Below are 56,910 nucleotides of genomic sequence, written 5' to 3' on the forward strand. Positions count from 1 at the left end.
TCGCCGAGGGTGTCCAGCAGCGCGACCCGCTGCCGCTCCGGGCCGGAATACCAGACCCGCAGGGTGTGCGTGCCGGTCAACATGGTGGTCAGGTCGTTGCCGGGGAGCAGCCCGGCGAGTGGCGGCAGGCCGAGGTCGGCACGCTGCACGACGGTCCCGGAGACCCCCTCCAGTCGGGACGTCTGCAGGTCGACCAGGAGCTGGGCGGCGGTACGCGGTGGCAGGCTCGGCTCGGCCTCGGCGGCGAACGTGCCGATCGCCGCTCCACCGCCGATGACGGCGACGGCTGCGGTGGCCGGGACCAGCCAACGAAGGACGGGACGGCTTCTCAGGACGGACATGGTGGCACCTCCTGCTCCCATCCTGCCCCCTCGGCCCTGAGAACGTGCTGAGGACGCCGAGCCGCCGCCTGTTGACCCGGGTGGCACCCTTGACGTGTGCGGTTGCTTGTGGTGGAGGACGAGGCCCGGTTGGCGGCTGCCCTACAACGCGGCCTGCGGGCCGAGGGGTTCGCGGTGGACGTGGCGCCGACCGGCCCGGCCGGCCTGGACGCGGCCCGGCACGGCGGGTACGACGCGATGATCCTCGACGTGATGCTGCCCGGCCTCTCCGGCTACGAGGTGGTCAGGAAACTGCGAGCGGAGCAGCACTGGTTGCCGGTGCTGATGCTCTCCGCCAAGGACGGCGAGTACGACCAGGCCGACGGCCTCGACTGCGGCGCGGACGACTACCTGACCAAACCCTTCTCGTACGTGGTGTTGCTGGCCCGGCTGCGGGCGCTGCTGCGCCGGGGCACGCCGGAACGCCCGACGGTGCTGGCGGTCGGAGACCTGCGACTGGATCCGGCCCGTCGACGGGTGACCCGGGCCGACGCCGAGGTGACGCTCACCGCACGGGAGTTCGCGCTGCTGAACTATCTGATGCGCCGGCCCGGCCAGGTGATCTCCAAGATCGAGTTACTGGACCACGTCTGGAACGCGAGCCTGGAGACCGCGCCGAACATCGTCGAGGTGTACGTCGGCTACCTGCGCCGCAAGCTCGGCCGGGACCGACTGGAGACGGTCCGGGGTGCCGGTTACCGGCTGGCGACGTGACCACCGGCGGCCCGGTGCCGGCCGGTCGCGCGCGAACCGACTGGCTGCCGGTGCTGGGGCTGCGGGGGCGGCTCCTGGCGATCGGAGTGTTCGGCCTCACCATCGGGCTGGCCCTGGGTGGGGTGGTGCTGTTCGGCGCGCTCGGCTTCGTACTCCAGCGCACCGTCGACACCGAGGCCTTCCGGACCGCCGACGCGGTCGCCCTGCTCGCCGCCGAGGACGTGTTGCCCGATCCGCTGCCGGTGGCCGGCGGGCAGGTCCGCGTCCAGGTCGTCGACGGGCAGGGGCGGATCAGGGCCGCCTCGATCGACGCCGACCGGCTCGTCCCGATGGTCCGCCCGGAGCGGCTGCGCCGCGACCGGCGCCAGCAGCTGGACGTGCCGGCGGAGCGGGTCGGGCTCGCCGGCCCGGTCCTGGTGGTCGCCGTGCCCGCCGGCACGGCGAACGACCCGCTCACCGTGCTGGTCGCCCGGTCGATGGCCGACGTGCGGCAGAGCACCCACGTGGTCCGGACCATCCTGCTGGTGGCCTTCCCGCTGCTGGTGGCGGTGCTCGCCGCCGTGGCGTGGCGGGTGGTGGGCGCGACTCTGCGGCCGGTCGAGGCGTTACGTCGGGGCGCCGAGGAGATCACCGGGCGGGCCGGCACCGGCCGGCTGCCGGTGCCCGCCTCGGCCGACGAGATCCACCGGTTGGCGGTCACCCTCAACGACATGCTGGACCGGCTGGAGTCCGGACGGGTGCGTCAACGGGCGTTCGTCTCCGACGCCGCGCACGAGCTGCGCAGCCCGTTGACGAACATCCGCACCGAGCTGGAGGTGGCGCAGCGCCTCGCCGACCGGACGGACTGGACGGCGGTGACCACGAACCTGCTGGCCGACACCGACCGGCTGAGCCGGCTGGTCGACGATCTCCTGCTGCTGGCCCGCCTGGACGAGGCCGCGCCGGCCCGGGGGACCGGCCCGGTCGAACTGGGCGCGCTGCTGACCGAGGTCGCCGCCCGCTATCCGGCGTCGCCGGTGCGGGTGGTCCTGCCGCCGGGCCCGCTGTGGACGACAGGCAACGCCGACGAGCTGCGCCGCGTGCTGGCCAACCTGGTCGACAACGCGGTACGGCACGCCTGCGGCAGTGTGGTGCTCGCCGCCGAGGCGACGGCTGCGGCGCGACGGACGGACGGGCCTGGCGTCGGGGCGTACCACCTGGTGACGGTGACCGACGACGGCCCGGGGATCCCGGCGGCCGACCGGGAGCGGGTGTTCGACAGGTTCACCAGGCTGGACGACGGCCGGGCCCGCGACGACGGCGGCGCCGGCCTGGGCCTGGCCATCGTCCGGGAGTTGGTACGACGCGCCGGTGGCGGCATCACCCTCACCGACGCGCCGGAGCGGCACGGGCTCCGGGTGTGCCTGCTGCTGCCGGCCGAGGAGCCTCCGGAGCCAACGGTTGACGCGCCGTGATGGTGCGGGGTCAGCGGCGTCGGGTGCAGACCTGCGCGGAGTTGGCGACGGTGTCGGTGGACCAGACCACGGCAACCGTGAAGCAGTAGTCGTTCGTGCGGTTGAGCGCGTAGATGACGTAACTGGTGGTGCCGGCGGGCAGGGTCGCGAAGACGTTGCGCTCCTGCCCGGTACGACCACCCGCGATGACCACCGGCCCCTCGCTGCCGGCCGGATAGGTCCAGTTCAGCGCGATGCTGTCCCGGGTGTCGCGCAGGGTTACCGCGCCCGGCGGACTGCCCGGCGGCACCCCGGTGGCGGCCGGCGTGGGCGGGGCACTGCCCGAGGTGGGCGGGGTGGCGGCCGGCGGGGTGCCGGTGGGGGAGCCGCTGGCCGGGGGCGGGGTCGGCTCGTCGTCGCCGTCGACCCGGGCCACCCCGGCGATCACCGCGGCCGCGCCGAGCAGCACCACGACCACGCCGGCCACCAGCACGGGCACCAGCCGGTTGCGTTGCGCCGCCGGCGCCCGGTGCACGGGGACCGGCAGCAGGCGCGACGGCGTGTAGGGCTCGAGCGGCGCGTACGGGTCCGGCGGCCGGTGCGGGTCGGACGCGGCGTACGGGTCGGACGCCGTGTACGGGTCGGACGGCGTGTATGGGTCGGACTCCGCGTACGGGTCGGACGGCGCGGCGGGGCGGTGTAGCCGGTAGACGCCGGGCTGCTCCTCGGAGCCGCCGGCCAACCCGAACACCGACGGGGGCACCGGTGGGTCGGTGTGGTGGGACGAGGGTTCCGTCTCGGGTGGCCACCTGGTGCCCGTCGACCCGACCGGCTCGTCGGCAGGCGTTCGTGGGTTCGGCACCGTGCCGCCGGCCGCCGCCCCGCCCTGGTGGGGGTAGGGAGTCGGTGGCTGGTGCCCGGCGTCGGTCGGGTCGCCGCCATGCGGTGGCACCCGGGCGGCCGGCACCACAGGCGTGTCCCGGGCGGTGGGCGGGTCGTCGGCGCAGGCGTGGTCGGGATTGGCCGCCGCCCGGGCCAGGGCCGCCACCTGCGCGGCAAGCGGATCGTCGGCGGGCAGGTGCTGCCGGCACAGCTCGCGGGCCAGCGCCAGGTGGTCGTGTGCCTCGGTGAACTGCCCGCAGTCACGCTGCATCGCCCCGAGCCGCGCCAGCATCTTGATGCCGCTGGGGTGCCCGTCGCCGTAGATCTCCCGGTGCAGCTCCCAGGCGTCCTGGAGCCGGTCCCGGGCGACCGTGCACTGGCCGCGGGCGTACTCGACGGTGGCCAGGTCGGCGTGTGCGGCCAGCACCCGCAGCGACTCCGGGCCATCCTGCGCGGTCAGCTCGATGATGACTTCCTGGTAGAGCCGCGCGGCCCGGGAGTGGCTGCCGACCCGGTGCAACACGGCGGCCAGGGTCGCCGCGGCGGCCACCGTGCGCGGGTCGGAACGGCCGTGCAGCCGGGTGGTGGCCGCGTACGCGAAGGCGGCCCATCCTCGGGCCGAGTGCGGCTCACCGAGGGCGACCAGCACCCTCGCCTGGAGGCTTGCCGCCTCGGCCAGCTCTCCGGTGGCGTTGGCCGGGCGGGGGTCGGCATCGGTGAGCGCGTCGGCGAGCAGTTGCTGCGCGCCGGCCAGGTCGCCGGCCGACACGAGGTGGTGCGCCTGGTCAGTCAGTTCACCGAAGCCGGAAGACACGCCCCATCGTGCTCATCCGACGACGGTAAGTACAAGACCCGCGCCGGTGTTGATTGGTCAGGATCTCCTCAGGTGGTCGGCCAGAGTTTCGCTGATGCGGCGCAACTGGTCGACCTGGGCGGGGCTCAACGCGTCGAACAGGTGCCGGCGTACCCCCTCGACGTGGCCGGGTGCGGCGGCCGCGAGGGTCGCGAATCCCTCGTCGGTGAGCAGCGCGACCTGCCCGCGCCGGTCGGTGGGGCAGTCCTCGCGGCGCACCCATCCGGCCGCCTCCAGGCGGGCCACCGCGTGCGAGAGCCGGCTGCGGGATGACCCGGCGGCCTCGGCCAGGTCGCTCATCCGCAGGCGGCGACCGGGGGACTCGGAGAGCCGGACCAGGATCTCGTAGTACGCGTGTGGCATCGCCGCGTCGCGTTGCAGCTCGCGGTCGAGCGTGTCCATCAACGCCCGGGAGGCGGTGAGGTACGCGCGCCACGTGCGTTGTTCGTCGGAGTCCAGCCAGCGGGTCATGACCGCCATCATAACCCATTTAGTTGAACGTTCAACAAAACTGCGCTAGTCTCGGGTCATGGGTATCCACCGGCTCAACCACGCGGTCCTCTACGTCACTGACCTCGCCCGCAGCGTCGCGTTCTACCGGGACGTGCTGGGCTTCCGTGCGGTGGCGATGACCCCGGACGGCTTCCGGGGCGCCACCTTCCTCCAGGCCCCCGACTCCACGAACGACCACGACCTCGGCCTGTTCGAGATCGGCGCCGGCGCCGGGCGGTCGACCGCCGGGCGGGCCACCGTCGGCCTCTACCACCTCGCCTGGGAGGTGGACACCCTCGACGAGCTGGCCGTCACCGCCGAGCGGCTCGCCGCCGCCGGGGCTCTGGCCGGCACCTCCGACCACGGCACGACCAAGAGCCTCTATGGCCGGGACCCGGACGGTCTGGAGTTCGAGATCGTCTGGCTGGTCCCCGCCGACCTGCTCGACGACGCCGCGCTGACCGCCCGCAAGCAGATCGGTCGGCTCGACCTGGACGCCGAGCGGCAGCGCTACGGCGGGCAGACCCGGGGCGGAGTGGGGATCTCCGTGTCAGTCTGAGCAGGTCATACGGTAGAACGGACCGATGTCGACCGACCGGACCACCGATTTCCTCCGCGCGCTGCTGGTCCGCCAGCTGACCACCTGGCTGCCCACCGCCCTGCACCGCTCCCGGCGGGCCACCGTGGCGCTCGCCGGCGTCGACGCGGACGGCGCGGTGGCCGCGCTGCGACTTGTCGCCGGGCACGCCGACCAGTTGCGCGGCCGGCAGGTGACGGTGCTGGTGCTGGCCGACGGCGCACCCGACCTGCCGACCCGCCTCGGCCCGGTCGAGGCGGAGCTGCCCGCCGAGGTCACCGTGCACCTGCTGCCCGGCACCCCGGACCGGCTGCCGGTCGCCGCGAAGGCGGCCGGCGCGGCCGGGTCGCCGCTGTTCTCCTTCGTGGACGTGCCCGGCGCGGTGAGCCGGGAGCTGCTCAGCGCCGCCGCCAACGGCCGCACTGGGGAGGTGCTGCTGCACGCGGGCAGCAGTGCCCGGGACGCGCTCGTCGCGGTCGGCTTTCCCCTGGTCGCCGAGGTGGCGCCGGTCCTGCCGGATGACGAGGCCACCGGTGTGATCGCCTTCGGCAGTCGTTCGGACCGGAGTCTGGAGGCGGTCCGTGAGGCGCTCTGGTCGGTCGGCGCGGACCTCGGCGTGCGCTACCGCGACCCGACCGGCGCGACTGTCGACGTGGCCGCCGACCCCGACCTCGAACCGCTGGCCCGCGAGCTGCTGGCGGAGCTGCGTCGGGGCGGGCCACGGCCGGTCACCGAGCTGCGTCGGCACACCCTCACCGCGACCGTCTACCGTGCCGCCGACGCCAACCAAGCGCTCGCCGCCCTGCTCGACGCGGGCAAGGTGCACCGCGACCGCGAGGCCGGCAAGCTAGCCGGCGACGAAATCATCACCCCGAAGAGCTGACCAACCCCAACCCCAACCCCAACCCCAACCCCAACCCCGCCCCCAACCCCGCGCCGGCCTGCGCGATCTTGCACTTTCTGTCCCCGCGTAAGGGGTATTCCGCGCAGAACGGCAACAGAAAGTGCAAGATCGCGGGGGTTGGCCCGGGGGTGAGAGCCCGTAGACGCCGAGCGGGGTGCCGGTGAATCACCGGCACCCCGCTCGACTCCCGGGAGGCTACGACCGGGACTTGTCCTGCTTCCAGGACAGCGGACCCGGCAGGTCGACCCGGTGCGCCTTCGCCTTGGAGTTCCAGGACCAGCGTCCGATCTTGATGCTCCAGGAGGAGAAGCCGTTCTCGGTGAAGTTCAGGACGATCGGACCGTACTTCTTGCGCTTGCGAAACATGAGGCCCATCGGAGGACTCCCCTCGTCACCGTTCCCTGCCGTGTCGAGATCGAACATGCCCGAACCGACAACTTTTGAAACCCTCTCGGGGTCCGTCCTGGACAGTGCGCGCCACGCGCCGCGAATCTCTACTCACCAGATAGGTGTTGCGCCACGATAGACGCTGCTAGGGGCGCTTTGTCGCATCGTCAGACGTGCAATTCTCACCTTCTGGAAGAGCGTTGACCGGGGGATCCCGCCCCGGCAACATGAAGTCATGTCGCAGCGGGACGAGCTTCACCTCACCGCTCGTGTGCACGTCGACCTGGTCCGGCACGCGAGCGCGCTCTGTTGAGCTGACCGGTCCATCCGGCTCGGTTCCAGCCCCGCACTCACACCGCCGGTCCGCTCAACGCGGAGCAGCGTGCCTCCCCACCCCCCTCCGAGCGTCCGCGCTCCCTCCGCGGACAGATCAGGAGACCCCGCATGTCCCCATCCCGTTCCGCAAAAACCCCGATCACCTCCGGCCTGACCCGACCGGCCCACGCGTACCCGGCGCCGGTCCAGGTGTCGGCATGACCACCGTGGAGCGTCCACAGACGGACGCCGCCGAGCTGGGCCCGGTGAGCGCGGACCTGTTCCGTGCTCTGCTGCGACGACAGGCCACAAGCGTCACGGTGGTCACGGCGGTCGCCCGCGCCACCGACCCCGCCTGCCTGGGCGGGATCGGCGCGCCGATCCGGGCCGGTTTCACCGCGACCTCGTTCACGTCGGTGTCGCTGGACCCACCGCTCGTCTCGTTCTGCCTCGGGGTGGCGTCGTCGAGCTGGCCGGTGCTGGCCCGCGCCGAGCACGTCGCGGTGCACCTGCTGACCGCGGGGCAGCGGGACGCCGCGACGATCTTCGCCACCAGCGGCATCGACAGGTTCGCCGCGTACCCGGACTGGACGCCCGGACCATTCGGGGTGCCGCTGCTGACCGGCGTGCTGGCCCGCCTGTTCTGCCGGGTGGTGCACCGGGTGCCCGCCGGCGACCACACGCTTGTCATCGCCGAGCCCCTGGCGCTCGGTGACGGCGGCGACGGCGCGCCGCTGGTGCACCACCGGGGCGGCTACACCACCGCCGTCGCGCCGGTGCCCCGGTGAGCGCACCGACGACACCGGACCTGCTCGCGTTGGACCGGGCCGCCCAGGACCTGCTGTTCCGGGCGGCCCGCACGGCCAACACGTTCACCGACGAGCCGGTCACCGACGCCGAGGTCGCGGCGATCCACGACCTGATCCGGTACGGCCCCACCGCGTACAACGGCCAGCCGCTGCGTGTGCTGCTGCTGCGCAGCGCGGCCGCCCGGGCACGCCTGCTGCCGTACCTCTCGTCCAACAACCGGGCGAAGACCGCCAGCGCCCCGCTCGTGGCGGTGCTCGCCGCCGACGTGGACTTCCACGAGCGACTGCCCGAGCTGTACCCGCACCGCCCGCAGGCCCGCGACTGGCTCACCGATCGGGCGACGCGGGTCGAGCAGGCCCGGTTCAGTGCGACCCTGCAGATCGGCTACCTGCTGGTGGGCGTACGCGCGGCGGGGCTCGCCGCCGGCCCGATGGCCGGGTTCGACGCGGCGGGCGTGACCCGGGAGTTCTTTCCCGACGGGCGGCACGAGGCGCTGCTGGTCATGAACGTGGGTCGACCCGGCCCGGACTCCTGGCGGGAGCGGCTGCCCCGGCTGGACACCGAGGACGTGGTCCGGACGCTCTGACGCGCGAGGTGGATCAGCGCGGCTCCCACGCGTCGGGCAGCGCGGTGAGCTTGCGCACGTGGGCGGGCAGCCGACCGCTGACGATCTCGGCGAGGCTCACCTCGTCGACCACGCGCCGCACCGCCGCCCGCACCGCCACCCACAGGCCGGGCAGGTTCTCCGCGGCGCCCTCGTACGTGGTCTCCTCGGGGCGCAGGCCGCGTACCCCGGCCAACGGGCCGTCCACCGCCCGCAGCACCGCGCCGACGGTCACCTCGCGCGGCGGGCGGGCCAGTGTGTAGCCGCCCTCGGCGCCGCGTTGGGCGCGGACGATGCCGGCCCGGCGCAGATCCGCGAGGACCGCCTCCAGGAACTTGCGGGGCATGTCCTGCTCCCCGGCGATGGCCTGGGTGGACAGCAGCGAGGGGTACGCGGTGGCGAGGCTCAGCGCCGCCCGTACCGCGTAGTCGCCGCGCGCGGAGATCTGCACCCTGTCATCATGCCCGGCCGGTGCCGCGGGCCGGTCCGGTGGGCGACCCGGACGGCCCGGCGTGGCCGCTGTTGGCCGGTTCGCCGTGCGCGCCGGGGCGGAACCGGCCCCCGTTGGCGCCCGTGGGCTCGGCGGGCGGTCGAGGCCGGACCACCCGGCCGGCCACCGGTTGGTCGCGGGCTGCCCGGAACGCGCCGGGGCTGACCCCGACCTCCCGGGTGAAGAAGCGGCCGAAGTTCGTCGGCTCGGAGAAGCCGAGCTGCCGGCCGATCTGCGCGATCGGCTTGTCGGTCGCGGCGAGCAGCCGCCCGGCCTGCAACGCGACCCGCTCGTCGATGACCTGCTTGGCGCTGCGGCCGGTGACGGCCAGGCACGCCCGGGTGAGGGTACGCACCGAGCAGCGCAGCGTGTCGGCATAGTCCTCCACCCGTCGGGTGCGCGGGTAGCCGCGCTCCACCTCCTGGCAGAACCTGTGGAACGTCTCGTCCTCGGGCCGCGAGGTCGAGCGGTCGGGGCCGGCCAGGGTGAGCCGCAGCAGCAACACGGCCAGTTGGTGGCGGAGCAGCGCGCGGGCGGTACGACTGTCGGGGTGCCGCTGGCAGTCCACCGCCAACTGGCTCACCTCGCTGATCACCGCGTCCTCGTCCTCGCCGGCCAGTTGCCGCCAGGTGACGGGCGTGGCCGGGTCGACGTCGAAGCCGCGCAGCGCCTCGGGATCCCAGGCGACCACCGTGGCGTCGAACTGCGGGCCGGCGCAGCGCAGCGCCTGGCCGGCGCGCACCCGCAGCAGCGTGCCGGGCCGGCACGGCAGCAGGTGGAAGTCGAGTTCCGCGTCGCCGTGCCCGCGGGTGGTGAGGATCAGCAGCTCCTGCTCGACGATCACCGGCCGACGCCAGCCCGGGTCGCCGGCAAGGTCGGCCAGCGCGAACGTGGCGATCTCGTCGGGTACGGGTGAAGCCGAACCGATCGGTGGCGCGGGGGAGGGAACGGTGGAGACCATCGCCTGCGACGGTAGCCCGAACCGCAGGTCACCGCATCCCGATCGACATCGCTTGCGCAATCCGCGCCGCCCGCGGGGCTTGTCGCCGTCCCGGCGGCCGGGCTACGTTACCCGGCGGTAGCGCCGTCCGGTCCGCGGTCCGCCCGGCGCCTCGCCGGCCGACCAAACCGTCGGCGGCCCCGCCGACTCGCGATGGGATGGGCATGACGCAGCTGTTCTCGGTCGAAGGTAAGACGGTCCTGGTCACCGGCGGGTCGCGGGGGATCGGCCTGATGATCGCCCAGGGCTTCGTACGGGCCGGCGCACACGTGATCATCTCGTCCCGGAAGGCCGACGTCTGCGAGGCGGTCGCCAAGGAACTCTCCGCCGAGGGCCGGTGCGAGGCCGTCCCCGCGGACCTGAGCGACGACGCCGGCGCCGAGGCGCTGGCCGCCGCCGTACGCGAGCGCTTCGACCGGCTCGACGTGCTTGTCAACAACGCCGGCGCGACCTGGGGCGCACCGCTGGAAACCTACCCGGAGGCCGCGTTCGACAAGCTCTGGGCCGTCAACGTCAAGGCCGTCTTCCGGCTCACCACCGCGCTGCTGCCGGCGCTGCGCGCCGCCGCCAGCGCCGACGACCCGGCCCGGGTGATCAACATCGGGTCGATCGACGGCATCCGGGTGCCGTTCATGGAGGTGTACGCGTACTCGGCCACCAAGGCTGCCGTGCACATGCTCACCCGCAGCCTGGCCCACCAGCTCGCCGCCGAACAGATCACCGTCAACGCGATCGCGCCCGGCCCGTTCGAGAGCAAGATGATGGCCTTCGCCCTGGACGACCCCGCCAGCCGGGCCGCCATCGAGCAGCAGGTGCCGCTGGGCCGCATCGGACGCCCGGAGGACATGGCCGGCACGGCCATCTACCTCTCCTCGCGGGCGGGCGCCTACCTCACCGGGGCGGTCATCCCCGTCGACGGCGGCATCACCACGCACGGCTGAGCGCCGACCATCCCGGTCGGGCGGCGCCTCCGGGCGACCCGGTCGGGCTGCCCGCGTACTCCCGGGTGTGCCGGGGCCGCGCGGACTCGGCAGATCCGCGCGGCCCCGGTGTGGCCGGTGTTGCCCGTTCGGGCGGTGCTCAGCGACCGGCGAGCAGCCGGTTCACCGCCGTGTCGACGTCCAGGTGCTCGGCTTCGCGGCCGCGCGGGACGACGACGTACGTCCGTCGAAGGAAACGCACCAGAACGCTGCGCGGCACCTCGAAGAGGGCGTTGCCGTCCGGTGACGAGAGGGCCAGCGCGACGAAGTCGCCGCGCGGTGTGGCCCAGGGCCAGACCCGCACATCACCGATGCCGGCTGGCTCGTCCAGGCCGGTGACCAGCAGTTCGCGGGCGAAGGACCAGCTCACCGCCTCGCCGCCGGCAGATTCGGCATGGAACAGGACATGGACCGCATACGGGTCAGCAGGGTCGTAACGCAGACTGGCACGCACCGGCAAGGCGGTGGCGTCAGGTGCGACGAGCCTTAGCGACGTCTCGACCTCTACGGTCGTCGGTCGGATGACACTCATGGACGTTCTCCCCCCGGCACCGCTGCGGAACGCGCGTGTCCCGCTTTTCCCATACTCAGGTGCTACTCCTGGCTACGCTCCGCCATACGCTGACTTCACCCAGTGGTGGGAAGGGGGACGGAAAGGCCGCGTGAATGTGAGCATTCATGTAGGATTTCCGGTTCTGCCCAGTGTGTGATTCCGCCCGGCATCGGGTGGCTCAGTCGTCGACTTACTCCGGTAACGTCCAGTCGGCCGTTGCAGTGACGGGCCTGAGCGACACTGGGGGGTGAAATGGTGGCGAAGAAATCCTCAGTGGATCGGCCCGCGGCGCCCCGCCCGCCGAAGGTCGCGGTCCGAGCAGCCGAAAAGTGGGGGTACGGAACACCGATGGAGCAGCCCGAACGCGCCGATCGGCCAACGACCGACGCCGATCGTCCCGGTGGTGTCCTCGTCGTCGGAGAGCCACCGCGCCGCCCCCGCTGGCGGGAGCGGATCTCGCTGACACTCGATCTCATCCGGTCCAACCCCAGCGGCCGGATCGCCCTCAAGATCTTCATCGCGATCGCCGGAGCGATAGTGGTGACCGTCGGCATCGCACTCATCCCGCTGCCCGGTCCCGGCTGGCTGTTGGTGATCGCCGGGTTGGGCATCTGGGCGGTCGAATACCACTGGGCCCGCCAGCTGCTCGGCTTCACCCGCCGCCACGTCTACGGCTGGACGCAGTGGGTGACTCGACAGTCACTGGCGGTGCGAATCGTGCTCGGGTCCGTCGGCCTGGTCTTCGTGGCCACCGTGGTCTGGCTGTCGCTCAAGTTCAGCCTCGGCATCGACCTGGTCGCCAAGGTGATGCAGTACCTCGCGACGCACTGACCCCGGATTTCCGGTCGGGTTCCACGATCGGGTAGAGTCAGTGGCGCTGAGGGCGATTAGCTCAGTGGGAGAGCGCTTCGTTCACACCGAAGAGGTCGCTGGTTCGATACCAGCATCGCCCACTCTCAGATTGTGCAGGTCAGAAGCCCGTTGCCGGATCAATCGGTAACGGGCTTCGCCGTATGTGCTGCTTACATTGGGAGCAGATTGGGAGCAGCGCGGCTGGTTCTGTGTTCGGGCCGCCATGGACCTGTCCGGTTGAGTGTTCTGATGTGCGGTCCCGAGCGGGCCTGCTGGCTGGTTGAGGAGTTGGGCCGACCGCTGCCGGTGCCGCGCGGCGGGAGGGTGGTCCCGGTTATGGCTCATGGGTTGCCTGGCGGCCGTAGGTCCGATGGTTGGCCCATTCGCCGGTCCACAAGGCGAGGTCGTGTACCCAGAGCTCGGCGCTCTGCCGGGACTTGACGGCCCACTTTGTTGCGTTCTTCGCCGCGAAGTGGTCCAGGACCTGACGGTCGGTCGCCGTCCATGCGGGAAGCTGGGTCAGCCACTCTTCTGCCTGTTTCGCGCGGTGGCCGCTGCCGATCAGCCACTGGACGAGCAGCGCGAGTTCGACCCATGCGGCGGCCTTGGTTGCCCACGCCCAGTCGACGATCCGTAGGCCGAGTGGCGTCACGATCAAGTTGGTCGGGTTGAGGTCGGAGTGGATAAGTGTCTCGCCATTCATGGCCGGGTGCGCGAACCCGAGCCGGGCTGCCGGGGTGAACCACATCTCGCCAGGCGCAGGTGTCTCTTGAAGTGCTTTCAGCGCGGCGAGGAGCAGATCGAGGTCCCTACTGCCGGGTGACAGGTCCGGGTGGGGACCGGCAAGATGTTCGGTCCCCGCCACCAGCCAGCCATCGGATTCGAACTGCCATAGGACCGCCGGCGGGTGCCGGTCGATGGCTCGGGTGGCCGCGAGTTCGTAGCGCAGCGACCGAACGCTCAGCTCGCCGGTGGCGGCCTTGACGAAGATCCGCCCGGCGGGTCCGGTCAGCGTCGAGGCGATCTCGGCGTGGTTGCCACTGGAAGCCGAGGTGACGTCAAAGGTTCCGCCGGCCCGTCCGGCGATCCCTGCCGTGACACTCTCCGGCAGAGTGGTCCAGTCGCTACGCATCGGATCTTCCCTCTGCTACGTGCCCGGCTGAGGCGGATTCGGCGGACAGCAGGACTCGGCCTCGCCGCCCCAGAATTCCATGTCGACCCGGTAGCCGGCCGCGTGCAGCGCCGCGAGTGTGTAGGTCACGGCGCTGCCGTCCTGCATGGCCCCGGTCAGGATCGGCCGGTGGTGCACGTAGTGGCCCGCGATCTGTTTGCAGGCGACGGGGTGGGGCTCGCTGATCTGCACGGCGGTATGCCAGACAGCCGCACACAGCAGCGATGGTGACCGGGCCGCGGACTATCTCATCCAGGCGGACCGCAGCTGCCAAGGCGCGGCGATCGTGAGCGTGTTCCCCGATCGGCCGATGCGGCTGCGGGCTGGCAGCTCACGATGGGAGGTGGGGGAGCCGTCGTCCTTACTGTCGACGGTTGGCCTGCGGATCGCATGCTCAGGGAACTCGATGGAACGGCGCGGGTTCGTTGTCCTGTGGTGGGACTGGCTGTGGTCGGCCAGGCGTGTGATGGCGCGGGTTTCGGCGCATGGTGCTCAGGGTTGGGCCTTCGGGCAGGCTGATGGTCGGTTGTGGTGTGTAGCCGTGGCGGATGTGCATGTTCTGGGCGTCGGTGGTGGTGCTGGTCCAGGCCAGGAGGTTCACGTGGTCGAGTCGGCTGCGGTGGTGGTTGAGCAGGGCTGTGCCGCGTCCGGTGCGTCTGGCTGTGGGTTGTACGGCCAGGAACGCGAGGTGGTAGTGGGGTTCGGTGGGTCGTTCCTTGGCGAGCAGTCGGTCGAGGAGGTCGAAGCGGTCGGCGTGGGGGCCTGCGGCGTCGCTGAGGCGGGTGGGGTAGTTCGCGGGGGGTGGGATGGGCCGGTATCGGTGGAAGCCGACGGTGGCGGCGGTGGCGTCGTCGGTGAGGTAGATGTCGCCGTAGAACATGGCGTGTTCGATCCAGATGGCGAGGACGTCGGTGAGGATCCGGCGCCGTGGGCTTGGGTCGGGGATGAGCCATGTGGCGAGAGGGCTGGGATGGAGGGCGTCGGCGATGAGTGCGGCGACGTGGTCTTTGTCTGCCCAGCGGGCGGCGCGGATGCGCGGGACAGTGTCCATGGCGGGATTTCCCTTGAGTTGTTGTTGGCGGGGTCAGGAGTTGTCGCTGCTCGTGGTGTGGGTGTGGACGAGGAACAGGTGGTAGTCATCGACGAAGGCGCCGTTTCGGTCGCCGTCGGCTGGCGGTGTGAGTGCGGCTCTTTCGTAGGCGAGTAGTTCGCCGGTGCTGGGGTTGAGGATCAGCAGGAAGCGGATGTTGTCGGCGGTGGCGCTGATGCCGATGCCGGTTCGGCCTGCCCGGTCGTTCACCGATGGGTGGTAGGTGATTCCGGCGGTGCCGTGCAGGACGGTGAGGATCGCGGTGCGGGCGGCTTGGTTGGGGGTGCGCCAGCCCAGCAGGCTGGCGAGGCCGCGGATGACGGCGGTGGGTCCGAGGAATCGAGGTTGCGTGGTGTCGATCTGCGCGGTGAGTGCCGTCGGGTCGGCGGCGATCGGTCCGATGGGTCCGTCCAGCTGGCCGGGGTAGTAGGTGCTGTCGTCGGTGGGCTGGTTGCCGCCGGGGTAGCGGCTGCGGATGACGCGGCCGGAGGCGTCGTCGGCGCGCCAGCGTTGCACTTCGAACAGCACGGTCCGCGTGGTCGTGCTGTTGCCTGCGATCGTGGTGTCCGTGGCCCACTGGAGTAGATGGACGTAGGCGAACCCGCCCGGGACGGCATCACAGCCTGACGGTCTCGCCCCTACCGTCCTGGGGCCCTGCCGGGTCGGAGACGACGCCGACAGACGCGTCGGCACCTGGTCGAGTTGCTGTTGGGCACGAGTCTTGAGCTGTGCCGCGGTCAGGGTGGCGGGCGACGGACACGGTGCCACGGTCGGCCGGGACGCGGCGGTGCTTGGCAGCGAGGGCAGGGATTGCGCCGGCCCGGCGGTGCCCGTCCAGGTCGGGATAGCGGTGGCGGCAGCGAGCAGACCGAGTACACAGACGGCGGCCATAACCTTCATGGCTCCCCGGCCGACCGGGTGGGGCTTGCCGGTCGGAGGTCGCACGGGGGATTGGTTGGTCACGGTGGGTTTCCTCGAGTTGAGCGGACAGGGCTAGCGGTAGGCGGCGGTGGCCAAGTCACCGACGGCGGCGTCAACGGCGGCGATGATGTCGCGCACCGGCTGGTAGTGCTGTGCGGCGATGGCCTTCAGGCGGCTAGTCATGGCTGGGGTGTCGTCGTCGAGGTAGAGGTGGTGGGTGAGTCCGAGGTCGGCGACGAGACCGGCGAGGGCGGCGGTGTGGCCGTTGGGTTGTTCGTGGCCGGTGGCGAGGTAGCGCAGGCGGGACCGGGCGATGACGGCCCATTTGCTGTCGGTGGGTAGGTAGGTGTGGGCGCGTATGAGGCCGCCGAGGCGCCGATGGGTGTGCTGGCGCAGGATCCCGCCGGCGAACAGACCGGCGCGGGCGCGGTCGTACAGGTCGTCGGAGAACCCCCGCAGCCACATGCGCAGCAGCGGGTGAGCGTTGCGGATGGTGGCGGCTGCGGCGTCGGCGATCATGTCCCCGGTCGGGCGGTCGATGTGCGGGTGTATCCGCTGGTGGCCTGCCGCGCGCGCCTCAGCGTTCGAGTCGAGAGTCACCCGCCCGGCCAGGTACAGGTCGATCAGGACCGCGCCGGCGAGCCCGAGCGCGAGGGCCTGCCGGTGCACGTGGGGGTGTCCGGTGTCGTCGTCGTGGCCGAGGAGGAACAGCTCATCGCGCAGCGGCAGGCGCGGGATCGACGCGGTCATCGGCGGGGCTCCTACCGCAGTCCGGCGGTGAGTAGCCGCAGCCGCTCGTGTGCCCCGCCGTACGCGGGTCCGGGGGCGGGGAGCAGGGTTTTGTCGATGGCGGCGAGGACGGTGTAGTTGGGGTCGCACACGTTGCCGATCGGCGCTCGGCCCGCCTGCGACACGAGTTGGTAGGCGTCCAGGGTTTCCAGGCCGGTCAGGGCGCTGGCCCATCCGACGAGGTCGTGCTGGGCGATGCGGTACGCGTCCTCCAACGGACGGGCGCACCCGATCGTCAGGATGTCCCGGTCGGTCTCCAACCGCGGCCACCGTGTGGACGCGCCTTTGATGACATCGATGGCGAGGGTGGTGGTCGTGGCGATCTCCACGCCGACGCCGCAGGCCTCGCCCTCACCTTGGCGGGCGTGCCCGTCGCCGAGCGCGAGCATCGCACCGTGAACGTTCACCCCGAGGTACAGGGTGGTGCCTGCGCGCAGGTGCGGGGTGTCGAGGTTCCCGCCGTGAGTGTCAGGCACGAGTGTGGAGCGGGCCTCGAACCCGCCGGGGGCGACACCGATCGTGCCGATCATCGGGTCCGCCGGCAGGTCCACGCTGTGGTTGCTACGCGTGGCCTCGAACCGCACGGTCCCGGCCTGGCGGTCGATGTCGTACACCCAGACCCGCTCCTCCAGCGGCGGTTGCAGGGTGGCGGTGTGGGCGGTGGAGGTCAGTGCCCCAAAGTGCGGGAACGTCGACGACACACCCCAGTCCCGGGCCGGGGTGATGGCGGCGAGGTGGACGGCGAGGGTGTCGCCGGGCTCGGCGTCCTCGACGAAGAACGGCCCGGACACCGGATTGAGGTTCGGCATGCGGCACACCTGCGACGGCAGGTCCGCCGGCCCCCGAACGAGACCACCAAAGCAGTCCTCCGTCACGACGGTGAACACGTCCCCCCCGCGCACGTGCGCCACCGGCATCCGACCGCCGAAGGTGTACGCCAGCTCATCCCGAGCCGGTCGGTAGGTGAACCTGTCCATGCCGGTCACACCCGCTCCACGTGACGCGCCTGCGGCTGCGCGGGCGCCAACCCCGACAGGGCCGGCCTGCAGCCGAACAGGTATAGACCAGCCAGGATGATGACGCCGAGGGCGAGCCAGGCCAGGCCGAGGCGCTGGGCGGCGATGTTGGCGTTGATTACCACCCATACCAAGATTGCGAAGCCGATGCCAGGCATGACCAGGTGTGCCCACCAGTTCCCGCTGCGCTCCCGGATGAGGTGATGCACCACGACCGAGACGTGCAGGACCAGGAACGCGACCATCGCCCCGAAGTTGATCAGCGACGACAGCAGGGTAATCCCATCCGAACGGGTCGCCATGTACAGGCCCAGTGCCAGGGACACCGCCCCGGTGAGCAGCGTCGCGTTGATCGGCACGTTGCGCCGGATCGACACCTTCGCCAGAAACGACGGCAGCTGCCGGTCCCGAGCCATCGCGTACAGCAGCCGAGAGGTCGCGACCTGCGCGACCATCGAGTTCGGCAACCCCCACGCAATCGCCGTGGCCACCGCGCACACCGTCGCCAGCCAACCCCCACCGGCCACGGCGGCGGCGTCGTAGAAGGCAGTGCCGTTTGGATCACCCTCCGCAAGAAGGGTGCCGGGGTCGGGGACGAGCATCGCGGCCAGCCACGTCTGGGCGATGAACAGCACCCCCGCCAGGATCAGGACGGCGGCCATGGCGCGGCCGATCTGACGGGAGCCGCCCTTGGTCTCCTCCGCCAGCATGGAGATCCCGTCGAAGCCGAGGAAGGACAGCACCGCGAGCGACACCGCACCCGCCACCACCGACCAGGTGAACGTGTCGGAGTTGTAGAAGGCGTCCCAGCTGAACCGATCTCGGCCCGTGGCGAGGGCCCAGCCGGCGACGGCCAAGAAGCCCGCCAAGACGATCAGCTCACCGACCAGCATCAGCCGGGTAACCACAGCGGTCATCCGGATCCCCACCGAGTTGACGATCGTGTTGACCGCGACGAACCCGAGCAGCCACAGCCACACCGGCACCGCCGGGACCGTCGCGTGCATCGCCACCGACGCCACCAGGTACAACAGCCCCGGCACGAGGACGTAGTCCAGGAGGATCACCCAGCCGGCGAGGAACCCGACCTGCGGGCTGATGCCGCGGCCGGCGTAGTTGTAGACGCTGCCCGACATCGGGAACGCCCGCACCATCTGCGCGTACGAGAACGCCGTGAACACCAACGCCACCACACCGACCGCGTAGGCCAAGGCCACCATCCCGCCAGAGCCGGCGTAGACGCTGCCGAAGATCGCCATCGGCGCGATCGGCACCATGTAGACCAGGCCGTATGCCAGCAGATCCCGGAACCGGAGGCGCCGTGCCAACTCCTGCCGGTAGCCGTAACGCTCCAGATCGGGCTGATCAACCATCTGGGATCCTCTCAAACTTGATCAATAATTTTTTGGGGTAGCTGCTTCACCAAAAACGCTGCTGGTGACGACTTGACCGCAGCTTCTTCGGGCGGAGACGCGGCCCGCGCACCGGCGACGAGAGTTGACTAAATGCGAATACGGTCGATGTCGGGAACCCTCTTCGTGAACGTCTGACAATTCGCCGACAAGATGCTCATCCTCCGGCGGCTGCGCGGGTGAGCGGACCCACTAGGTCCACCGTGGATTTCTCCGATCCCCCAATGAGGCGTGACTGCCAAACCGACCCTGCAAGGTGCCACTCCTGCAGCTCCCTTGAACACATTCGAGTGCGGCGGCAAACCATGAGTTAGTTGGAACCCCCTTGACGGGTGCGGCACTCTTAGCCTGACCGATGTCACCGGCAGCTCCGCCAGGTGGCCAGGTCTAAAGCCGGTGCAGCTGGGGCACCAGCAGCCGTGGATTCGACCAGGTCGGACTCACGCCGACGTCCTAACAGCCGCGCTCGTCAGGCCAAACCAACAGGTGGTAGGCGTCCGCGACCTGCAGCAGTGCCAAGTCCTGCGAACAGACCAAGGCGTCGATGCTGTACTACTCCTCACCCGATGCTGGGAGCTGGCCAGCGGTTCCAACTCGACGAAAGCGCCGAGCCCGTTGACGACTTCCAGGCATACGGTCGCGCGATTCCGATCGCCGCTTCGGCGCTGCTTGGCGATCCACGCAGTTGGCACCCACTGTCGCAGGGCGAGCGCCGTGAACTCTCGGCAGGCCGTCGACGAGGTGCTTGGCCTCATGCTCATGATCATCCCTGGCCCCGGCGCTTAAGTAACGAGCGGGGAGCGTACGAGAATCGCGGTTCACGTGCGTCCCAACGCCGCCGGGGGGATGTTGGAACTTTGTTGGAATAATGTTGGAAGCGGCCGCTGAATAGCTGATGCGTCAGAGACCTGCACTACAGTGTTCCCACGCCACTGTGTCTCGCCTCGCGCGAACGTTTGTACCCATCGGGAGCTGCTGATGTCGAGCGTGCCACCACAAGAAGTAGCCAAGGCGTGGATCGCTCTTGGTCATATGCTGGCCCGCAGCCGTAAGGCCGCTGGTTACACGCAGGAGACGTATGCGCCTCGGGTGAGCTATGGACGGAGCACGATCGCGAACGTGGAGACCGGCCGGCAGCGCGTGGGCCGCGATTTCTGGGCCCGAAGCGACGATCTGTTGGGGACTGGCGGCAGGCTGTCCCAGGAATACGATCGCATCCGGCTCGCCAGCACTCGGCACGTGCCCAGCGGCATGGCTGCCACTCAGGCATTTCAGGTCGCTGCCCTGCCGTCGTCCTCCAACGCGGTGGAGATGCTCTCTCGCACGTCCGGAACCGACTACCTGATGGGCGAGTGGAACAGCTTTTCCACGCTCACCAGCATGCTGGCCCAGCAGCGTCAGGCCGTGTCACCCGACGCGCTACTGGGTCTGATCGAGGCCCACCGTGATTGCCTGTCGACGCTGTACCGTAAAGCCGGCCGTGCGCCCATCCGTGTCGATATCGGAGCGATGCTCGCCGAAGCGTCGATCGTCGCGAGCCGGCTGTGGAGTGCACAGGGCAACCGTGCTCTCGCGCTCGCTCACTGTGCCTACGCTCGCGAGCTCGGCGACAGGCTTGGCAGCCGCAGGATCAGCGCGACGGCACGTATCTTCGAGAGCAACCTCCACTCGGAAGCCGCCACACTGATCGACGCAGACGGTGACATCATGATCGGCCTGCGGCTCCTCGATGAGGCCGCCCGCGCGTCCACCGATCTCAGCCCTGCCGCGCGAGCTCGAGTAGCTGCTGAGCAGGCTCAAGCCTTCGCCGCGCTGCGACTTCCACGCGAGGCCAGGGCGGCCCTGAAGCGGGCGGAAGAAGCAGTCAACGACTTGTCACCTGTTGACTGCGTTGGCCTCTACAGCGACTGGAGCAGCGCCCGTCTTTACGTCTATGCGGGCACATGTCATCTCCTTCTCGGCCAGCCCCACCAGGCTGTGACTGTGCTCGAGAGTGCAATTCAGTCGCTGGAACCCGACCACGCCAACGTCAACGTCGCCTTGGCAGCAGCGGTAGACCTTGCCAGCGCCTACGCCGAGGCTGGCGAACTTGAACAATCTTGCGCCCTGCTTGGCAACACCTACGACCAGCTGAAAGCAGGTGGGAACCATCGAGGCATCGCTCGAGCTCAACGAGCCCGGCAGCGGCTGGCCCGATGGCGCGACGAGCCGGTTGTCCTCGAACTCGAGGAGCAGATGGCCGTCTAGCGCGCAGCCGGCGACCCGCCCGTAGTCAACAGCGAACTGACGGCGGCTACCACCGTCGTCGGGTCGAGATTGTTTAGTACCACGTCAGGTTCGTAGGATGCCAGCTCTTGACGCCCAAGCCGGTGAGCGACAACAGCGACACGAAAGCCGGCGTGACGTGCGCAAGCGATATCGTTGGGCGCATCCCCGATGACGATCGCTCGAGCGGAATCGAGCGGATCACCGTAGATCGCGGAGTAGCGCTGAGCTACGACTGCCGGAAGCTGAAAGCGATCTCGAGCGTCCGACCCGAAGCCGCCGATGCGAAGATCAAGAAACTCATCCAATCCTGCCACGTCCAGCTTCACCTCGGCGGCCGAACGCAGATTGCCGGTCAGCACGGTCTGGACGAAACCACGGCTGTGCAACTCCGCGATGCTCGCCGCAGCACCTGCATACGGCGGCTGAACCTCAGCGAGCTCCTGCCGACCCTTCTGCATGACCGCGGCAATGGCCTGACGGAAGGCGGGTATGCCCGCCTCCGCAGCTGACGGGCCCACGCCCGAAGCGATCGCCGTGTCCACTGCGATCGACTCGTCCGTATACCCATGCACCTTCTTGTCAGGGAAGACAACCTCGGACTCCGCGATGCCGTATGCACGAGCGACCGCGCGCGTCAGCCAGCGCAAGTCTGCGGGGATGAGCGTCCCGTCAACGTCCCAGATGACCAAGCCGGCCCTGCTGTGGTTCACAGAAGCATCGTCGCACGCGTACGGGCAGCTAACCCTGTCGAGCATCGCCGGGGCCGCGGCGGGAACGAGACGGCCAGGCGGCGGACGCGGTCGCGGCGGCGGGTGTCGGTGGATTGTCATGGTCCGATGACGTGTCTGTCCGACAACGCCCGGCGTAGGCGAGTGTAAGTGAGCCTTCCCCGAGAGGCCGGGGCGGATCGTCCGCGCAGTTGATAGCTCTCCGGACGACACCTCCGCTGCCTACGTGGTGATCATCGCGCTGGCCGCAGCTGCTGACTTGCTGGGCCAGCCCTGGACATGCAGCGCGTCCGGTGGCGGGGGTGGCTGTTCGCTTCCGATCGCTCGCGACTGTTGGAAGGAATGTCTGCCATGTTCTTCGATGTCGTCGTCGTCGGCGCCGGCCCGGGTGGTCTGGCTTGTGCCCACGAGGTCGTGCGCCAGGCCCAAGGGCTGCGGGTGCTGCTGTTGGAGGCCGGGCGGGGGATGCGGAATCGGCCGTGCCCGGTCGACCGAGGTCTGCGTTGCACGGGGTGCGCCGGCATCTGCAATGTGATCAGTGGCTTTGGCGGCTGTGTGCACTACGGAGACGGGGTGAAGTTGAGCTTGCTGCCATCCGGCCGCCGCCTGATCGATCACTTCGGTGAGGACCGCGCCGACGAACTGTGCGAGCGCGCTTTCCAGTTCCTGACCGCTCCACTGCTAGAGCCACCCATTCTGAGTGGCACGAGGCTTGGCGCGCCAGTCATCAAGGCGTTTGCCGGGAACGGCCTGGCCATCCGGGAGTACCCGGTCGCGGTCTTGGGGGAGACGCAGGTCCGGGACATGCTCACGGCGCTGCACGGCTTCCGCAACGACGCTCTGGCCGTCTGGGAGAAGTCGGAACTTGCCTCCGCCGCCCTGGAGGAGGACCGCCTGACGCTGGCGGTAGCGACCCACGCTGGCCTCGTCACCGTCGAGACGGCACGTCTGGTGCTGGCCACGGGCCGGCACGGGGTGACCAGCACTCACAACCTCCTGACGGCGTTCGGGGTGCAGACGATCGCGCCGGACATGTCGCTCGGCGTGCGTCTCGAGACGAGGGCTGAGGTGCTGGCCGCGATCGGCGTTGAGCACCCCGATCTGAAGATCACCCAGTTAGAGCGGGTGGGCCGTAAGACGAAGACGTTCTGTTTCTGCGGCGGCCCGAACGGTGGTCGGATCAAGTTCACCAACTACCAGCGCTCCTTCGGGCGGGAGGTGATCACTCTCGACGGGCACGAAACCAGTGAACGCCTTCCCGGGGGGCGTTCACTGGCAGCCAACTTCGGCCTGTTGTGCCAGCTCGCCAGACCCGGCACCAGCACCGAAGTCCGGGCCGAGATCCTGTCCGATTACTGGCGGCTCAGCGGAGGCCGGCCGGTCGCGCAGAGTCTGCGCGCGTTCATGAACAAGACGGCCGAGCCGCGTAGTTGGCCGGAGTTGGCTGCGGCAGCGACGTTCGAGCCGTCCGTCAAGGACTTGACTACCGCCCGGCTTGACAGCTTGTTCACCGGCGCCGAGCACGTCAGCCTTATCGAGAGCCTCCGCCGGGTCATGGGCTCGATTCTGGACCACGCCGACGCAGGCCTGTCCGTGGATGACTTTGTCGACGATGTTCTCGTGATCGGGCCTGAGGTCGAGTTTTTGTGGGACCGGGTTCCGGTCGACGAGGACTGCAAGGTGCGGGGCCTGCCGATCTACGTGGTCGGCGATGCCGCAGGGATCGCCCAGGGCATCGTGCAGGCTGCCATGATGGGCGTTGCCGCTGGTGACGCCATCGCGTCCGGTATGCCGGCATGATCGCCGTCACGACTCGTCGCCCGGTCGCGGACCGGTTCGGGCCGCTCTACCCGGAGTCGGCGATGACGTTGCCGGTCATTCCCAGCCTTCCGATGCCGAGATTCGCCGCGCCGCCACCGGACGTGCGCAACCTCAGCCCGCATTACCGCGACCATTACGGCGCCAACATCCTGCGCGAATATCCCGCCGGACGATTCGGGGACCGGCTCGCGGTCATCGACAAGGCATTCCCGCACAGCGTCTACGACATGATGCTGCTTGCCACAGTCGGCGACGACAAATTGATCGCGTCGTCGGTCAGCGATGTCCCCGAGGCCATGCTGATGGCGCTGCTCAGGTTCTGTAGGCAGTTCGTCGGCTACGTCGACGCCTCCTCGACTCGGCGCCGGTTCGACCTTGACGGGGCGCAGCTCATGATCGGCACGAACCACGACCCGTACACGGTCGACCGCGACAACGGGCAGTGGTGGGACAAGCGGATGCACTGGCACCTCAACTGCTGGCCCGCCGCCGCCTACCGCGATGCCTCGATCGTGCCGCTGGGCGAGGTAGACGACCTTAACCGACGACGGGCGCTGGTGGACCCCATCGCGTACCTGGCCGCCCAGCTCATGCGTGACGCATCGCGTACGCAGCCGCTGCCGGCCGACTGCCATCTGGCGGGTGACGCAGATCTGTCCGCTGCTGGTGGCCCAATTGGGTTCAAGATCGTCCTTCCGGACTGGGACTTCCTCCTCGATACCGCCTGCGCGCGCCTTCTCGTCCAACTTCATGAGGTGGCCACCGGCGCGTACGCGCAGCTGCGAGAGTGCTTCACCGGCAGCCCGGCGGCGTCGCCCCCGTGGACTCGGCCGGGACTGCTGCCACTCGGCCAGGTTGCGGCGAACCTGAACAACCTCACCTGGCTATCCGAACCGGACCGGCAAGGACTCGTCATGCTGAGGGCGTTACTCCGGGACATCACCGCCCACGAGATGGCCCTGTTGCGAACGAACATGGATCTCGCGAACCGGTGCCTGACCCTGGCAGGCTTGGACTACCACCTCGGATTCTGGTCCCCAGCGCGGCTCGGCAGCTCGCGTGAATGTCCGCCGGTCTACCTCGTGATGCAGTTCAAGCTGTTCAGCGCCATCGGCAGCAGCCCGGCGATCGGCGGCAGCGTCGCCTCGATCCTCGACCGCTTCCGCGGTCCGATCATGTCGGCACAGCAGACCCGCCTGCGTCGACAGTTCCAGGACGGCTTCCTCGCGGACCTGGAGCACGGCGCACCGGAGGCAGCAGAGTGAATCCCCACCCGCCCGACGTGACCGTAGCGCCCAGCATCACTCCGGAGGTCCTCGCCTTCTACGCCCACGGGGCAGAGCAGGGGCGCCTGAGCGACCCGCGCCGCCACATCGAGTGCCTGCGCACCCGCGATATCCTGGCCCGCCACCTTCCCCCAGCCGGAACGGTTGCCGACGTCGGCGGAGGACCTGGCGCCTATGCGTTTCAGCTGGCCGCGGACGGCTACCGCGTTCACCTCGTGGATCCTGTCCCGTTGCACCTGGAGCAAGCCGCCACCACGTCCGCCCGCGCCGCGTCGCCGCTGGCCTCGATCTCGCGCGGGGACGCGCGCCGGCTGCCGCTCGGCCCCGCCAGCTGCGACGCCGTTCTTCTGCTCGGCCCGCTGTATCACCTCACCAACGCCGCTGACCGCGTCCGTGCCTGGGGCGAGGCGTCCCGCGTACTCGTCCCAGGCGGCGTGGTCGCCGCCGCAGCGACGTCCCGCTACTACACCACCTGGGAGTACCTCGCCAAGAACCTCTACGACGACCCGGCGGTGGAATCGATCCTGGCCCGGCATCTTCGCGACGGGCAACACCGCAACCCGACCGGTGATCGACGGCTGTTCACCACCGGCTACTTCCACAACCCGAATGACCTCACCGCAGAAGCCACCACCGCAGGCCTGCGCCCACACGCCCTGCTCGCGGTCGAAGGCGCCGCGAAACTGCTGCCCGACCTCGCCGACCGCCTCCGCGACCCACACCGCCGCGATCTCCTCCTGCGGGCGATCCGCCGAGTCGAGGCAGAACCCTCACTCCTTGGCATGTCCGAACACGTCCTGCTCATCGCCCACAAACCACACCCGACAGCACCGCCGCGAAGGAGACGAGATGACCACCACCGTCCGGCTCGCCAGCTGTGACCTTCCCACCGCATACGGACACTTCCAACTGCATGCCTTCGGCCCCGAGACCAGCCCTGAGGAGGTCCTCGCCGCCGTCCACCGCCCTCAGCCCGCCACCCAACAGACTCCGCTGGTACGCATTCACAGCGCCTGCGCCACGGGTGATCTGCTCGGATCCCTCAAATGTGACTGCGGCCCCCAACTGGCCACATCCCTGCGCATGATCGGCGCATCCGAGTACGGGATCCTGCTCTACATGCTGCGCCACGAAGGCCGCGGCATCGGGCTTGCTACCAAGATCCGCGCTTACACCCTCATGGACCAGGGCTACGACACCGTTGCCGCAAACGCCGCAGTTGGCGCACCCACCGATGCCCGCGACTACCGACCCGCCGCAAGCGCCCTGGCCTGGCTCGGCGTCACTTCAGCCCGACTCGCCACCAACAATCCTCACAAGATCGACGCCCTCCGTACCGCCGGGATCACCGTCGACCGTGTCCCACTCTCCGGTTTCGTCACCCCCGATAACCGGGACTACCTCGGGCAGAAGGACACCCTGCTCGGGCATCTGAACAGCAGCGAAGCCGCCGCTTCTTGACCCGAATGTCCAAATGGACACGACCCGCCGCCCGCCCCAGGTCGGTATCATTCCGGCGGGCAGCAGGCGGGCCACGTCCTTCAGGCCGGCCGACCACCGCAGCAGAATGGTGGTACGCCGAAGTCGCTGGTCAGCGGCCCTGCTGACGTCTCAATCCCGATCTCCACGCGTCGGTATCGTTCATGGCGAGAGGAAACGCTCAATGAAGGTTTGTGTTGTCGGCACCGGATACGTAGGTCTCACCACCAGCGTCAGCCTGGCGTTCCTGGGCCACGACACCACCTGCATCGACCTCGACAAGCAGAAGATCGACACCCTTCGCGGCGGCCACTGCCCGATCTACGAGCCACACCTGGAAGCGCTCCTCGAGCAGGCGTCCTCACACCTGACCTTCACCACCGAATACGCCGTCGGCGTACCCGACGCCGACGTCGTGTTCATCGCCGTGCAGACCCCGCAACTCGACAACGGCAACCCCGACCTGCAGCACCTGCGATCCGCCGCCGAGAGCGTCGCCCAGCATTTGCGTGGCGACTTCACCGTTGTGGTCAACAAGAGCACCGTCCCGATCGGCTCCGGCAACTGGGTCGACGCGATCCTGCGCGGAGCGTACGAACGCCACCACGGCCACCGCCCCGACGGTCGAGTCGCCGTCGCCTCGAACCCCGAGTTCCTCCGCGAGGGCACCGCGCTCGCCGACACCCTCTACCCGGACCGCATCGTCATCGGCTCCGACAACCAGAAGAGCCTGGACGTCCTCAACCAGCTCTACCGACCCATCCTCAACCAGTCCTTCACCCCGCCCACCGTGCTGCCCCGCCCATCCGGCATGAGCGCCGTGCCGCTGGTCTCCACCGACCTGGCCTCCGCCGAACTGATCAAATACGCGGCCAACGCCTTCCTCGCTCTCAAGATCAGCTACATCAACGAGATTGCCGCGATCGCCGGCAAGGTCGGCGCCGACGTCCGCGAAGTCGCCCGCGGCACCGGCCTCGACGCCCGCATCGGCCCTCGCTTCCTGAACCCCGGCATCGGCTGGGGCGGATCCTGCTTCGGCAAAGACACCGCAGCGCTTATCGCCACCGCCAGCGAGTACCACCTGGCCATGCCGATCGTCACCGCCGCCCGCGACGTCAACCACCGCCAGCGCACCAAGGTCGTCGACCGGCTCCTCGACGAACTCCACATCATCAAGGGTCGCAAGATCGGCATCCTCGGCCTCGCATTCAAGCCGGACACTGACGACCTGCGTGACTCACCGGCCATCGACATCGCGAATCTGCTCCTCGAACGCGGTGCCCGGATCACCCTGCACGACCCCGTCGCCGCCGATCGCTTCCGCCGCGAACAGCCCACCCTGGCCGAGCACCTCGCCGACCGTGTCGAGGACGTGTTCGATGACGCCGACGCCATCGTGGTCGCCACCGAGTGGTCGCACTACCGCGACCTCGACTGGGCGAAGTTCGCCCCCACCATGCGCTCACCGCTCGTCCTCGACGGGCGACACTGCCTCGACGCCGACAGGCTCACCGAAATCGGCTACCGGTACTTGACCATGACCGCACCCGCCATTCCCCCGCGTTCCCAGACCTGATTGTGCCTGGCCTATCGGCAGTGGTGTTGCCTGTATCGACCATCGGTAGGTGCGGTGTGCCCCGTGGAGGGCGATGAGGGACACCTCGCTGATCGTCGCTGTCACTCCGGGCTGATCCGCAGCTCGGCGTGCCGGGCGCGGATGAAGGCGGCGGGTCCGCGCAGCGAATCGGCATCAGCGCCGTCTCGTCCGGTCGGTGAGGGCGCCGGCTGCAGAGCACGCGGGCTAGGCGGGATGATGCGGCGTATCTGCTCCCGCCGCTGGCGGCAGCCACCGCGCTTGCGATTACCCACCGAGCCACCCGACGCGACCACCCGCACCGGCGTCCTGTCGATGCTGAGATGTCGACAGCCGGACAGGACAGCGACAGACTCACCAACCAGTTGGAATTCTGGACCGGAAGCCGCTCACGCGGATCCCATCGCGGTGGCTGTCTGCGGTGCCGACGGCCTCGCCGGAGTCTGGTGGCCTCGCGAGGAGCCCGGTAGGTTCAGATATCGAGTACGTTCACTTACATCGATTGGGGATGCCGGCCTCGTGTCGCAGATCGAGAAGATCGCCGGTGAACTCCGCGTGTTGATGGCCGGGGTCGAACGCGCGCAGGGGTTGGCAGCGGCAGCTGACAGTCAGGCGCAGGAGGTGGCGTTGCGAGCGGCGGGCGCGGGCTTCGTCGCCGTGGCGGCGGGTGTGGCGCGGGTGCGTAACGCGATCACGGGCATCCAGGGCGGCCTGGGAAGTCTCGCCGGGTCGATCGGTGACGCGACGAAGGCCACTGCGGCGGTGCCGAACGAAGCCAACCCGCAGGAGACGATCGCCGGGTTGGCGCCTGTGCAGAGCGCCGTGGACGCCGCTCGTGACGCGGCGGCCGGGGCCATCACCGGAGTCGGTGAAGCGCAGCAGCTCGTCGCCGTGGTCCTGCAGGGTGGGCAGCCCGGCCCGCTGTTGCAGGCATTGGAGGCCATCAAGCAGGTTCTGGTGCTGGTCGTTGCGCGTACTGGCGAGGCCCGGCAGGCCGTTGAGGCGGCGATCGCGCAGGCCCGGCAGTTGGGGTCGTCGGGAAACTGAAGGGGGCTGGCGGTCATCCACCGGCCAGCCCTACCCCTTCCGATAACAGTAATCCGCCTTCGACGCGTCATGCTGCCGGCGACGCCACGTCCGCTGATCACGACCACGGCACGCGCTGGACCAGGCCGCCAACCGGTGTCCCGGGCGGGTCACCGACCGGTACGAGAACCAGAATTCCACCCAGGTTGGACGACGACGGGCGGCGTCCCTTGGAGCTCGAGAACGAATGCGCCGATATAGTCGCCAGCAAGAGCTACCGGGTCCACCAGAACCCCACCAGGCAGGAGATCGCCGATGCCCGGCTCCGTACCGGCGACTCGGGCAACCCAAACAAAGACCCGGACTACCTGATCGAAGGTCATGTGTTCGACTGCTATTCGCCCACTCTCGGCAAGCCGGTACGGGGCGTCTGGAGCGAGGTCCGCGCCAAGGTCGACAAGGAGCAGACCCAACGTGTGGTGCTGAACCTGCACGACTGGCACGGAGACCTTGCGGCCCTGCGGACACAGTTCGACACCTGGCCCGTCGAGAGGCTAAAGGAACTCGTCGCGGTAACGCCACGTGGCGCGATCGTGCAGATCGTCCGTCGAGACTGAGGAAAGGCACGGAGATGGCTGTCGAGTTCAGGTTGACCCTGGCGGGTGACCTCCCCCTGGAACACGTGGCTGATCTGGTGGCGGCGGACACTGCCGAGAAGCCGAGGCCGACCGACGCCAACCCGAGCCTGCTCAGTGCTCGCCTCTACGACACGCACGGGTACGCGCTGAGCATCTACTCGGGGAACCAGGGCTACTTCGATGCCGAGGACGACAACGGTGCCCGCTGGGAGTGGGAGCCGGAGACGTACGTCGACATCGACTTCTCCATGCAGGCAGACGACGTGGTTGACAAGGGAATCCCGAACATGATGAAGGCCGTGGCCCGTGTGTTGGCCGCGCGGCAGGAGGACGCGGCGCTGGTCCAGAACGGCAACTGGCTCCTGCTGACCCGCGTCGGGGGCGAACTCCGCAGACACCGGCCTACATGGTGGAGCCACTACGGTTTAGACGACCTCATCACCCCATGAACCAGTAGAGCGCGGGTGGCCCGCTGCCGGATGACGCGGCTTCGAACCCGCCGTCCGTGCGTGACGTCGTCTGCCTCGACCCGGCGGACCTGACCCGCGCGACTACGACGACCGGGCCGCCGCAGGGCCTGATGGCGACGTGTCCGGACCCCCGTGGAAGGCGACGCCCAGCCGGGGAAGCGAGTAGCCCCACATGATCTTCGGTGACGTGCGCAGTGTGCTCGCTAGCGGATGCCAACTTCGGGTGAACCGGTGCCAACGCGGGTCACGGCGGCCGACCGCCGGTCGCAAACCGGGGTTCGTGTGCTCCGGGGGTGGTCCTGGGCTGGGCGAACAGGGGGCCGGATGACGTGGCTGGACGTAGGCCACTCCCTGCATCCCAGGCTAACGCCTTGGTCGCGAGACAAGTCGCTCGCGCCATTGCAGGTCAGGGGATAGAGCATCGGTTTCCTAAACCGCACGCCATTCTTAGTCGCAGGCTGATGACCTGGGGATTCTCGCAGTTGAAGATTAAGAATTGGTCGCAGGGCGCTATTGCTGTGATCGCTTGCTGAAGATTTTCGGGTGCGGCGTTTTGCCTGTTGAGAGTCGATGGCGCGATGAACTGGGTCACGCGGGTGACGTCTGTCTCCCGGCACTGCGCAGCCGGCAGTCCGAACAGCTCCGGTGAAGGCCGTGACGACGTCGACGCATCAACTGTTGCGTGGCGGGACCTGGCACTCAAGCTTCAGGCGAAGATTCAATTCTTCCTCGATCGCTTCCGTCAGAATGCCTGCATGGTCCTCGATCATCCGTGCGAGGACGGAGGACTTGCACCCCAGTATGAGGGTCCGCTCACGTAGGCCGACAATCCGCACATCTCTCGCAAGTACCGCAATCCTTTTGCTCCTACGGTTCAACCGAGATACTACTCCAATCCAGCTCTGACGGATTGCGATAACGTCCGGGTGGTTGATGGCATTCTGTGCGTCAATGTCAATGGGTGGAGTAGATTCGTCTCTCGTCTTCTCTCTCGGGTCAGGTATTACTACCGGCAGGAGGGCGACCGACACAGAGCGGAACGGATCGGTGTTAGATGCAAGGACGTAGCTTCGCCGTCCACTAGTGAAAGGATTCGCATTGGCGGATTGAAATTGCGGATGCTCCCTGATGGTCTTGTCTGCGCCGTCAATCGCCGTAGTTGCTCGGACGTCTTTGATCAACAGTATTAGTGCAGCCTTCGTGTCTCGCCAGGTCGTGTAGGCCAAAAGTTGATCGATTGCCAGGGAGAATGCTTTGGGGCCTCCCCAGAACTTAAACTCCCCGATGAATGCTGCGCGACCATCGTGGTTGAGCAGAATGTCAGTCTTTCCCGCTCCGTTGAACACCTCGCCCGAGGCGGCACCCTCATAGTTTGCATTCAGGATGAACAGCCCTAAATCGCGAATCGCTTCCTCGTCGAGCTTCCTGGCGGTGTCTGGCAGGCGTTCCATCGCTCGGCCAAGACCCAACAGGGTCCGCAGAACACGCGGGCGCTGATTATCGCCGCTGTAAGTCGGTCCACGGCTTCGATTCGGAGTTCCGCAACGCTGTTATTGTCTAGCGCTTGGATTTGATGTCCGTCTTTTATGTAAGCGAGAGCGTCGGCCTGCACCAACTCCGGACTTCCGCTGAAGGGAACTCGGATGATCACGGCTTGTCCGGGCTTCCGAGTCATGCCGATTCCGCCCTCCCTAGGTGCTGACACTGCGGCGGCCTCAACCGTGGACCGAGTTATCTTCGCGATTTGAACGTCGATGGGGCTGTGGCAGTGCTTCCTGTATATGCGCTCGATGATAGAGTGAGGATCGACCACGACGAGGTCGTTCGGCTGTCGGTTGGCCTCATCAAGCGCTCTGCTAAGCCGCCGCTCGTAAAGAAAGCCGTAAGCTTTTGCGGAGGCGGACTCACTCATCATCGTGCCGCGCTAACCGGTTAGGCGCGAGTACCGACAACTTCCCGGCCTTTGTAAGCCCGGCCGTAGCGAACAACGCTTCCTCCAACGGACACTCTGATTGGCCCTCTAGGCCGTCACCATGCCGTCGAAGGCCGATCGTGACCGACCCACGACGACTGCTAGGGACGATGTGTCTGCCCGGGTAACAAGACGTGGTCGCCCCGCTCGCCAGGCCGGACAGAATGCCGTTACCTGTAGTTGATGAACTGAAAACCTGACCTCGCATGCCACCAGCCCCGCGCGAAGGTTTATCCTGTCTGGTGCAGGCCTGGAGAGGCGATGCTGTCGCCTCGTAGCCGATTGTGTGGGCAGTAGTTAAGACGTTGAAAGACATCTTGCACGCTGCTTTGACCATCGTCACGCTCCTCTTCGCCCGTGCCCCAGAACGAGTCCGGCTCCTGACGCCGTCTGTCAAGTGCGCCAGCATCGGAGCGATGAAGGTCGTAAGACCAACGACTACGAGCACTTGGCTCGTGGCTAGCAGGCCGCCAGGCCCAGACCACACTGGACGAGATCCAGCCCAAGGATACCAAGGGCAGGACATCGCCGGGACGCGCTGATGAGGTGCACAGAGCTGGTGAGCGAGAGTCATTTCTGTCAGTTGGGAGCGGGCGACGAGATCCTTGCGCTCTTCCGGGCTCATCTTCTGGCAAGGCGTTCAAGAAGGGTTCGAAGGGTGCTGCCAACTCGTGCCGTAAGTCGGACTGGTGGTTGCCTCCTGCAGGGTGAGTTCGCCGTCTTGGACTACGGCGGCCATCTCGCGGAGGAGGGGGTTGAAACCACTGCGGGCGAGCTGGTCCAGGATGCAGTGGAGAACATCTCTGCGCTGGTCATCGCCGTCGGCGAAGTCGTCTAGGCCGTCCACGTGTTCACGCCTTCGCCCAGACGAGGGGGTGGTCGTAGCGGTCCACGTGGACCAGGGTGTGGACCGACTGCCTCGCCAATGGTGTGCCCGTCCTCGCCAAGTACGTAGTCAACATGGCCGAACTGATCGACGACGCGGCAGTGCTCACGGAGCCCGCGAGTCCCCAGTCGTTGGTAGGCGCGGTCGATCGCCTCATCCACGATCTTCAACACCGTAAGAGCCTAGCCAGCGCTGCCCCCTGCCGCGACCCGCCGCTTCAGCGGCGACCTTGACACGTTCCGCTGAACTGATCATCGCGCGCCACGGCGAGGCTACTGCAACCGCGAACAGATCGTCGGAGGCCTGCAAGGGTGTCGTGGATTGACCGACCAATGCCGACGCTATATCGAACGACTAGCCCAACGAGTCGGTCAGGAGTACCACGAGCGCCTGACTCACGCCATCTAGCCCACCCCGCTGCGTCGAGCGCAGCAAAGCGCCGCGATCATCGGGCGTACCGCAGCTTGGACGCTGAGACCGTCACCGACCTTACCGAGCAGCACTACGGCACCGTCGACGGTCGGCCGTGGACCGACATCGCCGCTGAGTACATCCCTGTCCTGGATGCGGACCGTCCGCTCGCAGCCGGCGGCGGAACCTGGCGGGACTACCTGCACCCGTCCAGCGTCGCGATCGGCGAGATCACGACCCGGCGTGTAGGTGAGCTCGTCGTCGGCCATGGCGAAACCATCGACGCCGCCTCCACTACTTCCTGGCCGTGCCTATCGCCCGTCGGGCCACCGCGGCTGTCGCGGAGTACCAAGCAAGCGTCACCACCTGGGTACAGCAACCGCTGTCGTGGAACCGACCCTCCATTGGTTGGCGATGGACCCTGACCAGCCACAACGACACCCGGCATCTGTCCGCAGATGCGGAGATGACCAGAAGTTGGCAGGTTAGTCTGCGGTGCCGACCACCGCGCCGACGTCTGGTGGCCTCGCAAGGAGCCGGTAGATTCAGCTGTCGAACGCTTTCGCTTCCATCGATCGGGGATGCCGGCTACGTGGAATCGTGTGGGCATCGCCCGTCTTCGTCGCGGTGATGCCGGATCGTCACGGAGCAGCCAACGATCAGCGAAGGTTGCACAGTGACCTGCGATAGCTGGTGATGCACTATTCGCTGAGCTGGCGAACCTCCGGCTCACGGCGCCGGGAGGGCTAAGGTCGGCCGACGTCGGTGCCGATGAGGGACATGCCGACGGGCACCCTGGCGAAGATATCTGCACCTGGCGACGTCTTGCTGCTGTCAGAGGTCCGCCTGCGAGAAGTACCCCAGATCGGGGTTATCGAAGGTCCCAATCACAAGGCCGCGGTCGAGGAATCGATTGAATTCTTCACAACTCGTCTCGGGCAGCAGCGCGCATCCGTGACATGCGGCAAGGTTGCAGGAGTCGGGGCCTTGACCCTTCTCGCCGACGTCCATGCACACAGGGTCGGTAGAGCACCAACGTGCGCCGCTGATGGCTGCACCGAAGACTGAGCGCAGGTTGTCAGGCCTCGCCATGCGTACCAGGCCGCCCATGGTGCCTTCGGAGTCACCAGCCGCCGTGTAGATGAGTAGGCCTGCCATCTCGCGGCCGCGGGTCGTTGACACGTAGAGGCGCTCGCGTAGGGATGCGGAGCTGTAGCCACACGTGAAGACCAACTCGTTGATCAGTAGGTGACCGAGTGTGTGCAGGAGCGCGAAACGCGGGGTGAGTGGGCGGTCCTGGAAGCTTCGATGTTGAGCGGCGAGACCGTAGTTGGTGGCAATCTTGTCAGCTCGCTTTTGCACTTCCGCACGGGCCTCCCAGGCGGCGAGTCGCCGAGGGTCAAGCTCGAAGTAGATTCCCTCACCCTTCACGACGTATGCGGGCAGCCAGTCCTGTTCTGGGTGAAGCGCTGTGCGCCGCAGTAGCGCCTTCCCCACACTGAGCCGTAGTACCTCGTCGTAGACCCGCGTGAAGCCGCGCAATGCCCTCGTTTCACGCAGGATGTCGACCGAGCGCACCCGCTCCAGGTACGGCATCAAATCGCCGTGAATACCGGGGTTGGTCGCTGTCAGGTAGTCGTCCTTGGGAGTCTCGCGAATCTGTTTGAACTCCGGGTAGCGCCATTCCTCGTCAGCCGTTAGCAGCTCGGCGTCATTGTCAGCGGCAGGCTGTGGCTGCTCCGCGCCAATACCGAAGAAGTCGCGGTAGCCAGCCATGAGCTCGTCGTCCGAGATCGGCTTGAACAGTTCCGGTGGGACATTCTGCAGGAGCTGCTTGCGTAGGAGGCCAACATCGAGATCCGCCCCGAAGATGCTATGCAGGGTCCGCATGGTGCCGGTCACCGCCGGATGGCGCATCAGCTCATGCATCTGCGCACTGACAGCACCCTCCTGGCGCGGCAGGTAGATCGAGGACTCTACCTTCGGGAAGTAGACGTTGCCCGCAGCGCGCAGGGCAGCCCGTGTAGGTAGGTCGCACGCACCCTCTAGCCGATGAAGCCATGGGTGGGCTCCCGTGCAGTAGTAAGGGTCCTGGGGACTGGCCAGATGGTCGGTGAGCCAGGTGTGCTCGTCACCACCGGAACCGGGCAGCGTGGCGGTGATGTTCTGAAGGGAACGTTCTGCCCCACACCCCTGAGAATGCTGACGATTGCTCTTCGCGTCATAGCCGCATGTGACTACTTGGCCCTCCAGGCCGCCGCCGCCTCGCGACACCAGCCGGAGCGAGCCTGAGCATTGGGGGTTGTTGGATCGGTGAACCCACTTGCCGAATGGGAAGTCGTCAATGTGGCCGTTGCGGCAGATCGCTACGAACGGCACCTGAGACATCCGCGGCTTGTACTGTCGCTCGCTGTGTTCCCGATCGGGACACTGTTCCTGCTGTTGCATGCTGAGCGTGCTGATTTTGAGGCGTTTGCAGTACATGCAGAAGGACCACCTGGGGAAGCGCAGCACTGGGACGGTCAGCTTGACGTTGCGGGTGTCGTTCCCCGTGCCCCCGTGGCGCCAGTCGGGTGGCAGCCGAAACTCGGAGACCCTTAGCCGGGCTTCCAGGCGCCAGTCGTGCTCCTGGTATTCCTCAAGCGCTAGGTTGCTCACGTCATCAACGTCATACCAGTGGTCGAGTCCGGCGGTGATGACCGATGTGCCGTTGACGAGGACGCTCATGGCACCGACGCCAAACGGCGCCACTAGCTGTGCCCGCCTCATGCTCCCAGTGCTCACGATGCCTCCTCGTTTCCGGCATCTGCCTGAGCGTAGGCCGTCGAGATCTTCAGCCGGCACTCCGCGTCGACGTTGCGCATGCTCGTCGGCACGTCCCAGATAGTTGCCTTGCTACCCAGGTCGGGCAGCGTGCCGGCGTAGCGCATGAGCCCCTGCTTCGGATCGCTATGCGCACCGATGGCGTTCGCTTCCCACTCCGTGCGCTCCCACATGGACCACTCGCGTGCCCGCTGCCGGGCCATCCGCTCAAGGACCTCCACCTCGTCTGGATCCGCGACCTGTGCCCGCTGGCGCAGCAGTTCGATGGCCTGCTCATAGGCCGTCTTCGGGAACGGGTGCGGCCCGATGCCAGCGGTGACCTGCCTAATATGCGCGATCGCGGCGGCGTGCAGCGCGCGGCGCAGGACGGGTGCGGCGAAGGGAGTTACCGACGTGGGCTCAACCTGCGCGTAAAGCTGCTGATGGTAAGTAGAAAATCGTTCGTAGTGACTGCGATCCCGTGGCTTAGCGGCCCCGTAAATGGTGATGACGAGGCCGGGGCTCACGTCTGCGCGCCGGCCCACTCGACCGCTGACTTGGATGTACTGTGCCGTCGTCTTCGGCTGGCCGACGATCGTCATGAGACCGAGCCGGTCGATGTCGACCCCAACCTCGATGATGTTCGAGGCCAGGCAGATGTCGACGCATCCCTGCTGGCCTACCGTCGTCTCCAACTGCTGGATGGCCTTCGGGATCTCGTCGCTGCGGCGGCGCGACGTGAGCTCCATCGTCACACTCGGCCAGCGCGGGCTGATGCCGTCGCGTCGACGAAGGGCGGTCAGGTAGTCAGGGACATCGGACTGGAGGAGCGAGACCGTGTTGCCGAGTTCTCGAAGGCTGTTCAGGAAGTTGAGGTTGGTCCAGTAGCCATCGCGGTCGGCTTCCGGAATAAGGGGTGCCGCCTGCAGCGTGGCTGTCGCTACCCGTACCTGGACGGTCTGGGTCGACCCCAGCGAAGCGCTCATGATCCCGAGGTATCGCCTCCCGGGCTCTGGACTGCCATCCGGCAAGGTCGCCGGCTCGGCGAAGAAGGAGCGTCCTTCTTCCAGTCCGTGCGGTGGGAACAACGCCACCTGGTGTCGTCCGAAGAGTCCCCTGATCTGGTCCTCGTAGCGGCGAATCGTCGCCGTCGAGGCGATGATTTTCGGCGGAATTGGCGTCTCGCTTCGCTTGTCCGTGCACAGGTCGTCGATGACGGGTTCATAGAGGCCCACCATCGAGCCCAACGGGCCCGAGATCAGGTGTAGCTCATCCTGAATGATTAGGCTTGGTGGTGAGACCTCGCGGTTGCCGTCGTCACCTAGGCCAAAGAGGCGGCGGGCCGTGGGGCGCCAGGCCATCATGGCGAACTTATCAACCGTGCCGATGACGATCGAGGGCCGCACCTCGTAGATGTCGTCGTCGACGACGTGGATGGGCAGCCCGGCACGTCCCGAGAACCTGCATGACTGGTCGACGCAGCGCAACACGACCTTCGAGCCGACCTGCTCGTAGCCGATGACGTCCTGGCCAGCGCGGCCCCGGGGCTTCACGCCCATCTGCGTCCCACACCATGGGCACCGCAGGAGGAGGAACATATTCTGCTCGTTCGCTCCACGTCGCATGCGGCGCAAGCTCTCGACAGCACGGTTCCATGTGTTGGGCGTCGACGTGCCACCGAGCCAGACGCCGATGCCGAAGGGTGACTGGCCGAGTTCGGCCTGGTTCTTTGACCGGATGTCCTCGAGAACGCAGATCAGCGAGGCCGCGCGCAGGAACTGCTGGGCGGTAAGCAGGCGCAACGTGTACCGCATGAGAGTGTCGGTGCCAGCATCCTGCGGATCCCGCAGGCGGCGCGCGAGCAGACTTATCGCGGATGCTCCCAGGTATGCCTCGGTCTTGCCGCCGCCGGTCGGGAAGAAGATCAGGTCGACGAGCGACCGGCTGCCGCGACGGGGCTCCACCAGCTCCGGCAGGCTCGTGAGGATGAACGCGATCTGGAATGGACGCCAGTTGCCCTGCCCCGCCTGCGGCGTGGCTTCCGGATGCTTGCCAGATGGCCGGAGAATGTCGTCGCGTCCACGCTCAACCTCGCGCAGGCGCAATCGGGAACGAACTTGCTGATGGAGCATCGCCTGGTTCGCCAGTCGGAACGCCCGCTCGGCGATCGGGCTGGAGCCGACAAGCTCCCAGCCCGCCCGCATGCGCCCTAGCGCTTCCCTGCACAAGCGCACGTGCCGTCGCGCGGCATCCTGAAACCGGGGTAACAAGCCTGGGATCTCCGCCTCCTGGCGGCCGATCCAATCGTCGTAGGAGGCGAGCACAGTCTCGACCTGGCTTCGCCCGTCCGCGCTGCCCACGGCAAGTTCGGCCATGCTCACGCTGACGCGGAAACGCTTACCCGACTCATCAGCCAGGTAGATGTCGGGCGTCAGGCTGACGACCTCGTGCGCGGGCATCGGATCGGCCTGCACCCATTCGACAATCCCGCTTCCCTCGCCACCTCCCCAGGCGGCGGCGCAGCCATGGCCGATGGCAAACGTTCGCTTGTTCCGATAGAGCAGGTCGATCGACTGCTCCTCCTCACCTCGGCCTGGGAGGTCGACCTCGGGATAAGCCTCGATTGTGAGATCCGCTGTGGCCTGTGCGGTGAGGCCCATCTGGAAGAGCGCGCTTGTCGGTCCAGTGCCGGCTGCCCGGTTCAACACAGCGACGGTGACCAGGCGAAGCTCGGGGTCCGCCTCGCCCGGAACTGGGCGGCTGAAAACCTGTACCGTCGGCGTGATGCGCAGCGGCGTAACGCCGCTGCCTACCTCCATTGGGACATCCCAGAGCCTGTTGGTGCTTGAAGTCAGCACGCTACTCGGAACCGACCCTGCCAGCTCGAATGGCCGTCGTAGCCACCACGTCCACGTGCTGGTCCGCCCCGGGACGTGCACACTGATCCGATCGTAGTAGGCGCCCACGACACGCAGCTCGAGCGGGCCACCCACTTTATTGCGAACCTTGAAGGAGATTGCCATTGCCGAGGGCTTGAAGCGGTTGGCGTCGGTCAGGTCGAAGTCATCCGAGTCGGCAACGTCCTGGTGAAGCATGCCCGGAACCTCGATAGGAGGAACGTCAGGGTTCACCTCACTCTCCGCTAGGCCCGGAACCCAGGTGACGTCCAAATCGCCATCGATGCCATCGCTGACCGTGCTGGGCTCGGAAGATGCCTGCTGCGCTGCACCGGAGTGAAGCACCCCAACTCCGTAGCGCCGCAGTGGATCGGCTTGAGTCAGGATCTCCTGGAACGTAGTGGCGTCGTGGAACTGACCGCGGCTGGCTTCAAGCGACTCGAAGTGAATCGTGCCATTCGAGCAGTCCACAGGAACTCCTGCCGGCGGCTCGCCATGCTGCGGCCCGAACAACTCCCGGCGCACAGCATCCTCAATGACCTTCCGCGCCTGTGGGCCCGTCATGGCGTTCCTCTCACAATGATCCGCGCGGTTCCGGACTCCATGACAGCGAAGAGACGATCCGTTGCCCTGGTCATCCCGACGTACATCAGCGACTCGAATCCTGGCACGAGCCGGTGGTCCAAATCAGTAACGACGACAGCCGGCGCCTCAAGCCCCTTGAAGGCTTGGATGGTGGTATGCAGCAGCTGGCCCGGGCGCCCATGCCGGCCATCGGCCGGATGCAGTACCTGACGGAGCCAGGAATCGGGCGTTGTCTGGGCTGCGGACCCGTCCCGCAGTGGGCTGAGCACGACGATCTCGTTGAGCTCATAGCCCTCATCTCTCAATGCCCGTACGGCCTGCACCAGCAGCGGCGACTGGTCGGCTCCCGCCCTGTAAGGCACTAAGGTCGGGTCGACGCCGTCGTCTTGCCGACGGAAGTGCCTATACCCCGGTTGCAGTTTGCTGAACAGGTTCACCTGGTAGCCAATGCGTGGCAGATTTCGACAATTGGCGGTCAGCCGATGGGAGCTGAGGCGGGAGATGCGAGCACCGAGCAATCTCCGGCCTTCCCCGGGCTCGAATATGGCCTGGCGCTCGAAGTCGCCGAAGAGGAGGACGCGACCACCGTCCAGCCCTCCGGTGACCATCAAATCCAGCACATCAAGGTAAGGATCGCTGACCATGTCCTGGATCTCGTCGACGATCAGGAAGTCGCCCGCGAGATCCGGCTGGTCAAGCAGGACCTCCAGCGCGGCTTCAGGAAGGTCTCGCTCCCAGAACGCTGCCCCGGCACCAGGCGGAACCTTAGCGCCCGAGATCCGCAGCAGCTCTTGGTGCAGCGTGCCAACGGTCAGCCCTGCGGGGCCAGCGAGGTCGGAGGAGAGCTTCCGGCCCAGGAGCTTGTTGAAGCACAGCAGCCTGCCCGTGTGACCCTGCGCGATCTCACGCTGGGCGGCCTCCAAGGCAAGCAGCGTCTTACCTGAACCCGCCGGGCCCGTGAACAGGACCGTTAGGTTGTCGGCCATCGCGTCCAACGCGAGGTACTGCTCCTCGATAAAAGTGATGAGCTCGGTGTTACGCGCACGCCGCACATCGCCCGCAACCGTGGCGATCTCGAAGCGAGGTCTCAGCAACGAAGCGATCCGCGTGGACATCGCCGCATCCGGACCGACACCGCTATACGAGAAGTATCGGATCTTGTCATCGAGGTGCTTCGCCCCCTCGGCGAGAGTCCGCAGCACGGACGGGGCAGCACCGTTGCGTAGATCCTCGGAGTCGAGGACCTGCCAGTCGTGCCACTCTGGCGTCGAAGGTAGCGTCGTGCGCGCCCGTACGTGCGAGAACCAGACGGCGCTGACCATAGGGATCGAACGGAGATCGACGCCCCTCTTGCCGAGGAAGCGTTTGAGGCTGTACATCGCCTCGCTTGCTTGTTGGAACGGCCCGCGAGCGGTCGGAGCGTCGTTACCCAGCTTCCAGAGCCCATCCGCGAGCCGATTGATCGCCCGATGCGATTTCACTTCGATGACCAGCACACCCCTATCGGGCACGATGACGACGAAGTCGGCCTCACCCTCTACTTGCCGAACGTGGTCGGCGATGCCGAGCGAGTGCAGCACAATCCAGCCGTCGGTGCCGTGGGCAGACTGAAGCGCGGAGTAGAGGGCGCGCTCCCCCGGTGGCGAGCCTTCGGGGCAGTAGGCGGGCATCATTCGAGCCACTGCCCGCTCCGATCTTCGAACGGCACTCTTGCGTCGTGGCGTAGCACGATCTCCGTCTGCGGGGAGATCGCCAGGACTCGTGTCGCAAGCAGCCCTCGCACGCCCTCCTGGCCGATGTCTAGTCTCCAGTGACCGTAGCGTTCCATTGTGGAAAGGTCTGCCTCGGAGACAGCCCTCTCCAGCTGATCACGTAGGTTGGCGCTAGCCTGGTGGTGGGCTCGACGCAGCATAGTGGCCAGGCCGAAGGTCGGCTGAACCGGGATCTCGAGCCAACTCAGTAGTGCATCAAAGTCCTCGTCCTTGGCTGGACGCATCAAAGAGGGATCAGTCCAGGCACGTACTCGGTCTGCGGTCCTGACGCCGCGGGCCCGGAGTTCCCGGACCGCCTCCGGGAAGGAGATCAATCCCAGGCGGCGTGCGAGAGCTTCCTTCCATGCCTTCTGGGCTGCGTCAACGGCGGGACCTTTGCTGGCGAGGAGCGCCAGGGCGGTTCGGTAGAGAGCGCCCCGCTCGGTCTCTCCCTGGCGCAGCAGTAGATGGGTGCCCGGCCGGACGGCGTTGACCTCGGTGTAGACAACGCGCTCACCGGGCGGCTGCTCCGGGTCGAGCGCCCGGATACGGTCGCCGTCGTCCAGATAGATGGCGAGGTTGCCACTCAGTAGCACCTTGCGCGCTGCGACCTCGTCAGGTCCGGGCAGGCGATCGGCGGACTTCCTGCCGCCCCAACTCGGTTGCGGGAGGAAGTCCTCTTCCACCTCTCCCTCACCATCTGCGTTGACCGGCTCGCTGATGTCACCCTCGACAAATACAGCGGCGCCGATTCGGATCGCGCCGTCGGCGTAGGCCGCGATCGGCGACCGTGGGATCGATCGATCGCTGAACCACGCGGGCATGAAGAATTTGACCACGTTTAGGACAGGGGCCGTCACCAGTGACGACCGGTAGAAACGCGGTGGCCCCACGACAAATGCCTGGCCTACGTCTGGCTGCGACCGATCTAGCTCGCCCACGGTCAGCACCGGTGTGTCAAAATCGGAGAGCCATGTGGCGAGTGCCATTTGGGCGGGCTTGCTCGCCGCGACGACGACGCAGCCTGATGGCCCGGCCTCCTTTATGGAGCGGGCGAGGACAGCGCCGATCGGAGATACTGCATCACTGGCCACCTGAGCAGCGGCGGCCAGTTCTTCGAGTAACGCCTCATCAGCCACCGCACCGCGGAGGCGGCTGACCTGACGGCGGACCTCCTCACCCATCTCAACGAGCAGCGGGTTGAAGCTGGCTGGCTGCGGTTGTGTGATCAGGCGCCACCGGAGCGCCTTGGCCGCACCCAGGAGGTCATCCCACGCGCCGGGGCCATCATCGCGGATCGCCAGCAGTAACCGGCGGACTGCGGCGTTAAGGCGTGCGCCCGTCGGATCACCGACTGCGATGATCGCGACGCCGTTCAGCGCAACCGATGCCGCAGCGGCATAGCGCCGGTTCAGATTGGCGATCCGACTCACAGCGCCACCGTAAAGGCTAGAGCCTCAACCCCGGCCGGTTGGCTCCAGTCGAGATCCTCCCGAATCGCGACAGGCTCACCACGGGTGTTGCGAAGTTGCACGATCAACTCGGCGGCGCTCTCATCGGCCACCGATCGGTCAAGAATGCAGATGACAACCGAAGCCTCAATCTCGCCGAGGTGCTTGATGGCGCTGCTGCCATCTAGCACCACTGCTGTCAGGTCCTTGGCAAGTGGCAGCTCATCTTCCATTCGCGAGGCGGGATACAGCCTGGTAAACCATGTCGCCGCTTTCGGCTGCTTCGGCAAAACCACATCCGCAAGCGAGCCATGACCTACGTCGACCTTGTAGGGCTTGCGCTTCGCAGATGCCCTGGCGAGGTCGCCGGTGAGCTTCGGTGGCCGATCAGGATCTTCACCTGCAAGGTAAAGGAAGGCGTCGAGTTCCTCCCGAAGCCAGGTCAGCGTGCCTACGATCGCCAGGTCTGCCGCCGGCGCTGCGAGCCGTGAACCCCACGTCTCCTGCAAGTGGGCAATCCGGCCGAGCGCACCGGCAGACGGCCGTGCCGTCGCAACGGGCTCCTGTGACCCATTGAGCACGCGCAGCTCTCGGACGTGCGTAAGCTGCCACTGCGAGAAGCTGGCAAGGCGAAGACGAGGCGGGGTCGTCGACTCGTTTAGCGCGATGAAACGGTCGACGATGACCTTAGTGCCGGTCACTACGCGGACCAGTGCGCCGGGCGCGGTCTCCCTGAGAACCTCCATCGGGGTCCGTAGGGGTTGCGCTGGGCGCGCCACTACCCACCCGCAAGCAATGAGCACGGCAGCGAAGTCACGACGGGGAACAGAAATCGCGACAACGAGTTGTCGCCCGGCATGAGCATCGGCATAGCGTGCAGTGCGGGAACCAAGAGACAGCAACGGGGCGATCCACGCGGCCGGTTCCGCGCGGCAAAAAGGAGAATGTGTCAGTCCAAGCTGGGTCGGCGCACGACTAGGCGCTGCTGTCACCTACCGCCCCTCCCTTCCTCGACGCATGGAATGCCCGCGATGGTAGCCCTCCCTCGGACAATCCGGTGCCCGGCGAAGTGCCGAATATCGTCGGATCTGCGACGGAAGCCACGGATCACCGTCGGTTTAAGGACTAATCCGTCGGCTCCCGCTGATCGTGCGCGTGTTCAGGGGCAACCACCACCACCATCAGGCTGGTCCTTCGGGCCTCTTCGACGTGCATATCCCGTCCAGTGTCATTGCAGGTCGGATGGAGGGGGATGCCTGATCATCTCTCCAGATGGGCCGGTCACGCGTGATGGTGGCCATCAGGCCGACCAACGAGGCCAGAGCAGGCGCTCTGCTGGGCACTCGCTTCCTAGGAGCAGCCGGTTGCACCCCGAGAACGCTGGCCGTCGGAGCTCATGCCCCTGTCTCTCAGCCAGAGGATGACCAACGCTGCTGGCTGGAGGCCAGCAGGTCTCTGCGCAATGCACTGGTCAGGGGCAAGTTACGTTCTCGGCCTGCGCGATCCGACGCGGGTCGACGACCCAGTTGCCCCTCCGGTTACAGACTCGCCGGTTGGTGGACCGTAATACGGCGGCTATTGCTCAGGTCTGATGAGCCGCAGCAACCAGTCGCGACAACCTCCCAACGTGGCATGCTCCCACGGCGAGTAGTCCAACGGCGGTGAGGGCGAGCGCCACCAGTCGACGTGGGGGAGGGACCAAGGGCAGGCGCCCTCTAGGGGCCATCCCTCCGATGCACCTGCTCGCGCTGCGGGCACAGCTGGTTCCCTCGCGCCTCTGGGCACACCTGCCCTGATCGCCGTCCGAAGTTTCAAGGGCATGTCGGTTGCCATCGAGGTGACGGCTCGCACGGGCAGGCGGGCAAGCGACGTGACGACTTGTCGAACGGGTGTCTGAGGGGATCAAATATGGCAGGCGCGTCATCCGGCGCGGCGGCCGCTCGTTACGCGCGGCCAGGACCAGAATTGGGCCTGCTGTAGCACCGCGGGTACGCGGCGTGACGGGACGGGTCGAAGGGGGCTGCGTGGTCACGCAACTGGCATTGCCATTGCCCGGACTCGAAGGCGACACGGCGCCGAGCGCTCCAGTCGACTTCCTGCCCGCACAGCAGCCACGCGTACTGGACCTATTCGCTGGCGCCGGCGGCCTTTCCCAAGGATTCCAGCAGGCTGGCTTCGAGATCGTGGGCGCCAGCGACATCGACCCGGACGCCTGCGCTACGTTCGCCCTAAACTTCCCAGAGGCACAAGCCATCTGTGGTGATATCAGGCTGCCTGAGGTGCACGAACGCATCATCGAGGCAGGGCAGGGCGTCGACGTGGTCGTGGGTGGCCCGCCGTGCCAAGCCTTCTCGCAGGTCCGCAATCACTCACGAATCATCGACGATCCCCGCAACTCCCTGTACCGGGAGTTCGTAAAGACTGTCGGAGAGCTACGGCCGCTCGCATTCGTCATGGAGAACGTGCCGGGCATGGCTCAGATGGGCGTGCTGGAGCAAGTCAAAGAGGACCTCGAGCTTGACGGCGCATACAACGTCCGGCCGAACCTGCTTGACGCCGCTGACTTCGGCGTTCCGCAGGCCCGCAAGCGTCTGGTGTTCGTCGGCTTACGAAGTGACCTGGGGGAGACCCCTCCACTGTTCAAGGGCACTGACGCAACCCTTCACCTCGCCCTCGTTCGCCAGGGCAAGGGTAAGTACGCGGTCGAAACACGCCGCGACGAAGTGCGGGCAGCGGCCCTGCTCAAGGCTCTTGAAGACCCGGATAACAACACTGTTGTTTCGGCTAGTCAAGCACTCTCAGACCTCTGGAATTTGAAAGCTGGGCGACGCGAAGAGGCGATGCCCATCGGAGAAATGAAGGAGGCCGAGTCCGCATACCAGCGCTTGATGCGGAAGCAGCTGGAGGACAGGATTTGGAACGTCAGTGTCCCTAGAATCAACTCCGACACGGTCACACGACTAAAGGGTATTCCAGCCGGCGGCAACCACCGGGACCTCACGGAGGCCTTGACCGCTCGCTACATCAGTGGCGAGAAGTGGGGACCGAGTACGGACAGTGGCAAGCTCGGGCGGGCGCACTTTTACGCGTATCGTCGCCTCCACCCTGGTGTGTGGGCCTGGACGCTAAACACTAAGGCCGATTCGGCTTACCACTACCGAATGCCACGTGCCCTGAGCGTCAGGGAGTTCGCGCGTCTGCAGTCCTTCCCTGACCACTTCGTGTTCACAACCGATCCTCGGCGCGGTCCCCTCCCTGGGCGCATTGACGGTGGCCAGGCGCACTCCCGATACCGGCAGGTGGGTAACGCCGTGCCGCCGTTGCTGGCAGAGGAAATCGCGCACAGGGTCAAGACCCTCATCGACACTTGTCGCGAGCAGGGCGTGCAGACGGTGGCGCCGTCTTCCTCCGGGAAGAAGCCAGCCCGTCCTGCTGCAGCTGGCGACTAGCTGGTAGTTGAAGCGTCCGGCCGACCGAGCTCCCTAAGTGCGACGGTCACGACCCGGGTAACACCATCAAGGTCATCCTTGACCTGAATATCCCAAAACCTTAAAACAGTCCATCCCATAGCAGTAAGCGCGGCGTCGTTCCTCTGATCTCGCTCCTGGTTCCGCGCGATCTTCTCCCGCCAGTACTGGCTGGCCAATTCCGGCTTGAAATGATCCGGATGGCCATGCCAGAAAACGCCGTCCACGAATATAGCCAGGCGCCAGCGTGTGTAGGCGATATCCGGCTTCCCTGGAAGAGATGCGCGATGGATTCGATAGCCGGTCGCGCCTGAGGCTCGCAACGCCCGCCGCAGCATCAGCTCCGGCTTGGTGTTCTTGGACCGGATGGCAGCCATCACGCGCGAGCGTCCCGCCTTCGACAGATGGTCAGGCATAGCTCCCTACGTTCCGTCCGAGTCTCCCGATTTAACCCGAGCGAAACAGGCAACGAGGCGCCTACGCCCGCCCATGGCTGACGACTGGGCAACTATTGCACAAACCGGATCACTTCCTGCACGTCACCAGGACGGCTCAGCCCCTACAGGGCACCGAAGTATGGACATGCCTAGTACCCTCGGCGAGTGGTTGGAGATCAGGTGGCCATACCGGGGCTGGTTGACGCACCCGAAGGCCCGACACGTGAGGCCAGTGCCCGCGCCTTCGGCGAGGAAAACCGCGCCCGGCTGCTGCAACGGTACTTCTCTAGCGCCGAGGCAGTGGGTCCGGAGAACGCCTGGCGACATGTCTACCGGCTGCTGCTCTGGATCGACCGCACCACAGGACTCGCTCACTGCTACGAAAGCGACAAGTGCCAGCCCGGCCGCCCCTGGTACGCACGCAGCCTCGCCTTCCACGTCTGGTCGGCGCAAGCACTCGGGGCGCCGCCGGGCGAGCTTGACAAGCACATCGACTACCTCTTCCGACACGCCACCGCTGATCTTGCGCAGGTCGCCGCCCAGGCCCGCACGCGCCTACTGGAAACCGTCACCAGCCAACGCCGGCCCTTTGAGGGTATGGGTTTGGCCGAACCCGGCGAGGACCCCGAACTAGAGTCGATCATCACCGGGGTGCTCGATCCGTTCCTCGCGCAGCGGCCGTCAGCAGCCGCCCTCAGGACGCTAACGGAGAGGATCTACGCCCACGTCGGCCTGGAGAACAAGCGAAAGAACCTGGTCGGCGAAGGCTTCGAAGACACAATAAGCGCGCTCCTGAACCGCATCCCGGCCATCGCCGACACCCACACCATTCTTGTCCGCCCGCTGCTACACCAAGTACCGGGTTTTCGGAGGCCAAGAGCCAACAGCAAGCCCAGACAGGTGGATCTCGCACTCGTTCACGGGGCCACCGGCAGGCGGACGCTCGTCTCCTGCAAGTGGAGTGTGCGAAGTGACCGGGAAGAGCAGTTCGTCAGCGACTTCCGGGACTATGCCGAGCTTGAAGAGGCGGGCGAGGACTTCGACTACGTGCTCATCACCAACGAGTTCGACCCGGCCCGGCTTGCTGCGGCCTGCGAGGTCCGCCGCCAGAACAGCCCACTGTTCTCCGCGGTCGTTCACGTGAACCCGGCTGGACCACATGCTGCGTACGGGGCGCCCGTCCCCGCGCGCGGTAAGGGTATCGGCCGGGCCCTAGGACATATTGAGTCGGGACGTCTCGCCGGCCTGGCTGGCTGGCTGACGCAGGCAGCCAATCGGTAGCCCCGTCGGCTGTGGGCACGTAGGCCCGCTGGCCAGCCCCCGCGGATCGGCGTGATATCACTCAACTTCGCTGCCATCTACTGGCTCTTGTCTTGGCCGGCGCTCGATCCATGAGCTAGCGCACGAGGGAAGCGCCACTACCTGGGCCGCAGCGATTTGTCAGCCGAGCCCAGTAGGCTCGAGCACGTACGGTTTTGCTAGGGGAGGGGCACGGCTGAGTCGCATGACGCCCCAGCATCACTTCCTGCGCGTAGGGCAGGTGGTGCCGACTGACCAAGAGGTCGTCACCGTTGAGATCGATATGCCAGTCTCGGACGCACTCGCGATGATGGCCGCTTGCGGCTTCGACCAGCTGCCGGTGACTTCCAACGGCATGGTGGTGGGTGTCTTTAGCTACCGGTCGCTCGCGCTGAACCTTGCCATCGTGCGACGGCAAGACAGTCCTCTGTCCTACCCTGTCGGTGACTTCCTCGAAGACCTGGCCTACGTCAGGTCCGGCTCCGATGTCGAAGACGCGTTGGGGGCCCTTCACCTGAAGGGGGCGGTTCTGGTGGGTGATGAGGAGCGGTTGCTTGCCGTCGTCACTACCGCAGACATAAGCAGCTACCTGTGGTCTGCAACGAGGCAGTTCATGATGGTGCGTGAGGTCGAACTAGCGACGCGTCACCTGGCTCAACGGGCGTGCGCTACCGAGGATGAGCTCCGCGCGCTCGTGGCCGCCGCGCGACCTGCACACGTCGACGGCACCCCAGCCGAACGCCTGGAAGACCTTACCTTCGGTGAGTTGATCTCAATGATTAACGGCCCGGAGCGTTTCGGCAGGATCTTCAGCCGGACGTTTGGCAGCAGCCGCGAGCTAGTTTTCTCCATGCTTGAGCCCGTGCGCGAGGTCCGCAACAAGGTTCTTCACTTCCGTGATGCGGTGTCGGATGACGAGATTGAGCTCGTCATGAACGCCCGCGTCTGGCTGCTGCGAAGAGTCAGGATGGTTCCATGACTGCTCGCATATCTATCCAAGCCCTTTTGGCCGAGCGGTTGGACCGTGTTCGCAACGAGCGCCACATTGTGCTCCGCGCCGCTGCCGGCTCTGGTATCACCCAGACACTTGCGGAATTTATCGCTCGTACCGCTCGCCCAGGATTCGTCCTGGTCGTGTCGTCGCGTCGTGACTTGCTCGAGCAGTGGGTCTTCGTCCTTGAGAGACACGGCGTCACGCCGGTACATCTCCTGAGATCTGACCTTGCGCTCGAGGTCGCCAACCGATCACCGGCGGAGCCTCATCGGGGCATCTTCGTCACCACCATGGCAGAGATCCGTCGCGGTCCCGTAAAAGTCGCGTTGAAATCACTGCCTTTGGCACTGGTTGTCCTCGACACCACTCCTCGGCCGGACAGCGCAACGCTGGCCGCCATCATCGACGTTGTCAAGAATGCTACGCAGGCAATCGTCGTGAACCAGGATTTTGGCCTGCCTGTGCCCACATGGCTTCATCATGCCTCCTTAGTTGAACTCACCCTGAACGAAGCCATCGCTATAAGCGGTGAGTCGTATGTCAGGCCAGAGACCTACCCGGTATCGCTTAGTCCCGCCGAGCATTCGATCTTCGAACAAGTGGCGAGGTTGCTGGAGAAGCGAGACGGCACCAGCAACCGTCCCGTTGTGCACTCGGCCTTGATGCGACTCATCAGTACTAGACGTGAGGCGGGCCAAGGCGATAGGGACAAGATTGATATGGCGTGGAATCTCGTTGACTTGCTCGAAGGCCTCGGACCAGACCCCCGGCTGCTCGCGATGACAGAGATGGTCCTGCAAAGGCGCCGGCTCGGACCCGTCATCGTGGTTACCGGTCCCTTGCGCGCCGAGGTTGAGTATGTTCGCGACCATCTGGCCGCCCAGGGGGTTGCGACCGAGCCCTTGACGTTGCACGAGCTGCAAAAAGCCAGGTCGGTCAAAGCTAGCGACAGCTCCCATCCCGTCATAGTCGCCACCCGTGCTGGCCTTGAATCCGATGAGTCGGTGCTAGAGAACGCCACGCTGGTCTATTTCAACAGGCCACGGAGCAACCCCGATCACGCATGGCTCTTGGCCGCCCTACACATCGGCGCGGCCCGTGCCGCGATCATCCCAAGCGAGAGTTCGCCAGGAGAGTCTCAAGGGACATAGCTAAGCAGCCCCGCTTTATATCCGCCCACGTTAAGTGGCTCTGGTTTTGGCGTGCCACTGTCAGCACCCGCAGAAGTCCGGCTGGTGCTGACGAAGCCTTTAAGGTACGGGCGCCTATCGCGCCATGCTCGCTTGAGCCCTAGTAAAGGAGAGTCGTGATCCCGCAGCCCTACCCCTTGTGGTGCGCCGAAGCATCCAGCGACCGCCACGTCTCTGCTGGCCGCATCATCGGTTGGATTCCGACAAACGAAGATGACGGGGACCTGCCCAGCGGGGCCCCGATTGACTACCTTCCTGTCGTCCACTTCACCGACCCGCTAGACGGTGCCTGTGACGGCATCCACAGCCCAATCGAATACCAGCAACTCTTTATCGGCGACGACCCGACGAAGGTGAGAGAGCAGGCGGAGGCGTGGGCGCGAAGGCAGCCGTTGCCACCAGCGAAGCGGGTGGAGCCGCCTCGGTTCGTCTGACTGGGCGGGTTGCAGCGCTCGCGTTCCTACTGCTCGCCGGGAAGCCGCTGTCAGGGCAAGAAGCCTGCCGGTGATTGGACCTGCACCGGACACGGCCGGATCCGGCCGACCACCGGCGGGGTCCGGTGCCGACCTGCCTGCACTGCGAAGACCTCGCCCACCAGGCCCGTCGTACCCGCGCTGGAAGTAGTCACTTCGTCGTTCCCGCTCCCACTCCATGCTCCGGACCCGATCGGCAGCTTGCGGGCGAAGGCGGCGGACAGGTCGACTGGACGTCGTGCCCGTGTCCGCCCCCGGGCACCCACCGCGGTCACCACACCTGGAGCACTGCGGCGCCGCCACCCACCATCCTCGGCACTGCGCGGACATATATCGCGGGTCAACGCGCTGGGGGCAGATGCCGCGTCCGTCGCTATACGGCCGGTAATGTCAGCCGGTGGTTGTCATTCGGCAGAGGATCCATCCGCCATGAGTCCATGCACTCGCAGAGCGATGGCCTCGCTCATGCGTCCTTCTTCCTCTAGCAGGCTTGCGAGCCATCCCTGCGCGGTTGAACTTCCCGCCGCAAGCTCCTCGCGCCATATCTGCTCGGCCTCGTCGACCCGCTTATGTTCTTTCAGCAGTTTGCAAACGTGATAAGCCGCGTTGGGGTCGCCAGCGTCGATGGCCTCCCGCCAAGCGTCGATAGCCTCTTCGATCCGTCCGTGATCTTCTAGTAGGCGCGCGGGGGTGCTGCATGAAAATGGGTCGCCGACGGCGACAGCCTCGCGCAGGACTTGTTCCGCCTCATCACTCCGTTGCTGTCCTAGAAGTAGATTTGCGAGATGGCCGCGTGCGTAGGGGTCACCGGCTGCAATCCTTTCCGTCCAGACTGCGGTCGCTTGACCGATTCGCCCTTGTCCAACAAAGAGACTCGCAAGTACCTCGGCGGCTTGCCAATCGCCACTTTCGAAGGCAGTCGTTGCCAGATGTCTGGCTTCATCGACTCGATTATGTGCGTGGAGCAGCCCACTCAATCGACCCCACGCGTTGATGTCCGCGCCGACGTGAACAGCCTCGCGCCAAGCATCGACGGTTTCGTCGATGCGTCCTTGACGTTCGAGCAGATCGGCAAGAGCGCTCCAGCCGTACGGGTCGTCGCCGTCGGCGAGCCCGTTCTGCAGCGCCGTGATTGCCTCGTCGAGGCGTCCCTGCTGCTTGAGCAGGCCGGCCAACCCACTCCGGGACTCCTCGATATTAGCGGCAATCGCCTGCTGCCATACCTGCTCGGCCTCGTCCGACCGGCCAAGCTCTTGAAGCATATCCGCCAGATCAACACGGGCGTCCCGATTCCCAGCCGCGATTGCCTCGCGCAAAGCGTCCTCCGCCTCTGCCACGCGGCCGGCCCGTTCAAGCAGGCTGGAACTCCAGCCGAGCGCCTCTTCGTAGCCTCCGGCTGCGGCATCTCGCATTACGTCGAGCGCTTGGTCGACGTTCCCCTCATGATCGAGAACAGCGATCATTCGGCGCCAAGCGTCCTGATCACCCGCTGCTCCAGCCTCCCGCCACAAATCGAATGCTTCTCTTCTCCGTCCCTGCGACATACGCAATGCAGCGAGTCCGGTCAACCCCTTCGGCTCGCCGGAATTGACTGCGGCCCGGTACAGCACCTCGGCTTGCCGGACAAGCGCTCGGTTCCTGGCCGCCTCGGCGAGGCGGAGGGTGTCGTCGGGGTTGTGGTGGTCGGCGATGGCCTGCCACACGGTGTCGGGTAGCGGTATAGCGCGGCGGGTGCGGCGGGCGTGCTGGTGCAGGTAGTCGGCCACGGTGTAGCCGGCGACACGGCCCATGTCGGCGGCGACCGGACACAGCGCCGCGGTGGCGCCACGCAGCGGTGTGGTGGCGTAGGCGAGGGCTTGGTCGAGCCAGTCAGCAGGGGCGGTGGCCTGTTGGCGGTCGGTGAGGTAGCCGGGTGCGGCAGCTTCGAGGATGCCGCGGGTCAGTGGTGCGGTGGCACCGATCCGGCGGGCATCCAGCGCCGCCGTGATGACCGCCTTGCCATAGCAGTGTTCAGCCGGCGCGTTCTCCCAGTGACGGACCAGGTCGGGACCGGCGGCCAGAATCTGAGTGAATCCGGCGTCGGGGGTGTCCAGGGCGACGCGGATCCGCCGATCGGAGGCGAGTGCTTTAGCGCGGCGCCGCTCCGTCGAGCTGAAGCTCTCGGCGGCGTCGATGATGTGGGCGAGGTCGAGCAGTTGCCGGTCGTTCGCGTGCGGGTCGGGTTGGCCCGGTACAGGCGGCGCTGTGCGGGTGTTGTACTCGTGCGGCCACAGTGTGCCCATCAGCGCGATGCCCGCGGCGACCAGGGTGCGTACGAGCGCGACTGGTAGGCCGTCGGTCGTGTCGAGGTAGCGTTGCAGCTCATCCAGCCACACCACCGTGCGCGCGGTCGGCTGGGCCGCTAGCGTGCGCAGCGCGTTGGTGTCGGCAGGGTCGGGGTGGATCAGCCACCACTCGGGTACTCCTGCCTTGACCGCTTCGAACAGTGCCCGGGTCTTGCCGACCGATGAGCCACCCACGAGCAGCACGACCCCGCCCTGCTCGGCGACGGTGGTGAGCGCGGTGCGCAGGTCGGCGTCCAGGTCGCGGGGCACATATACCGGGAGCTCGCCGTCGGCGCTGTCGACCCGAATGGCGGCGTGGACGCCGAGCAGCCGGGGCCGAGCGTCCCGGACCTGTACCGCGCCCGCCGGGCGGTGTAGGTGCGCGGTGCTAGCGCGCTCCCAAGCCGCCAACCACGGCCGCTGTGCTTCCTCGTCTAGGCCGCGGACGGTCAGGAAGGTGACCAGGCTGTCTCGGCCCGGAACCGACTTGCCGGTGAACCAGTCGCTCAACGTGCTGGACGGCAACGCCTTGGTGCCCGCCGGTGGCAACCGCTTCGCCGATTTTTCCAACTCCGCGTACGAGCTGTCGCCGCGCAGGACGTTGAGGGCGCGTCCCAGCTCGGACGAAGTCTGTACGTCGTCAGGGTCGATGCCGGACCCCATCGTGGCCCCTCCCCCCTGTCCGGCGCACTAGCGCCGGACATCACCGGACCCAGCGTAGGGGGCCTACGGCCGCTGCGGTGTCGCGGCTGGTCACCGAGACGAGATACCGCCGGCGTCGCCGGATTCGTCCGTGGCCGTGGCCGGACAGCCCTCGCGGTTGCTGCACTCGATGCCGCAGGGGGAGACCGGCCGGCTCCCATATGACGAATCGCCCAGGGAGCAACTATGCGAAACCAGCAGCCCACCGAAAACGCCTGGCGGGAGAAGCTCACGCTCGCCGCCATCACCGGCCTCATCTCCGGCACCGTCCGGGCCGTCATCACCTGGGTCCTGCCCGACCGAATCTGACACCATCAGCGCCGTCCCGGACTCACAGATCCGGTTGAGCCAGGAACAGCCCTAGGCCATGGTCGACGAATAGCGCAGCAACCGAATACGTTCCCTCCACCGGTGCTGGAGAGTAGGTACAGCACGTCGATGCTCACCACGAACGCGGCCGGGTTGAACTCGAGGACCCGCCTCGGGTCGGTGGGTCCCCAGGCGGTGACGGAGGGCTCGGTGACGCACATGAGCACCTCCTGGGCGCCGGCGTAGATGCCGCCGCGGGTCTTGTCGGGCATGTTGACCACCCCGGCGACCGCGTCGGCGGGCAACGCGAAGCCGTGCTCGCGCAGCAGCATGGCCGGTTCGTCGTCGCGAGGCTGACCGCCCAGCGGTACGCGGCGAGGATGTCCTGGCCGGAGCAGGCGGCAGCCAGGTGCAGGTTCGCCACGAGTTTCGCTGGAGGGGTCGAAGAACGCGTCGCGGCTCACGCCGGGGTCGCGTCCGTCGGCGACGAAGTGCTCGCCGAGGCGGCGAGCGTCGGTGGTGGCGGCCACCGCCCGCAGGGGGTTGAATCACGTGCCCTGGTCGGTACCTAGGATGTGCTGCGGGTCGAACGCCCACGCCGTGCCGCGTTCGACGCGTGGGGGGATCGGCAGATAAAACCGCCTGGTCGACTCAGTGTCGAGCCGGCTGATCGCGCGCTCGGACGCTCGCGTCGAGGGTTGACCACGAAGCTGCACCTGGGGTGCGAGCAAGGCCAGAATCCTCGCCATCGTGCTCACGCGAGGCTGCGCGGTGACAGCCCCCAGTTCAACCGGTCCTGACCCTTATGGATCGAGGCCTCGACGCCTCGACGTCGGCGGCAGGGTAAGCCGCCGGGCGGGTTGCCTCCGGCAGAACCTGCCGTTGGCAGGTCCGGCTATGGGTTTTGATAACCGTGAAGCCCCAAGTGCCCTTCCGCGCACCGACGCCGGTCAGGGCGAACCCAGAAGCCGCAGTGGCGCTGCCCAAGCAAGTCCGGAAAGTCAATTAATGGGAACGCCCCCGAGCTCTGGCATGCTTGCTTCATTGCCGGGGATCAGCGGGCCGGCGCCGCCGCCAGCGTTGCCGAAGTCGGTCCACGTGCTGGTCGATCCGCCAGTCGTCTCGGCGCGGGTGGCCGGCTGTTGTGCGGCCGGGTCGGCCGGTCGTTACGTGGTCGCCGGCTCCTGCCAGTTGTTGATCAGGCGAACGGCCCCGTACATGGTGTCGGCTTCCTTGAAACAGGCCTGCAAATTGGCATACTGGGTCCAGTCGCTGAACCGGTAGTTGCAGATGGCCTTCATCTCGGCGCGGAACCGGTCGTCGACCCACTTGCGGGTGTTCTCGTCACGGGCGAGGGCGAGACCGTTGCCGAGGTTGCGGTATCCGAAGTCGTGTTGCTGGCAGGCCTGGTCGAAGAGCTTGCGCCAGCTCGCGAACGTGGGCGGGCTGCAGCTGTCCGTTCCCCAGTCGAACCTGTTGTAGGGCGACGGCTTACGACAGTCGTCGCCCGGCATGCAGCCGGCTCGGGCGAAGTCAGTCTTGCGCTGCATGAATTGGCCATTGCCCAGGTTCACTGTCTCGACGACGTAGCGGCGCTGCTCCGTGCGGTCCGCCGTGGGGTCGGCGTGCGCCGACGAGACCATGCCGGCGAGCACAGCGGTCAGCGTGGCGGCGAACGCCGTCGTTCGCGCGCCGATCCTGACGGGGGTGGCGGCATGCGACGGCGCGCGATGCCGGCGTGGCGCGTGGCGTGGTGTGATCGTCTGCATGAGGTCCCTATCTGGGCCGCAGGTGGGAAGGTGAGTGTGGCGTCGGCGAGGCGGCCCGGTCGAGCGAATTATTCGTTTGGCTCACGGCGCCGCGCGGCTGGGTCGGTGGGCCGGCGGCCGGTCCGGCTTCCTGGCCGGACCGGCCGCACGAGCTTCCAGCCCCGGCCCGGGTCAGGCCTTGATGGTGATGCAGGCGATCGAGCGGCTGGACGACTCGGGCCAGGTGTAGGCGCCGCAGATGCCGGAGTCCGTCTTGATCCACTTGTTGATCGGCCACGTCACCGTCTCGCCGTTGCCCGACCGGTACCACGCGACGCCGGTGGGACCATCGCCAGCCCAGCCCTCCAGGAAGCCGGAGGAACCCTGGCGAGGCTTCTGGATCTTGATCTGGCTGACCCACTGGGTGTGGTCGGCGCGCTTCTCGCCAGTGTCGACCCAGATGCAGGTCCCCGGGTCTTGGGACCAACCCTGGGCGCATCCGTTGACGGTGCCGGCGGTCGCCGGGTTCGCCGTGCTCACGGCGGCGGCCACGGTGATCGCCGCGACAACTGCCGCCTGGCCGCCCGCGCGCAGCGCGCGCCGTGCTGTCCTGTCCATCTGATCGGCTCCTATCGGGTGGGGGGTTTGCCGTTCGCGTCCCCCTGCACCACGAACTATCGTCGTCTAGAGCCGCCGGTACAGCGGACAAATGTCGCTTCCGGACGGTCAGGCCGTCTGGTCGCGGCAGCCGTTGGCCGCAGCCCTTGCGTCGTCGGCATCGTCACAGGCCAGTCGCCGGTAGGGGCGGTCGCTGTAGGACGACACGACCGTGAGACCCCATTGCTGCTGATTGCCGCCGCAGCCGACGCGAGCCTGGTAGGCATCGGTGAACTTCTGCTTGAAGGTGTACCGGACGGACATCGCGCTCCCGGCGTCGCCCCGCCGGGCGAACCACGAGCCGCCGGAGCGAGACTCGATCCAGACGCCGACCACCGGGTTCCCGGAGGTGCAGAACACGTCGATGGTCACGTCGCGGTCCGCCGACGCGGGCAGGGTCGCCGCAAGCGCGACCCAGGCGGCCGGGAGCACGACGAGGGCGGCGCGGGGAATCCAGGTCTCCCGTCGCCGCCGGCCGTCGCGGTCGGCCGCGGTCACGGGAAGACCTCCCGCACCGTGTCGTCGAGGAAGAACTCCCAATTTTGGCTCGCGTAACGGACGAGTTCCGCGGTGGGCGGTCCCTCGTCCGAGCAGCCCGGATCGAAGGCAACCAGCCGGCT

The 56,910-nt window shown here is 67.1% G+C and carries 54 protein-coding genes and 1 tRNA gene (2 of these 55 cut by a window edge); 25 read left to right on the plus strand and 30 right to left on the minus strand.

The window, feature by feature from the left end; all coding sequences use genetic code 11:
• Positions 1-341 carry the 5' end (the start) of a LolA family protein gene (locus tag ACPXBU_RS21555; protein WP_425759369.1) on the minus strand. Its footprint begins 787 nt before the window's first position, so the window shows 341 of its 1,128 coding nt (coding positions 1-341); it begins with the start codon at positions 339-341; the stop codon falls past the left edge of the window.
• A 96-nt stretch (positions 342-437) separates the two neighbouring features.
• Between ACPXBU_RS21555 and ACPXBU_RS21560 the strand changes: the two genes are divergently transcribed.
• Positions 438-1,094, plus strand: a complete 657-nt coding sequence (locus tag ACPXBU_RS21560; RefSeq protein WP_393374376.1) for a response regulator transcription factor — start codon at positions 438-440, stop codon at positions 1,092-1,094.
• Positions 1,095-1,168: 74 nt separating this feature from the next.
• Positions 1,169-2,548, plus strand: coding sequence for a sensor histidine kinase (locus ACPXBU_RS21565; protein WP_393374445.1), 1,380 nt, complete (start codon positions 1,169-1,171; stop codon positions 2,546-2,548).
• Positions 2,549-2,558: 10 nt separating this feature from the next.
• Here the strand turns inward: ACPXBU_RS21565 and ACPXBU_RS21570 are convergent, their stop codons facing one another.
• Together ACPXBU_RS21570 and ACPXBU_RS21575 are read right to left on the minus strand one after the other, a co-directional pair.
• Positions 2,559-4,223: a tetratricopeptide repeat protein gene (locus ACPXBU_RS21570; RefSeq protein ID WP_425759370.1), complete on the minus strand. Its 1,665-nt coding sequence runs from the start codon at positions 4,221-4,223 to the stop codon at positions 2,559-2,561.
• A 57-nt stretch (positions 4,224-4,280) separates the two neighbouring features.
• Positions 4,281-4,742: a MarR family winged helix-turn-helix transcriptional regulator gene (locus ACPXBU_RS21575; protein ID WP_393374371.1), complete on the minus strand. Its 462-nt coding sequence runs from the start codon at positions 4,740-4,742 to the stop codon at positions 4,281-4,283.
• 49 nt (positions 4,743-4,791) lie between these two features.
• Between ACPXBU_RS21575 and ACPXBU_RS21580 the strand changes: the two genes are divergently transcribed.
• Positions 4,792-5,313, plus strand: a complete 522-nt coding sequence (locus ACPXBU_RS21580; RefSeq protein WP_425759371.1) for a VOC family protein — start codon at positions 4,792-4,794, stop codon at positions 5,311-5,313.
• A gap of 25 nt (positions 5,314-5,338) precedes the next feature.
• Positions 5,339-6,214 (plus strand): hypothetical protein, encoded by an 876-nt coding sequence (locus ACPXBU_RS21585; RefSeq protein ID WP_425759372.1) that lies wholly within the window; start codon positions 5,339-5,341, stop codon positions 6,212-6,214.
• Between the two features lie 216 nt (positions 6,215-6,430).
• Here the strand turns inward: ACPXBU_RS21585 and ACPXBU_RS21590 are convergent, their stop codons facing one another.
• Complete coding sequence (locus ACPXBU_RS21590) at positions 6,431-6,610, minus strand: DUF4236 domain-containing protein (protein ID WP_425759373.1); 180 nt, start codon at positions 6,608-6,610, stop codon at positions 6,431-6,433.
• Between the two features lie 247 nt (positions 6,611-6,857).
• Between ACPXBU_RS21590 and ACPXBU_RS21595 the strand changes: the two genes are divergently transcribed.
• From ACPXBU_RS21595 to ACPXBU_RS21605, 3 genes are all read left to right on the plus strand, one after another.
• Positions 6,858-6,935, plus strand: coding sequence for a putative leader peptide (locus ACPXBU_RS21595; RefSeq protein WP_350938629.1), 78 nt, complete (start codon positions 6,858-6,860; stop codon positions 6,933-6,935).
• Positions 6,936-7,155: 220 nt separating this feature from the next.
• Positions 7,156-7,725, plus strand: coding sequence for a flavin reductase family protein (locus tag ACPXBU_RS21600; RefSeq protein WP_425759374.1), 570 nt, complete (start codon positions 7,156-7,158; stop codon positions 7,723-7,725).
• On the plus strand, positions 7,722-8,333 hold the full coding sequence (locus ACPXBU_RS21605; protein WP_425759375.1) for a malonic semialdehyde reductase: 612 nt from the start codon (positions 7,722-7,724) through the stop codon (positions 8,331-8,333). Before ACPXBU_RS21600 ends, ACPXBU_RS21605 begins: the two co-directional genes overlap by 4 nt.
• A gap of 13 nt (positions 8,334-8,346) precedes the next feature.
• On the opposite strand, the gene ACPXBU_RS21610 is transcribed toward ACPXBU_RS21605, so the two are convergent.
• Both ACPXBU_RS21610 and ACPXBU_RS21615 read right to left on the minus strand, forming a co-directional pair.
• A complete protein-coding gene (locus tag ACPXBU_RS21610) occupies positions 8,347-8,802 on the minus strand; it encodes an RrF2 family transcriptional regulator (protein ID WP_393374357.1) in 456 nt (151 codons plus the stop codon).
• 7 nt (positions 8,803-8,809) lie between these two features.
• Positions 8,810-9,802: a helix-turn-helix transcriptional regulator gene (locus ACPXBU_RS21615; protein ID WP_425759376.1), complete on the minus strand. Its 993-nt coding sequence runs from the start codon at positions 9,800-9,802 to the stop codon at positions 8,810-8,812.
• Positions 9,803-10,005: 203 nt separating this feature from the next.
• Between ACPXBU_RS21615 and ACPXBU_RS21620 the strand changes: the two genes are divergently transcribed.
• Positions 10,006-10,782, plus strand: coding sequence for a glucose 1-dehydrogenase (locus ACPXBU_RS21620; RefSeq protein ID WP_425759377.1), 777 nt, complete (start codon positions 10,006-10,008; stop codon positions 10,780-10,782).
• A gap of 139 nt (positions 10,783-10,921) precedes the next feature.
• On the opposite strand, the gene ACPXBU_RS21625 is transcribed toward ACPXBU_RS21620, so the two are convergent.
• Complete coding sequence (locus tag ACPXBU_RS21625; RefSeq protein ID WP_007457244.1) at positions 10,922-11,353, minus strand: SsgA family sporulation/cell division regulator; 432 nt, start codon at positions 11,351-11,353, stop codon at positions 10,922-10,924.
• A 369-nt stretch (positions 11,354-11,722) separates the two neighbouring features.
• Here ACPXBU_RS21625 and ACPXBU_RS21630 point away from each other — a divergent pair, with 369 nt between their 5' ends.
• On the plus strand, positions 11,723-12,205 hold the full coding sequence (locus ACPXBU_RS21630) for a TIGR02611 family protein (RefSeq protein ID WP_425759379.1): 483 nt from the start codon (positions 11,723-11,725) through the stop codon (positions 12,203-12,205).
• Positions 12,206-12,255: 50 nt separating this feature from the next.
• Positions 12,256-12,327: transfer RNA gene (locus ACPXBU_RS21635), tRNA-Val, on the plus strand.
• Positions 12,328-12,560: 233 nt separating this feature from the next.
• Here the strand turns inward: ACPXBU_RS21635 and ACPXBU_RS21640 are convergent.
• The 7 genes from ACPXBU_RS21640 to ACPXBU_RS21670 form a co-directional block, all read right to left on the minus strand.
• The gene (locus ACPXBU_RS21640; protein WP_425759380.1) at positions 12,561-13,358 is read right to left on the minus strand and encodes an aminoglycoside phosphotransferase; all 798 of its coding nucleotides are present in this window, start codon (positions 13,356-13,358) and stop codon (positions 12,561-12,563) included.
• A 15-nt stretch (positions 13,359-13,373) separates the two neighbouring features.
• A complete protein-coding gene (locus ACPXBU_RS21645; protein ID WP_425759381.1) occupies positions 13,374-13,589 on the minus strand; it encodes a hypothetical protein in 216 nt (71 codons plus the stop codon).
• A gap of 202 nt (positions 13,590-13,791) precedes the next feature.
• Positions 13,792-14,448: a GNAT family N-acetyltransferase gene (locus tag ACPXBU_RS21650; protein WP_425759382.1), complete on the minus strand. Its 657-nt coding sequence runs from the start codon at positions 14,446-14,448 to the stop codon at positions 13,792-13,794.
• 33 nt (positions 14,449-14,481) lie between these two features.
• Entirely contained in the window at positions 14,482-15,015 is a 534-nt protein-coding gene (locus tag ACPXBU_RS21655) for a hypothetical protein (RefSeq protein ID WP_425759383.1), read from the minus strand.
• 465 nt (positions 15,016-15,480) lie between these two features.
• On the minus strand, positions 15,481-16,158 hold the full coding sequence (locus tag ACPXBU_RS21660) for a GOLPH3/VPS74 family protein (RefSeq protein WP_425759385.1): 678 nt from the start codon (positions 16,156-16,158) through the stop codon (positions 15,481-15,483).
• An 11-nt stretch (positions 16,159-16,169) separates the two neighbouring features.
• On the minus strand, positions 16,170-17,174 hold the full coding sequence (locus ACPXBU_RS21665) for an acetamidase/formamidase family protein (RefSeq protein ID WP_425759491.1): 1,005 nt from the start codon (positions 17,172-17,174) through the stop codon (positions 16,170-16,172).
• A 5-nt stretch (positions 17,175-17,179) separates the two neighbouring features.
• On the minus strand, positions 17,180-18,586 hold the full coding sequence (locus ACPXBU_RS21670) for an APC family permease (protein WP_425759386.1): 1,407 nt from the start codon (positions 18,584-18,586) through the stop codon (positions 17,180-17,182).
• 1,017 nt (positions 18,587-19,603) lie between these two features.
• Here ACPXBU_RS21670 and ACPXBU_RS21675 point away from each other — a divergent pair.
• On the plus strand, positions 19,604-20,872 hold the full coding sequence (locus ACPXBU_RS21675; protein ID WP_425759387.1) for a helix-turn-helix domain-containing protein: 1,269 nt from the start codon (positions 19,604-19,606) through the stop codon (positions 20,870-20,872).
• On the opposite strand, the gene ACPXBU_RS21680 is transcribed toward ACPXBU_RS21675, so the two are convergent.
• The gene (locus tag ACPXBU_RS21680; protein WP_425759389.1) at positions 20,869-21,603 is read right to left on the minus strand and encodes an HAD family hydrolase; all 735 of its coding nucleotides are present in this window, start codon (positions 21,601-21,603) and stop codon (positions 20,869-20,871) included. The genes ACPXBU_RS21675 and ACPXBU_RS21680 overlap by 4 nt on opposite strands.
• A gap of 369 nt (positions 21,604-21,972) precedes the next feature.
• Between ACPXBU_RS21680 and ACPXBU_RS21685 the strand changes: the two genes are divergently transcribed.
• From ACPXBU_RS21685 to ACPXBU_RS21720, 8 genes are all read left to right on the plus strand, one after another.
• Positions 21,973-23,421 carry an FAD-dependent oxidoreductase gene (locus ACPXBU_RS21685; RefSeq protein ID WP_425759390.1) on the plus strand — a complete coding sequence of 483 codons (1,449 nt, stop codon included), beginning with the start codon at positions 21,973-21,975 and terminating at the stop codon, positions 23,419-23,421.
• Positions 23,418-24,707 carry a hypothetical protein gene (locus ACPXBU_RS21690; RefSeq protein WP_425759391.1) on the plus strand — a complete coding sequence of 430 codons (1,290 nt, stop codon included), beginning with the start codon at positions 23,418-23,420 and terminating at the stop codon, positions 24,705-24,707. The genes ACPXBU_RS21685 and ACPXBU_RS21690 overlap by 4 nt, the downstream gene beginning before the upstream one ends.
• A gap of 17 nt (positions 24,708-24,724) precedes the next feature.
• Complete coding sequence (locus ACPXBU_RS21695; protein ID WP_425759392.1) at positions 24,725-25,609, plus strand: class I SAM-dependent methyltransferase; 885 nt, start codon at positions 24,725-24,727, stop codon at positions 25,607-25,609.
• The gene (locus ACPXBU_RS21700; protein ID WP_425759393.1) at positions 25,578-26,189 is read left to right on the plus strand and encodes a GTP cyclohydrolase II; all 612 of its coding nucleotides are present in this window, start codon (positions 25,578-25,580) and stop codon (positions 26,187-26,189) included. Before ACPXBU_RS21695 ends, ACPXBU_RS21700 begins: the two co-directional genes overlap by 32 nt.
• A gap of 202 nt (positions 26,190-26,391) precedes the next feature.
• Positions 26,392-27,783, plus strand: coding sequence for a UDP-glucose dehydrogenase family protein (locus ACPXBU_RS21705; RefSeq protein WP_425759492.1), 1,392 nt, complete (start codon positions 26,392-26,394; stop codon positions 27,781-27,783).
• 537 nt (positions 27,784-28,320) lie between these two features.
• Complete coding sequence (locus ACPXBU_RS21710) at positions 28,321-28,848, plus strand: DUF6244 family protein (RefSeq protein ID WP_425759394.1); 528 nt, start codon at positions 28,321-28,323, stop codon at positions 28,846-28,848.
• A gap of 185 nt (positions 28,849-29,033) precedes the next feature.
• Positions 29,034-29,444 carry a hypothetical protein gene (locus ACPXBU_RS21715; RefSeq protein ID WP_425759395.1) on the plus strand — a complete coding sequence of 137 codons (411 nt, stop codon included), beginning with the start codon at positions 29,034-29,036 and terminating at the stop codon, positions 29,442-29,444.
• 14 nt (positions 29,445-29,458) lie between these two features.
• A complete protein-coding gene (locus ACPXBU_RS21720; RefSeq protein ID WP_425759396.1) occupies positions 29,459-29,914 on the plus strand; it encodes a SitI3 family protein in 456 nt (151 codons plus the stop codon).
• A 692-nt stretch (positions 29,915-30,606) separates the two neighbouring features.
• Here ACPXBU_RS21720 and ACPXBU_RS21725 read toward each other — a convergent pair.
• The 8 genes from ACPXBU_RS21725 to ACPXBU_RS21760 form a co-directional block, all read right to left on the minus strand.
• Positions 30,607-31,386, minus strand: a complete 780-nt coding sequence (locus tag ACPXBU_RS21725) for a hypothetical protein (RefSeq protein ID WP_425759397.1) — start codon at positions 31,384-31,386, stop codon at positions 30,607-30,609.
• Positions 31,329-31,850, minus strand: a complete 522-nt coding sequence (locus ACPXBU_RS21730; protein ID WP_425759398.1) for a hypothetical protein — start codon at positions 31,848-31,850, stop codon at positions 31,329-31,331. The genes ACPXBU_RS21725 and ACPXBU_RS21730 overlap by 58 nt, the downstream gene beginning before the upstream one ends.
• A 1,347-nt stretch (positions 31,851-33,197) precedes the next feature.
• Positions 33,198-33,473 (minus strand): hypothetical protein, encoded by a 276-nt coding sequence (locus ACPXBU_RS21735; protein ID WP_425759399.1) that lies wholly within the window; start codon positions 33,471-33,473, stop codon positions 33,198-33,200.
• A 565-nt stretch (positions 33,474-34,038) separates the two neighbouring features.
• Positions 34,039-35,973 (minus strand): DrmB family protein, encoded by a 1,935-nt coding sequence (drmB, locus tag ACPXBU_RS21740; protein ID WP_425759494.1) that lies wholly within the window; start codon positions 35,971-35,973, stop codon positions 34,039-34,041.
• Between the two features lie 11 nt (positions 35,974-35,984).
• The gene (locus ACPXBU_RS21745; protein ID WP_425759400.1) at positions 35,985-39,467 is read right to left on the minus strand and encodes a helicase-related protein; all 3,483 of its coding nucleotides are present in this window, start codon (positions 39,465-39,467) and stop codon (positions 35,985-35,987) included.
• Positions 39,464-41,161, minus strand: a complete 1,698-nt coding sequence (locus ACPXBU_RS21750; RefSeq protein WP_425759495.1) for an NERD domain-containing protein — start codon at positions 41,159-41,161, stop codon at positions 39,464-39,466. Before ACPXBU_RS21750 ends, ACPXBU_RS21745 begins: the two co-directional genes overlap by 4 nt.
• Complete coding sequence (locus tag ACPXBU_RS21755) at positions 41,158-42,672, minus strand: hypothetical protein (protein WP_425759401.1); 1,515 nt, start codon at positions 42,670-42,672, stop codon at positions 41,158-41,160. The genes ACPXBU_RS21750 and ACPXBU_RS21755 overlap by 4 nt, the downstream gene beginning before the upstream one ends.
• On the minus strand, positions 42,669-43,436 hold the full coding sequence (locus tag ACPXBU_RS21760; RefSeq protein ID WP_425759402.1) for a hypothetical protein: 768 nt from the start codon (positions 43,434-43,436) through the stop codon (positions 42,669-42,671). The genes ACPXBU_RS21755 and ACPXBU_RS21760 overlap by 4 nt, the downstream gene beginning before the upstream one ends.
• 1,278 nt (positions 43,437-44,714) lie before the next feature.
• Here ACPXBU_RS21760 and ACPXBU_RS21765 point away from each other — a divergent pair.
• Positions 44,715-46,139, plus strand: a complete 1,425-nt coding sequence (locus tag ACPXBU_RS21765; protein WP_425759403.1) for a DNA cytosine methyltransferase — start codon at positions 44,715-44,717, stop codon at positions 46,137-46,139.
• On the opposite strand, the gene ACPXBU_RS21770 is transcribed toward ACPXBU_RS21765, so the two are convergent.
• Positions 46,136-46,573 carry a very short patch repair endonuclease gene (locus ACPXBU_RS21770; protein WP_425759404.1) on the minus strand — a complete coding sequence of 146 codons (438 nt, stop codon included), beginning with the start codon at positions 46,571-46,573 and terminating at the stop codon, positions 46,136-46,138. The two genes, ACPXBU_RS21765 and ACPXBU_RS21770, sit on opposite strands and share 4 nt — an antisense overlap.
• A 186-nt stretch (positions 46,574-46,759) precedes the next feature.
• Between ACPXBU_RS21770 and ACPXBU_RS21775 the strand changes: the two genes are divergently transcribed.
• The 4 genes from ACPXBU_RS21775 to ACPXBU_RS21790 all read left to right on the plus strand — a co-directional run bounded on the left by ACPXBU_RS21775 (position 46,760) and on the right by ACPXBU_RS21790 (position 50,511).
• On the plus strand, positions 46,760-47,875 hold the full coding sequence (locus ACPXBU_RS21775) for a hypothetical protein (RefSeq protein ID WP_425759405.1): 1,116 nt from the start codon (positions 46,760-46,762) through the stop codon (positions 47,873-47,875).
• A 223-nt stretch (positions 47,876-48,098) separates the two neighbouring features.
• Entirely contained in the window at positions 48,099-48,872 is a 774-nt protein-coding gene (locus tag ACPXBU_RS21780; RefSeq protein ID WP_425759406.1) for a CBS domain-containing protein, read from the plus strand.
• Positions 48,869-50,038, plus strand: a complete 1,170-nt coding sequence (locus ACPXBU_RS21785) for a hypothetical protein (RefSeq protein WP_425759407.1) — start codon at positions 48,869-48,871, stop codon at positions 50,036-50,038. Before ACPXBU_RS21780 ends, ACPXBU_RS21785 begins: the two co-directional genes overlap by 4 nt.
• Before the next feature lie 155 nt (positions 50,039-50,193).
• Entirely contained in the window at positions 50,194-50,511 is a 318-nt protein-coding gene (locus ACPXBU_RS21790) for a hypothetical protein (protein WP_425759408.1), read from the plus strand.
• A gap of 443 nt (positions 50,512-50,954) precedes the next feature.
• Here the strand turns inward: ACPXBU_RS21790 and ACPXBU_RS21795 are convergent, their stop codons facing one another.
• Entirely contained in the window at positions 50,955-53,537 is a 2,583-nt protein-coding gene (locus ACPXBU_RS21795) for a tetratricopeptide repeat protein (protein ID WP_425759409.1), read from the minus strand.
• Between the two features lie 225 nt (positions 53,538-53,762).
• On the opposite strand from ACPXBU_RS21795, the gene ACPXBU_RS21800 reads away from it, so the two are divergent.
• On the plus strand, positions 53,763-53,885 hold the full coding sequence (locus ACPXBU_RS21800) for a hypothetical protein (RefSeq protein WP_425759410.1): 123 nt from the start codon (positions 53,763-53,765) through the stop codon (positions 53,883-53,885).
• Between the two features lie 5 nt (positions 53,886-53,890).
• Here the strand turns inward: ACPXBU_RS21800 and ACPXBU_RS21805 are convergent, their stop codons facing one another.
• From ACPXBU_RS21805 to ACPXBU_RS21825, 5 genes are all read right to left on the minus strand, one after another.
• Positions 53,891-54,415, minus strand: coding sequence for a hypothetical protein (locus tag ACPXBU_RS21805; RefSeq protein WP_425759411.1), 525 nt, complete (start codon positions 54,413-54,415; stop codon positions 53,891-53,893).
• Positions 54,416-55,051: 636 nt separating this feature from the next.
• Positions 55,052-55,654: a phospholipase A2 gene (locus ACPXBU_RS21810; protein ID WP_425759412.1), complete on the minus strand. Its 603-nt coding sequence runs from the start codon at positions 55,652-55,654 to the stop codon at positions 55,052-55,054.
• A gap of 171 nt (positions 55,655-55,825) precedes the next feature.
• Positions 55,826-56,251 carry a hypothetical protein gene (locus tag ACPXBU_RS21815; RefSeq protein WP_425759413.1) on the minus strand — a complete coding sequence of 142 codons (426 nt, stop codon included), beginning with the start codon at positions 56,249-56,251 and terminating at the stop codon, positions 55,826-55,828.
• Between the two features lie 108 nt (positions 56,252-56,359).
• A complete protein-coding gene (locus tag ACPXBU_RS21820) occupies positions 56,360-56,788 on the minus strand; it encodes a hypothetical protein (protein WP_425759414.1) in 429 nt (142 codons plus the stop codon).
• On the minus strand, positions 56,785-56,910 hold the final stretch of the coding sequence (locus tag ACPXBU_RS21825) for a hypothetical protein (RefSeq protein ID WP_425759415.1). 618 nt of this gene lie beyond the right edge of the window; only the last 126 of its 744 coding nucleotides appear in the window; its start codon lies beyond the right edge, outside the window; its stop codon occupies positions 56,785-56,787. The genes ACPXBU_RS21820 and ACPXBU_RS21825 overlap by 4 nt, the downstream gene beginning before the upstream one ends.

It is taken from the genome of Micromonospora sp. DT231 (assembly GCF_049847025.1).
Lineage (GTDB): Bacteria > Actinomycetota > Actinomycetes > Mycobacteriales > Micromonosporaceae > Micromonospora.

Bases quoted from the DNA above. Each gene is read 5' to 3' on its own strand.
- ACPXBU_RS21575 (WP_393374371.1), bottom strand. From the start codon at position 4,742: ATGGCGGTCATGACCCGCTGGCTGGACTCCGACGAACAACGCACGTGG.
- ACPXBU_RS21580 (WP_425759371.1), top strand. From the start codon at position 4,792: ATGGGTATCCACCGGCTCAACCACGCGGTCCTCTACGTCACTGACCTC.
- ACPXBU_RS21585 (WP_425759372.1), top strand. From the start codon at position 5,339: ATGTCGACCGACCGGACCACCGATTTCCTCCGCGCGCTGCTGGTCCGC.
- ACPXBU_RS21590 (WP_425759373.1), bottom strand. From the start codon at position 6,610: ATGGGCCTCATGTTTCGCAAGCGCAAGAAGTACGGTCCGATCGTCCTG.
- ACPXBU_RS21595 (WP_350938629.1), top strand. From the start codon at position 6,858: ATGTCGCAGCGGGACGAGCTTCACCTCACCGCTCGTGTGCACGTCGAC.
- ACPXBU_RS21600 (WP_425759374.1), top strand. From the start codon at position 7,156: ATGACCACCGTGGAGCGTCCACAGACGGACGCCGCCGAGCTGGGCCCG.
- ACPXBU_RS21615 (WP_425759376.1), bottom strand. From the start codon at position 9,802: ATGGTCTCCACCGTTCCCTCCCCCGCGCCACCGATCGGTTCGGCTTCA.
- ACPXBU_RS21620 (WP_425759377.1), top strand. From the start codon at position 10,006: ATGACGCAGCTGTTCTCGGTCGAAGGTAAGACGGTCCTGGTCACCGGC.
- ACPXBU_RS21625 (WP_007457244.1), bottom strand. From the start codon at position 11,353: ATGAGTGTCATCCGACCGACGACCGTAGAGGTCGAGACGTCGCTAAGG.
- ACPXBU_RS21630 (WP_425759379.1), top strand. From the start codon at position 11,723: ATGGAGCAGCCCGAACGCGCCGATCGGCCAACGACCGACGCCGATCGT.
- ACPXBU_RS21640 (WP_425759380.1), bottom strand. From the start codon at position 13,358: ATGCGTAGCGACTGGACCACTCTGCCGGAGAGTGTCACGGCAGGGATC.
- ACPXBU_RS21650 (WP_425759382.1), bottom strand. From the start codon at position 14,448: ATGGACACTGTCCCGCGCATCCGCGCCGCCCGCTGGGCAGACAAAGAC.
- ACPXBU_RS21660 (WP_425759385.1), bottom strand. From the start codon at position 16,158: ATGACCGCGTCGATCCCGCGCCTGCCGCTGCGCGATGAGCTGTTCCTC.
- ACPXBU_RS21665 (WP_425759491.1), bottom strand. From the start codon at position 17,174: ATGGACAGGTTCACCTACCGACCGGCTCGGGATGAGCTGGCGTACACC.
- ACPXBU_RS21670 (WP_425759386.1), bottom strand. From the start codon at position 18,586: ATGGTTGATCAGCCCGATCTGGAGCGTTACGGCTACCGGCAGGAGTTG.
- ACPXBU_RS21675 (WP_425759387.1), top strand. From the start codon at position 19,604: ATGTCGAGCGTGCCACCACAAGAAGTAGCCAAGGCGTGGATCGCTCTT.
- ACPXBU_RS21685 (WP_425759390.1), top strand. From the start codon at position 21,973: ATGTTCTTCGATGTCGTCGTCGTCGGCGCCGGCCCGGGTGGTCTGGCT.
- ACPXBU_RS21690 (WP_425759391.1), top strand. From the start codon at position 23,418: ATGATCGCCGTCACGACTCGTCGCCCGGTCGCGGACCGGTTCGGGCCG.
- ACPXBU_RS21700 (WP_425759393.1), top strand. From the start codon at position 25,578: ATGACCACCACCGTCCGGCTCGCCAGCTGTGACCTTCCCACCGCATAC.
- ACPXBU_RS21705 (WP_425759492.1), top strand. From the start codon at position 26,392: ATGAAGGTTTGTGTTGTCGGCACCGGATACGTAGGTCTCACCACCAGC.
- ACPXBU_RS21720 (WP_425759396.1), top strand. From the start codon at position 29,459: ATGGCTGTCGAGTTCAGGTTGACCCTGGCGGGTGACCTCCCCCTGGAA.
- ACPXBU_RS21725 (WP_425759397.1), bottom strand. From the start codon at position 31,386: ATGGAACGCCTGCCAGACACCGCCAGGAAGCTCGACGAGGAAGCGATT.
- ACPXBU_RS21730 (WP_425759398.1), bottom strand. From the start codon at position 31,850: ATGATGAGTGAGTCCGCCTCCGCAAAAGCTTACGGCTTTCTTTACGAG.
- ACPXBU_RS21735 (WP_425759399.1), bottom strand. From the start codon at position 33,473: ATGGCCGACGACGAGCTCACCTACACGCCGGGTCGTGATCTCGCCGAT.
- drmB (WP_425759494.1), bottom strand. From the start codon at position 35,973: ATGAGGCGGGCACAGCTAGTGGCGCCGTTTGGCGTCGGTGCCATGAGC.
- ACPXBU_RS21745 (WP_425759400.1), bottom strand. From the start codon at position 39,467: ATGACGGGCCCACAGGCGCGGAAGGTCATTGAGGATGCTGTGCGCCGG.
- ACPXBU_RS21750 (WP_425759495.1), bottom strand. From the start codon at position 41,161: ATGATGCCCGCCTACTGCCCCGAAGGCTCGCCACCGGGGGAGCGCGCC.
- ACPXBU_RS21760 (WP_425759402.1), bottom strand. From the start codon at position 43,436: ATGGAGGTTCTCAGGGAGACCGCGCCCGGCGCACTGGTCCGCGTAGTG.
- ACPXBU_RS21770 (WP_425759404.1), bottom strand. From the start codon at position 46,573: ATGCCTGACCATCTGTCGAAGGCGGGACGCTCGCGCGTGATGGCTGCC.
- ACPXBU_RS21780 (WP_425759406.1), top strand. From the start codon at position 48,099: ATGACGCCCCAGCATCACTTCCTGCGCGTAGGGCAGGTGGTGCCGACT.
- ACPXBU_RS21785 (WP_425759407.1), top strand. From the start codon at position 48,869: ATGACTGCTCGCATATCTATCCAAGCCCTTTTGGCCGAGCGGTTGGAC.
- ACPXBU_RS21795 (WP_425759409.1), bottom strand. From the start codon at position 53,537: ATGGGGTCCGGCATCGACCCTGACGACGTACAGACTTCGTCCGAGCTG.
- ACPXBU_RS21800 (WP_425759410.1), top strand. From the start codon at position 53,763: ATGCGAAACCAGCAGCCCACCGAAAACGCCTGGCGGGAGAAGCTCACG.
- ACPXBU_RS21810 (WP_425759412.1), bottom strand. From the start codon at position 55,654: ATGCAGACGATCACACCACGCCACGCGCCACGCCGGCATCGCGCGCCG.
- ACPXBU_RS21815 (WP_425759413.1), bottom strand. From the start codon at position 56,251: ATGGACAGGACAGCACGGCGCGCGCTGCGCGCGGGCGGCCAGGCGGCA.